The following is a 45,203-nucleotide window of genomic DNA, read 5'->3' as shown; positions in this document are numbered from 1 at the left end:
CGAGAAGCCATAGATTCAGAAATTTACCGCCTTGGGAATCCCCCTCGTGAGTCAGCATCACTGGTGGTTGGTATTAGCCTTGGCGTTGCTTCCATCGCCAAGGCCATTCGTTCGGCGCCGTTCAATGACCAGCGCGGATCATTACCGCATATGGGGAATCCATGAAGGATTGGGGCAGGGTCGCGACTCGCCGAATGAAGTAAGCCGCGCTCGTCAATGCTCGCGGAAGGACAGCCACATCGACTGGGTCAGCGGCTCGAAGGCATATTGCAGTGCGGTCCTCTTGCGGAGCGGGATCAGCGTCTGGACTGGCATGCCGGCGCGAAGCGCGAAGTCGCGGCCCCGGACCTTCCGGATTTCCTCCAGCTCCCGCGGCTCAACGGTGATCTCCGCGGTGTAATAGGGCACGCCGGTCTTCTCGTCCTGGAAGCTGTCGGCGGACAGTCGCGTCATATGTCCCGTCAGGATCGGCAGGTCCCGTTCATGCAGGCTGACAAAGCGGATCTGCGCTCGCTGGCCGTTCCGCACATCGTCCACGTCATCGGGCGATATCCGCGCCTCTATGACCAGCCCCGCCTTGTCCGGCACGATGTCCATCAGCTTCTGCCCCGCCGCGATCACGCCGCCGACGGTGAAGACATTCAGCCCCACCACGGTTCCCGTCGCCGGTGCGCGGATCTGCAGCCGTGCCAATTGATCCTTTGCCGCACGATATTTGGGCAGTATCTCGTTGAGGGAGAATTCAACGTCGCGCAGTTCGGATGCAGCGCGTTCCTTATAGGCCTTGGTGGCTTCGAGCGCCTTCAATCGATTTTCGCCAGCCTCCGCCGCCGACCGGGCAATGTTTGCCGAATATTGGCCCGTCTGGCCCAGCAGATCTGCTCGCGCTCGTTCCAGCGCGCGCATGCGCGATTTCGACACATAGCCCTTTTCCGCGACACCGCGCAGGCTGTCCAGTTCCTCCGTGATCAGTCGCGCCTGTTCGGCCGAAGCATCCAGCTGCGCGTGATAGCCGCGTCTGGTTTCCTGTACCTGGGCCGCCTGCTCATGCAGGGCGCCGGTTTGCGCCGCCAGAACGGCGGAGCGGGCTTTGAACTGTGTGGTCTGGAGCTGGACGGCTTCCTCCGCGTCTGCCTTGTCCTGTCCCTTGAAGGCGGCAAATTCGTCGGGCCAGCGAATAGCGGGGCTGCCCAGCTGCTCGGCAATCAGGCGGGCGCGCTGAGCCTTGAGTTCGATCAGTTGGGCGCCGTACATGCGCGCTTGCGCGCGAACTTCGGCAGACGCCAGTTCCATGAGCGGCTGCCCCAGGATGACATGCTGCCCTTCCTTGACGAAGATCGCGCCGACCACGCCGCCATCCCGATGCTGGACTGTCTGGCGCTGGCCGGCGACGGTGAGCTTGCCGGGAGCGTAGGATGCGGCGTCAAGGCGTGCGAAGGCAGCCCAGCCAAGGAAGATGACGAAGAAAAGCCCGGCCACGATGATCCCGATGCGCAGGTCGGGATTGGGACGATCATCAATGACGTTCGCCTGCCCTTCCATGTCGGGGTCGAACGACCGTATCACGCCGCTGGCACTGGTCATGCATTCTCTCCCCTGCTGCGGGTCATGCCTCCGCTGCCCGCTGCGGTTGCGGATTAGCCGGCTGGATCGCCTTCAGACGCCCCAACACCTCGTCGCGCGGACCGAAAGTTTCGATCCGGCCCTCCCGCATCACCATGATCTTGTCGACGACGCCCAATATCCCCATGCGGTGAGCGACGACAATCACGGAGGCATTTTTCTTCTTGAGGTCGGCAAGGGTCGCAACGAGCCGCACCTCGCCCTCCGCATCCAGATGAGCATTGGGTTCGTCGAGGAAGATGAGCCGAGGGTCGCCAAAGAGCGCTCGTGCCAGCCCGATGCGCTGCGCCTGCCCGGCAGACAGGCCCCGGCCACCCCAGCCCAGCACCAGATTATAGCCGCCCGGCAGATGCTGGATCATCTCATGCACGCCGCTCAGCCGCGCGGCTTCGACAACAGCGGCATCGACTGCGCCCTCCTCGCGACCGAGCGAACTCTGGAAGCGAGCGATATTGTCCCGGATCGACCCGGCGAAAAGCGACGTATCCTGTGGCAAGTAGCCGACAAAGGGCGCGAGGCGTTCGGGATCCCAGTCGCGAATGTCTGCACCGTCGAACCGGATCGCGCCGCGATGCGGCCTGCTCGCACCCGACAGCAGGCGCAGCAACGTGGACTTGCCCGCTCCGCTGGGGCCAACAATCGCGATGACCTCGCCCGGCTCCACGGTGAAGCTGATGTCGGACAGGATGGCGGCGTCCTGGCTGGGGGCGAGAACGGTGACATGTTCGGCCGCAAGCCGTCCTACGGGCTTGGGCAGGCGGGTCAGTACGGTGTCGGCCTCCCGTGCCTCAAGCAGATCGTTGAGCGTCGCATAGCTCCCCCGCGCCTGAACGAAGCTGCGCCAGGCGCCCAGCAACTGGTCGATCGGTGCGAGTGCGCGCCCGACGAGAAAGGAGGAAGCGAAAATCGCGCCGGCGGAAATGCTGTTGTTCACCGCCAGCCAGGCGCCAAGTCCCAGCGCCAGTGACTGGAGCGAGAGCCGCACGAACTTGCTGAGCGCGACATAGCGGCCGCCGGCAAAGCTGGCCTGCGTCTGGAGAGCCAGCATCGTGCGCCGTTCGACCAGATGGCGACGCACCAAGGCTTCCCTCATGCCGAGCGCACGGATGATCTCAGCGCCGGCAAGAGTCTGCTCGAGGCTGACATAGGTTTTGGACGCAGCTTCATTGGCACGTTTCAGCGGCGCGCTGGTTTGCTTCTCGTTGCGCAGCGTGATGACCAAAAGGATGGCGCCGCCGACGATGGCGAGTGCGGCAATGGCGGGATGGATGATGAAGCAGATGACGACATAGACCGGCGTCCAGGGCATGTCGAAGATTGACAGGATAGTGGGACCGGTCAGCGCCTGGCGCAGCGTATCGAATTCACGCAGCACCTGTTTGTTCATCGTGTCGCTGGTCGAACCGCGCCGCGCCAGCGTAGTGTCGAGCAATATGCCGGCGAGCTGCTTGTCCAGCCGAATACTCGCACGAACCAGCAGGCGGGAGCGCACGAACTCCAGAAGCGCGAACGTTATAAGGGCGAACAGAAGAATGATCGTCAGGAAAAGGAGTGTCGAGGTTCCCCTTTCCGACACCACGCGGTCGTAGACCTGCAGCATGTAAAGGACCGGCGCGATATAAAGAAGGTTGAGTAACGCGCTGAAAACGAGAGACGAGACAAAATGGCGCCGGCAGGATGAAAGAGCCTGGGCCATGATCTTGGATGGGTGAGCAGGGTAGAACGCCATATGCGATCTTCCAGCGAAAAGCGTGGCTTGATCCGCGATGATAGGAGTTCGACAAAGCCGGTAAATATAACCAAAGATATAGTCACTGACCCCTATGGCTCGGCTTGGAGCGGGTCATGGCCTAATCGGATGCGCCGGACGCGATGGCAATCATGGCGTCAATGTCGGCATGTTCTTCCAGCTTATCGGCTATTTCGTCCAGTGCACGCTCGACAAGGGCGCCATGATCATGGCCTGCCGACCCACTGCCGATCTGGGTCAGCAGAGCGTTTCTCAGGCCATGGCTGGCGAACAGTCCGTGAATATACGTACCGAAAATCAGGCCGTTGGCGCTTGTCGCACCGTCGGGGCGACCATCTTCCAGAATGGCGAAGTGACGCGCGCAATCCGCTCCCGCGCTTTCGCCCAGATGCATTTCATAGCCGGTGAAGCCATGGCCGCGCGCCACGCCGCTGACCCGCTCCAGCCTTTTGGATGCGGTCAGGCGGGTTTCCATATCGAGCAGGCCCAGCCCTTCGATCACCTCGGGCTCCCCCTCGATACCATGAGGATCAGCGATGCGGCGGCCGAGCATCTGATAGCCGCCACAAATGCCCAACACCGGCTTCCCGCGCCGGTGATGCGACAGGATGTCGACGTCCCAGCCTTCGGCGCGGAGCGTGCGGAGGTCAGCGATGGTGGCCTTTGATCCGGGGAGCACGATCAGGGCGGCCTGGGCCGGGATGGGCTGGCCGGGCGGGACCATGACGAGGTCGACGCCGGGCTCCACCTTCAGCGGATCGAGATCATCGAAATTCGCGATGCGGGGCAATATGGGACAGGCGATCATCACGCGATCGCCAGAACTTTCGCGCCTGCGCTCCAGCACGACGGCGTCCTCGCTCGGGAGGTGCGCGGTGGCGCCCAGCCAGGGAATGACGCCCATGCCACGCCAGCCCGACAGATGTTCGATCTGGCGATAGCCATCCTCGAACAAGGCGGGGTCGCCGCGAAACTTGTTGATAAGGAACCCGCGAATCATCGCCGCGTCATCGGGATCGATCACCGCCCTGGTGCCGACGATGGCGGCGATCACGCCGCCCCGGTCGATATCGCCGACCAATATGACCGGCACGTTGGCCGAGCGGGCAAAGCCCATATTGGCGATGTCGCCGGCCCGCAGGTTGATTTCCGCGGGCGACCCCGCGCCTTCTACCACGACGATGTCACATTGATCGCTCAGCCGCCGATAGCTTTCCGTGACGGCATCGAGCAACTGCCCCCGCGCGGTGCGGAAGTTGCTCGCGCCCAGCGATCCACGCACCTTGCCATGCACGACGAGTTGCGAGGTGCGGTCCGCCTGAGGCTTCAGCAAGACGGGATTCATGTCGCTATGCGGTTCGACCCCTGCGGCAATCGCCTGGAGCGCCTGCGCCCGGCCGATTTCCCCACCATCGATGGTCACGGCGGCGTTGTTGGACATGTTCTGGGGCTTGAACGGGCGGACGCTGTAGCCCCGCCGGACCAGCGCGCGGCACAGACCGGCCACCAGCACGGACTTTCCGACATCCGATCCCGTTCCCTGAAGCATGATGGCAGCCATGGCGGCGCTCCTGCATCGGAGTTGACGCCGGGTCAATGCGACGGTTGGCTGTTCGGGTCCGGCTAGAGCGAAAAGCGACGCTGCATGTCAACGGCGTCCAGGATCTTGCCGCCCGCCATGAACACGGTTCCGGTGCAGGCGAGCGCCAGCAGATGCCCGCCGGTGCCGGGATATTGCTGCATGTAGACGACGCCACGTTCGGTCGCGCCGAGCGCCAGGGCGTAGATGACAAGGAACGCCTCGAACTTCGTTTTGATCGTGAAGAGGCGTTTGATCTTTTCCATCGTCCCACTCGAGCGGCAAAAGCTCTAGGGGATTAAGTCGCCCGAAAGTTGCAAATGGTCAACAAGCGTTAACCATGATTGTTCGATCCGAGCGATTAGGCGCGTGTCGGCAAGGTCGTCGGGTGCGATCTCCTCGGGCCAGAAGTGAGCGACGATGTCGGCGATCCCTTCGAGCTTGGGCGCGCTGACCAGAAAACGCGGGTCGATATTGGCCGGGTCAGCGACGACGCGCAGACGCAGGCAGGCAGGCCCGCCGCCATTGGCCATGGACTGGCGCACATCCACCGGGATCAGGCGGCGGATGGGGCCGTTGCCGGCTACCAGTGCCTCCAGCCAGCGCCACACCGCGACGATGTCCCGTGCCTCAGTCGGCAGGATGAGGGCCATCCCGCCATCGGGAAGGCTCACCAACTGGGCGTTGAACAGATAGCTGCGGATGGCATCGTCAAGGCTGACTTCGCTGGCCGGGACTTCGATGATCTCTACAAATGGGAGCGCCGAGCGAAGGTCGGTGAAGAAGCGATCCTTGTCGGCGAAGGCCAGTTCGTGCGCGAAGAGGACATGTTCGTTGGCGACGGCTACCACGTCATTGTGGAACGCACCGGCGGCGATCGCCTCGTCCGACTGCCTGACGAACAGGGTTCGCGCGGGATCAAGGCCGTGGAGCCGCGCGACGGCCTTGCTGGCTTCCTCATGCTGGCGGGCAGGGAAGGGGCCGCCTGTTTCGCCATAGACGAATATCTCGACTCCGGGTTCGTCATGCGCGGCCGCGAGGCGCATGTGATTGGCGGCGCCTTCGTCGCCAAAGGGAGCGGGGACGGGAGGATGTACGACAAAGGCGTCGCGGTCCGAAAAGGCGATGCGCAATTGCGCCAGCGTTTGCGGCCATTCATGGCTGCGATGGGGCATGGTCACAAGGTTGGCAGCTGTCAGGTGCGTCCGACCGTCCGCAGTGTCGGCCCCGGGCGAGACGGTGGCAGCATTGGCTGCCCACATCGCGGAGGCAGACATGGAGGCGGCGCGGATCAAAGGCTCCGCTTCGGCGACATTGGTGCCGAGCGACGCCAGCCAGCGGCCATCGGGCCGCCAGTGCGGCAGGAATATACCCTGGGTAAGCCCGAGGCCGATGTTGGTTCGCATCTTCGCTATGCCCTGCAACGCTGCCGCGCGTGGATAGGACGGGGCGCCGACGTTTCTGGCGGACGCCAGATTGCCAAGGCTGAGGCCTGCATAATTGTGGCTGGGTCCGATCAGCCCGTCGAAATTGATTTCCCGCACAGTCATGCGCGCCCTACCAAGGTGAAGGAGTCACCCTGCGCCACCCCGAGCAGCGTTGCGCTTTCCTTGTCGAGCGAGATGGACCCCGCCTCATCCTCGATCACGAAGCCATAGGCGCAGCGGAAGTCGGCGAGGCTGCCGGTTGCGACAAGGACCTTGCGCCCGCCGGCCGCATGAATGGCCGACAGGGCAACATCCTGCGCATGGGCGACGGTTTGCAGCGAATTTATCTGGCCGACCATGGTGGGGCCGCCGTCGAATATGTCGACATAACCCGGATTGGTGAAGCCTTCTGTTTCCAGCATGCGCATGGCCGCTCGTCCGTTGGGATGAGGAAGGCCGATCACGCCGCGCGCGCTGTCATTCAGCATCGCGGTGTAGATGGGCGTCTTGGGCATCAGGTCGGCGATGAACTGGTTGCCGTTGATCGCATTGAATTCGTCCGCCTCCTGAAAGTTCATGCCGAAAAACCGGCCGGCAAGCCCGTCCCAGAAGGGCGATCCACCCGCTTCATCGATGATGCCGCGCAGTTCGGCGATGACGCGGTCGCCGAAGCGATCGCGATGGTTGCGGATATAGACATAGCGGCTTCGGGCGAGCAGCAGGCCGAGCCCCTCCGCACGCTCGCGCGGGTGCAGGAACAGGCCGCCGACCTCAACCGATCCTTCCAGGTCCGTGACGAGCGACAGCATCTCTGCTCGAAAGGTCCGCCCCAACTCGCGGCTATGCTGGGTCAGGACGCCCAGGCGATAGGAATAGAAGGGCCAAGTCTGCCCGACCTGGCTGAAGATCTGGCAGGTGCCGCGAATCTGGCCGGTGGCGCTGTTTTCCAGCACCATGACGATCAACTCGTCCTCAATGCCGCCCTGCTCCCGGGCCAGCGCGCGTCCGGCCCGGTCCAGCTTGGCCGCGAGCGCGCCTCTATCGGCGGGCAAATTGGTGAATCCGCCGCCGGTCAGTTTGGCCATTTCATAGAGGGGCTGAAGATCGTCCACGCGTGCGGTGCGAATGAAGAATGTCACGCCAGCCTCTCCTGCGGAAACCGCTCCTGCGCGATGCGAAGCAGCGTGAGCGCGGAAAGTTCAGCCCGTTCGGCGAGGCTTTCCACGATCAGAAATTCCGCATCGCTGTGAATGGCGCCGCCGCGAACGCCCATCGTATCGACGACGGGCACGCCGCATGCCGCGATATTGTTGCCGTCGCATACCCCGCCCGTATCGCGCCAGTCGATGGCCAGGCCAAGATCCTGTCCGCATCGCCGGACGAAGGAGAAAAGGCGCCTGGCCTTTTCGTCCATCGGTTTGGGTGGGCGACCGAAATGGCCGTGGACACGGACCGCGACGTCATGATCCTGCGCCACGGTCGCGGTGATTTCATCGATCAGGCGTTCCACCGTGCGCTGATCCTCTGGCTGCCGGGGACGGAAATTGACCCGCAGGATCGCATGATCCGGGACCACATTGTTGGGGCTGCCTCCGTCGATCCGTGCCGGATTGCAGCTGAAGCCGTCGCCGCTGGCTGCCTTCAGGCGCACGGCGAGTTCGGCCGCCGCGACGAGGGCATTGCGCCCATCTTCGGGATTGCGCCCAGCATGGGCGGTTCTTCCCTTGACAATCAGCGAGAAATTGCCGCTGCCCGCGCGCGCGCCGGCCAGCGTCCCGTCAGGAAGCGCTGGCTCGTAGGTAAGGGCAGCCAGCTTTCCGATAGCGGCCTGACGCAAAAGGCTGGCAGAGGACGGGCTGCCCACTTCCTCGTCGCTGTTTATCACCACATCATAGCCGATTCGGCGCCCGTCCGCGCATCCTTCGATGGCCTGGAGGGCCGCGAGCATGACGGCGAGGCCCCCTTTCATATCGGCAACCCCCGGGCCGTTGAGCGTGCCTGAGTCGGTCCGCCGCAGGGTCTGGAACGGGTGATCCGCCGCGAAGACCGTGTCCATATGGCCGGTGAGGAGCAGCCGGACCGGGGCATCGGGGCGCACCGATACGAGAAGATGTTGGCCATGAGCGATGGCTTCGGTCCGGCCGTCGGCGGCGATCGCTTCTACAGGGTCAGGATCGATCAGGCGAACAGTACCGGGCAGGGCGGCGAACGCATCGCGCAAGAGGCTTGCCTGGACTGCGAGGCCCGCAAGGTTGCCGGAGCCGCTGTTCACGGCGGCCCAAGCTTGCACCTGTGCGACCATTGGGGCGGCGGCGGCACTTTCGAGCACTTCGCGGTCGGACGACGAGAGACCGTTCATCCTGAGCAGCCTAACAGACAGTGCGCCCGGCCTCCACCCCAGGTCAGAAATCGTATGTGAGTGTCAGGCGGCTCAGTGTGTCGAAGTCACGAGCGGACAGAAGTGTCTCTGATTCATACTGGATATTGTAGGAGAAAGCGGCAGCCCAGCGCGCGCCGACCTTGGTTTCAAGCGAAGTCAGGGAGTTCAGCGTGTAAACGTCGCGCTCGGCATAGCCGGAGGCCGACTGTTTGAAGGTCAGGGCCGGCGCCAGTCGCCACACCAAATCCATTGAAGCGCGGGCGCCGGCTTTCGTTTCCCGCTCCCCGGTTGCATAAACGGCGTGGCGGACAGACGGTCCGATATCGACGGACAGATCGAGTGGATTGCTGACGATCAATTTATAGCCGACCCCGGTCGAGGCCGTGTAGCGCTCCTCATAGCCGATGGAGGTATCGCGCTCGAACTGGGCGAGGCCGTAGGCAAAGCCGCGCGGATCGAATTGATAGCGGGGCTCGTAGCTTGCCGTGTAGCGCTCGCGTGACGTAACCCCGTTGGCGCGTCGATAATCGGCGCTGGCCGCCAGCTTGTGCGACCATTGAAGACCGGTGCGCTTGAGCGAGAGATTGGCGCTGATGCCGATTTCGGATGTCGAGCCCGTGGACATGAAGCCTCCCGCTTCGACCCGGCCGGCCCAGAGTTCTGAAAAGCGAGCTTCCCGCAGGATGGTTTCGTGGGTCGCCTTCGTCCGCTCCTTCCAGTTGTTGACCATGCGCTGGATTTCATCGGCCGAGGCAGGGTTTGTTTGCGTCGCGATCTTAGCCACGGTCGCGATCTCCGCCTCATTGCCATTAGCGATGGCGGCCTCCAGCATTTCACGGACCGGTGGCGAGAGCAGCACGGGACCGGCTGCCCAGGCCGGCGCGGGCATGAGCAGCAATAGGGCAAGCAGATGACGCATCATGATGTCTTGGCCGGATGAACGGCGGGGTCAACCGAAATTCAGATCAAATCCTTGAATTCATTCAGGATATCCCGGTACAGCTTTCGCTTGAAGGGGACGATCAGGTCCGGCAGGCTGTCCGGTGTCACCCATTTCCATTCGCGAAATTCGGGATGGGCGGTATTTATGTCGATGTCTTCGTCCGTGCCCAGGAAGCGGGCGAGGAACCAGACCTGCCGCTGGCCCCGGAATTTCCCGCCCCACAGCTGTCCGATCAATTCCGTGGGCAGGTCGTAGAAATGTTCATCCCGCGCCTTGGCGATGATCTCTACATGAATGGGGAGGATGCCGGTTTCCTCGCCCAGTTCGCGAAAGGCCGCCGCCTTCACATCCTCGCCATCGTCGACGCCGCCCTGCGGCATCTGCCAGGCTTCAACCTTGCTGTCGATGCGTTGTCCGACGAAGACCTTGCCATCCATATTGACGAGCATGACCCCTACGCAGGGCCGGTACCCCAGTTCCGATTCGTTCGGCATTGACGCCATGATGCTCCTGACCCTTTATGTCCCCGGCGACCGCCTGGCCCGCCGTAAATTGTGCGGTGCAAGAATAATCAGGTTAAAGATGTACGTCCATTGACGAAAATCGGTCCGCGCCCTGTAAGGACCGGTTTTCGCGGTGAACCGGTAGGATTGGAACGGCGCGGCGACCGTGGCAATGCTCATCTCCTATGGCTGATCCCGTTATCCTCCTGTTTCGTCAGGACCTTCGCCTTTCCGACCAGGCCGCTCTCGCCGCGGCGGTGCGTGAAGGGCCGGTCATTCCCGTTTATATACTGGATGACGTCACGCCTGGACGGTGGAAGATCGGCGGCGCGCAACGCTGGTGGTTGCATCACAGCCTCCAGAAACTCGACGAGGCGCTGCGCGAGAAGGGATCCCGGCTTATTTTGCGGCGTGGCGCCTGCGTTGAGGAACTGACGCGCCTTGCGAGTGAAGTCGGCACCCTTCGGGTACATGCTCTGGCCCATTACGAGCCATGGTGGCGCAAGGTCGAGGCATCGCTGACCGAGCAGTTGGACCTGCAATTGCACGACGGCAGCTTGCTACTGCCGCCGGGCGGCGTTCGCGCCGGAAGCGGCAATCTGTATCGGATCTATACCCCGTTTTCCCGCGCGGTGATGGAGCATATGCCACCGCCTGCGCCCAGGCGGGGTCCCGGCGAAATCCCGTCGCCGGACAATTGGCCGGCCAGCGAGTCCCTCGCAGACTGGGCCCTTCTGCCGACGCGACCGGACTGGGCGGCAGGATTCGGAGCGGACTGGACGGCCGGCGAGGAGGGGGCGCGCGCCAATGTGGCCGCATTCATGGAAGAACTTGCAACCTATGATGTCGCCCGGAACTTTCCGTCCCGGGAGGGCACGTCGCGCCTGTCGCCTCACCTGCACTTCGGGGAAGTTTCCCCCGCCTATGTCTGGCATCGCGTCGCCAGCGCGGCGGGAGATGCGACGACCTTCCTCAAGGAACTGATCTGGCGCGATTATGCGTATAGCCAGATCTGGTCGATGCCCGATTATGGCGCGAAAAACGCTCGCGCGGACTTCGACCGCATGCCCTGGCGCGACCTGCGGGAAGCAAGGGGCGATCTGAAGGCGTGGAAGCGAGGACGCACGGGCTATCCCATAGTTGACGCGGGGATGCGCCAGCTATGGGCGACGGGATGGATGCATAACCGGGTCCGGATGATCGCAGCGAGCTTCCTCATCAAGCATCTTCTGATTGACTGGCGTCATGGCGAACGCTGGTTCTGGGACACTTTGGTCGACGCCGACTATGCAAACAACAGCATCAACTGGCAGTGGGTCGCGGGGAGCGGGGTCGATGCCAACCTTTTTTCGCGCATCATGGCGCCGCTGACCCAGTCTCCAAAATTCGATGCGGCCGCCTATATCAGGCGGTGGGTGCCGGAACTTGTGGACCTGGACGATCGTGTCATTCACGACCCTGAAGCGTACGACGCCTTGCCGGCGGGCTATCCGCGCAAATGCATCGGCCACCGGGAAGCGCGGGACAGGGCCCTGGCAGCCTATCGATCGATCAAGGGGTGATTGCGATTTGCGCGCCCAAACGGCAGAGATGACCCGATGAATGCTATCGATCCTCGCCGTGGCAGACGTGCCGCGTTGGTCCGCCGTCCGGCAGCTTCGCAGCCGGCGGGCGCGATGTCGCGGCTCGTCAGCCCGCTCTTTCACCGCCTGCTGGACCGCATCGACTCAGGATTGGAGCAAGGGAGTCTGGAGGCCCGGCTGCCGGACGGGTCGCTTCGCATCCTGGGTGGGCGGGCGCCGGGGCCGGCCTGTCAGGTGCACCTGCGTCAATGGCGGGCATTGATCCGGCTCATCGTGGGCGGTTCTGCGGGCTGGTATCGCGCCTGGGCGGCAGGGGAATGGAGCAGCCCTGATCCCGTCCCCCTGTTCGCCCTGTTCATGGCCAATGCGGTGTCGCTGGGCAACGTGGCGCGGCCCAACGGACCGGGTAGGTGGCTGGGTAGTGCGTTCCATTGGGTCCATCGGAACAGCCGCAGCGGCGCGCGACGCAACATCGCCTATCATTATGACCTCGGGAATGACTTTTACGCGCTGTGGCTCGACAGGGGCATGCACTATTCCAGCGCGCTGTTCCGTGACCCTGACGATCCGATCGAAAGCCTGGAACGCGCACAGGAGCGCAAGGTTGATGCAATATTGGACCGGCTCGAACTGATCGAGGGTTCGGCCTTGCTGGAAATCGGTTGCGGCTGGGGTGGCCTCGCGGAGCAGGCCATGGCGCGCGCCGCGATCGGCTATGATGGACTGACATTGTCGATCGAGCAGGCAGAATATGCCCGCGATCGGTTGGGGTCGGGCGCGAACATCTTGCTGGTCGATTATCGGGACGCGCAGGGCCAATATGACGCGATCGCCAGCGTGGAGATGGTCGAAGCGGTGGGCCAGCGATATTGGCCTGCCTATCTGGACGCGATCGAGCGGCTGCTGAAGCCTGGCGGGCGAGCGGCGATCCAGTATATCCTCATAGATGACGCGATCTTCGATCGATATGCGCGTAGCGCGGATTTCATCCAGGCCTATATTTTCCCGGGCGGCATGCTGATGTCCGAAAGCCGCTTTCGCGCTCTGGCGCAGGAGCGCGGCCTTGAATGGCGCGACGTGCGCTATTTCGGGCTGCACTATGCGGAAACCCTGCGGCGATGGCGCGAGCGGTTCGATCGGATCGTCGATCAAGGCTTGCTGCCGTCGAGCTTCGACCACCATTTCGTCGCCCTGTGGCGCTATTATCTCATGTATTGCGAGGGCGGTTTTCGCGGCGGAACGATCAATGTCGCGCAGGTGACGTTGGTGAAGCCCGCCTGAATCACGTCATTCGACCCGGCAGCGATAGCCGGCGGGGCGATCGGCGCGGATGAGGTCCACGATCGCCCCCGCTACGACCTCCGGCGCCTTCAGCTTGGTCGGATCCTCACCCGGATAGGCCCGGGCGCGCATCGCCGTTCGAGTGGCGCCGGGATCAACGATATGAGTGCGGATGGCAGAGATGGCCTTCACTTCCTCGCCATAGGCACTGACCAGCGTTTCCAGCGCTGCCTTGGATGCACCATAGGCTCCCCAATAAGCGCGGGGAGCGGCGGCCACGGAGGAGGTCAGCGCGATGACCCGAGCATCGGCGCTTGCGCGGAGCATCGGGTCGAACGCCGCGATCAGCGCCTGGGGCGCGGCGATGTTGAGTGTCAGCTGCCGGGCGAACTCCTTGACATCGATCGCGGGAACGGCCGCCAGGCTGCCCAGCGTCGCGGCGTTCAGCACCAATATGTCGAGCGCCTGCCAGCGTCCGGAGATCGCGTGGGCAAGGCGGCCGATGCTTTCGCCATCGATCAGGTCCAGCGGTGCGATGGTTGCGCTGCCGCCAGCGGCGTGGATGCGCTCCTCCACCTCCTCAAGGCCGCCCGCCGTGCGCGCGGTAATGATCACATGCGCGCCAGCGGCGCCCAGGGCCTCGGCGGTGGCGGCACCGATGCCGCGACTGGCGCCGGTCACGAGAGCGAGCTTGCCCGAAAGCGGAAGGGTGGACATGGATGATCCCGTTCGCCCCTCGGTTGGCGAGGGGTCTTATTCTGGTGAAAGGAAGGGGGGCAGCCCTGTCAGCCGCCCCGTCGATTGGCAGGCTGGTCAGACCACCCGTTCGGCGAGCAGTTCGAACTGGTTCTGAACCACTGCTTCATCCTGATCGGTAAGGGTGGTGGGATAATCGCCGGTAAAGCAGGCGTCGCAATATTGCGGGCGGATATCCGCCCGCTTTGCTTCGCCCAGCGCCTTGTAAAGGCCATCGATGGAAATGAAGGACAGGCTGTCGGCGTGGATGAAATCCTTCATGCCGCCAATGTCGAGGCGGTGCGCAAGCAGTTTCGTTCGCTCTGGCGTGTCGACACCATAGAAACAGCTATGGCGGGTCGGCGGGCTGGCGATGCGCATATGCACTTCCTTGGCCCCGGCTTCGCGCATCATCTGCACGATCTTGAGACTGGTGGTGCCCCGCACGATCGAATCGTCGATCAGTACGATCCGCTTGCCGTCGATCAGCGCGCGATTGGCGTTATGCTTGAGCTTCACGCCCAGGTGGCGGACCTTGTCGCCGGGCTGGATGAAGGTGCGGCCGATATAATGCGACCGGATGATCCCGAGTTCGAACGGGATGCCGGACTGCTGGGCATAGCCGATCGCCGCCGGCACGCCGCTGTCCGGCACGGGGATGACGAAGTCCGCCTGGACCGGGTTTTCGATGGCGAGTTGCGCGCCGATCGCCTTGCGGACCGAATAGACGCTCGCGCCATCTACGACCGAATCGGGGCGGCTGAAATAGACATGTTCGAAGATGCAAGGGCGCGGATGAACATCACCGAACGGGCGATGGCTGCGAACCTCGCCGTCATGCGTGACGATCACCAGTTCGCCAGGGTCAATGGAGCGGACATGTTCGGCGCCCACCACGTCGAAGGCCACGGTTTCGGAGGCGAAGATGATCGAATCGCCCAGTTGGCCCATGACAAGCGGGCGGATCCCCAATGGATCGCGGCAGGCGATCATGCCTTCTGGCGTCATGATGATAAGCGAATAGGCGCCTTCAACCTGTTTGAGCGCATCGATGAACTTGTCCAGCAGCGTCCGGTAGGTGGAGGTCGCGACCAGGTGGATGATGACTTCCGTGTCGGACGTCGACTGGAAGATGGATCCGCGACGAATCAGTTCGCGGCGCAGCTTCATCGCGTTGGAGATATTGCCGTTATGCGCGACCGCGAATCCGCCAGAACTCAGTTCTGCGTAAAGCGGCTGAACGTTCCGCAGAGAGGTTTCGCCCGTCGTCGAATACCGGACATGGCCGCAGGCCGCGCTGCCGGGAAGGGCGCGAATCACATCGTCCCGGTCGAAATTGCCGGCGACATGACCCATTGCGCGATGGGTATGGAAATCATGCCCGTCCCAACTTGTGATGCCGGCTGCTTCCTGCCCGCGATGCTGGAGCGCATGGAGCCCGAGCGCCACCATGGCGGAAGCGGTCTCGGTGTTGAACACGCCGAAAATGCCGCATTCCTCACGCAGCTTGTCGTCGTCGAAAGGGTTGGTCGTAAACATGGGTGCGCCCGGGTCCATTGCCGATCCTGTTCCGCCGCGAAGGACGTGTTGCGCGCGCATATAGTGCGTGGATTGCCATTTGTCGCCTGTCTGTCACAAAAAAGCGCAGTGTGCGGCCCGGCAAGGGGGGCGGGACGTGGGCGCCAGGCGACGAAAAGGGCCACTGGCTTTGGCGGGATCACGCGGCTAAGGAGCCTTCCCAAATGCATCGTTTCGCCAACCCTGCCCGCTTCCTGAAGATCGCGCGTCCGATGACGGGCTGGCTGTTCTGGTCTGGCCTTGCATTGCTACTCGTGGGAGCGGGCTGCGGCCTGTTCGTTACGCCCGCCGATTATATGCAGGGCGAGACGGTTCGCATACTCTATATCCATGTCCCAGCCGCGTGGCTGGGCATGGGCGGATGGACGGGCCTTGCCGTGGCGGCGATCATGCAGCTGGCCTGGCGGCATCCCCTGGCGGCCGTGGCGGGGCGGGCCATCGCGACGCCCGGCGCGCTTTTCACGGCCATTTGCCTGGCTACCGGATCGATCTGGGGTCGACCCACCTGGGGGACCTGGTGGGAATGGGACGGGCGGATGACCTCGATGCTGGTCCTGCTGTTCCTCTATCTTGGCTATATCGCGCTAGCCAATGCAAGCGCGCGTCAAGAGCAGGGCGGGGTAAGTTCAGTCACGGCGATCTTCGCCCTCGTCGGCGCGGTGAACATACCGATCATTAACCGGTCGGTGGTGTGGTGGAACAGTCTGCACCAGGGTCCCAGCATCACCATGCGCGGGTCCAGCATTGACATGGCGCTCCTGTGGCCGCTGGGCTTCACGCTGACCGGTTTCACCCTGTTGTTTGCCGCCCTCGTATTGATGCGGATGCGCACCATCCTCGCGAGAACAAAGGTGGAGGCGCGGATGCAGCGCCTCGCACGGGGATAGAGCGATGCAGCAATGGCCTTTCGTCATAGGCGCCTATGCGTTGACCTTCGCGGGCACCTTCCTGCTGTCTGTCCAATGCTGGCGCGCCATGCGCAGCGCGGAAGCGGACGCGCAACGATTGTCGGAGCGGTCATGAAAGCAAAGCACCAACGCCTGGTACTTGCGCTTGTGGCGCTGGTCGCTCTGGTAGGCGCTGGTCTTCTGGCCGCATCGGCCCTGCGCGACGAGGCGGCCTATTTCTATGCGCCTGCGGACGTGAAGGAAAAGGGCGTCGATCCGGGCAAGGCCATAAGGCTGGGCGGCATGGTGGTGAAAGGCAGTCTCAAACGTGCGGCTGACGGCGTCACGATTCGCTTTGATGTAACGGATGGCAAGGCAACGGTGCCCGCGCTGTTCAAGGGGATTGCCCCGGACCTGTTCCGTGAGGGATCAGGCGTTGTTGCCGAAGGCGCGTTCGATGCGGGCGGGACCTTCATCGCCACCAACCTGCTGGCGAAACATGACGAACGCTACATGCCCCGTGAACTCAGGGGCATGAACTACGACGAAAAGACGCATAAGATGAAGGTCGATCGGTGAGCCCAATCCTTACGACGCGATCGGCTCCACATTCGGACACCGGCCGATGATAGCGGAAGCGGGCCTCTCCGCGCTTTGGCTGGCGGCTGCACTGGCCCTGCTGCAACTGGCGCTCGTCGCGGCCGGCCTTGCAGGGAAGAAGGAGGAGCTGCTTGGCGCCGTAAGGCCCGTGGCGGTGGCGCAAGGCTTTTTGACTGGGCTCGCCTTCCTGCTGCTTATCTTCCTGTTCCTGCGATCTGACATGTCCGTGCTGCTGGTCGCCACCAACAGTCATTCGATGAAGCCCTGGCTCTACAAATTCGCCGGCACCTGGGGCAACCATGAAGGGTCGATGCTGCTGTGGGTGACGGTGATGGGTGTCGCGGGGAGCGCGGTCGCGTTGTTCGAACGCGCATTGCGGCGAGACACGCATATGGCAACGCTGGGGGGGCAAGCAGCGATCAGCCTGGGCTTCTATGCCTTTCTGCTGTTCGCTTCCAACCCTTTCGCCCGCCTCGATCCTCCGGCGGCGGACGGGCAGGGGCTCAATCCCCTGCTTCAGGATCCTGGCCTGGCCTTCCATCCGCCTACACTTTATCTGGGCTATGTCGGCCTGTCGGTCGCCTTTTCCTTCGCCGTGGGCGCGCTGCTGACGCGCCAGGTCGACGCGGCCTTCGCGCGGGCCATGCGGCCATGGGTGCTGGGTGCCTGGATCCTTCTCACGCTCGGGATCACGGCGGGCAGCTACTGGGCCTATTATGAGCTGGGCTGGGGTGGTTGGTGGTTCTGGGACCCGGTCGAAAACGCTTCGCTTATGCCCTGGCTGGCCGCGACGGCCTTGCTGCACAGCGTGACCGTGCTCGCCACCCGGGACGCGCTGCGCGCCTGGACGGTAATGCTGGCCGTCATCGCCTTTTCCATGTCGATGGTCGGCACCTTCCTTGTCCGGTCCGGAATCCTGACCAGCGTCCACGCCTTTGCGGTCGATCCTGAGCGGGGGACGTTCATTCTGGTCCTCCTTGGCATTTATATCGGTGGCGCGCTCGCGCTATTTGGCTGGCGTGTCGGGGCGGTCCGTGAAGGCGAACCTTTCGAACTGGTCAGCCGCGAGACGATGCTGGTCGTCAACAATCTGCTGCTGTCGGTGATCCTGGGCCTGGTCCTGATCGGCACACTCTATCCGTTGATGACGGAAGCGTTCGGCCACAAGGTGTCGGTAGGCGCTCCCTATTTCGACCGGATCGCCGGACCTATTGCACTGCTATTGATGATGGTCATGGTTGCAGGGCCGCTCACGCGATGGCGCCGTGACCGGATGCGGGAGGTTTCGCGAAGAATGCTGGTGCCGACCGTGATCGCGCTTCTGGCGATCGCGGCGCTTGCCTCGCTCGCCTGGGGTCGGATCGGTGTGCTGCCTTTCCTGGGGCTCGTGCTAGCCTTCGCGGCCGCAGCGGGCAGCGTGGCGCCATTGTGGAAGCGCAGTCTCCGCCGGACCCCGCTGTTTACCTGGGGCATGGTGATCGCCCATCTGGGCTGCGCGGTCAGTCTGGCGGGGATGGCGTGCGATTCCGCCTTCACGGTAGAAAAATTGGCGGCGGTCCGCCCCGGCGACGTTGTGGAGACGGCAGGCTGGAAACTGCGCTTTGCGCAGATTTCGCCGCTTGCAGGCGATAACTGGACAGCGCTTCAGGCCGACATGGAAGCCAGCCGGAATGGCGGAGAGCCGGTCATGTTGCATCCGCAATCCCGATTCTTTGCCGCGCCGCCGACCACGACGACGGAGGCGGCGCTTCTGACGCGCTGGAACGGGCAATTATATGTTGTCCTTGGGCAGGAAGCCGATGAGGGACGCTGGCAGTTGCGCGTGTGGTGGAAGCCATTCGTCACGCTGATATGGTTCGGCGGCGCACTGATCGCCCTGGGTGGTGCTCTTGCGCTGCTTGGTCGGGAACGGCGGGGCTGGCTTATGAAATGGCGGGCCAGGGCCGCGATTGCATGAAGAGGTTGCTCATCTGGCTGCCGCTGGCGCTTTTCCTGGCTTTCCTCGCCTTGTTCGCGAGTGGCCTGCTGAAGCCCGACGACCGGATCATCACGTCCAAACTGGTCGGAAAGCCGGTTCCTGCCTTCACTTTGCCGGCGGCCGCAAGTGACCGGCCCGCGCTTTCCAGCGCGCAGCTGGCGACAGGGCGACCGCGCCTGCTCAATATCTTCGCGAGCTGGTGCCTGCCCTGCGCGGCGGAAGCTCCGCAATTGACGGCGCTCCGCAACGCGGGGGTCGAGATCGACGGGATCGCGATCCGCGACGCCCGGCCGGACGTCGACGCGTTCCTGAAGCGGCATGGCAATCCCTACGCCCGCATCGGGCTGGATGCGCGCAGCAGCGTGCAGATCGCGATCGGCTCGTCAGGCGTGCCGGAAAGCTTCATCATCGATAGCCGAGGCAGGATCGCCTATCAGCATGTCGGTGACATCCGGACCGATGACATCCCCATGATCCTCGATCGCCTGAAAGACGCACAATGAGGACCCTCATCGTCCTTTTTTCATTACTTCTGAGCGCGCCGCTGCTCGCGCAGTCCGCGCTGCCGCCCGCGCCTTACGCCGATAGGCAGATCAGCGATCCCGCGCTGGAGCACAAGGCGAAGGCGCTAATGGAAACAATCCGCTGCCTCACTTGCCAGAGCCAGTCGATCGCCGACAGCAATGCCAGCCTCGCCGGCGACATGCGCTCGCAGATCAGGGAACGGATCATGGCCGGTGAACAGCCGGAGCATATCCGCGCCTGGCTGGTTGAGCGCTACGGTGACTGGGTGAGCTATGAACCAACCGGGGACCCCATCGTCTGGCCGCTGTGGGCCGCACCGATATTCCTGGTCGCGCTGGGCCTGTTCGTCCTGCGTGGCCGGATAAGAAAGAGGGGCAAGCCGTGATGGGCTGGGTCATCGCATTCGGCCTGGCCGTGCCGCTGATGTTGGCGCTTGTTTTTGTCGGGCGTATTCCCAGAGCCGCGTGGGAAATCACAGGGGCTGCATTCCTGCTGGGGCTGGCCGGATATGCCTGGCAAGGCCATCCCGGCCTAGCCGGCGCGCCGCGCCGCGCCGATCGAGCGGGCGGCGCCGGCTTTGATGAAGCGCTGGCGGAGCAGCGGCGGGGGATGGCCGAGCGCTATGGCAAGGCGGGGCAGTGGCTGATGCTGTCGGACGGACTTGGGCGCCAGGGCAAGACGAAGGAAGCGGCCAATGTGCTGCTGTCTGGCCTGCGCGAGGAACCCAACGATCCCAATCTATGGCTGGGCCTGGGCAACGCGCTGGTCGCGCATGCAGGAGGCGTGGTCCCGCCGGCCGCCGATTTCGCCTATCGTCGGGCCATGGCGATTGATCCCGATGCGCCGGCGCCGCGCTATTTCTATGGACTGTCGCTCGCACGCGCGGGACAGTTACAGGCAGCCCGCGATCTGTGGGCTCCGCTGGCCGCAAGCGCGCCTTCGGGATCGAAGGTGAAGGCGGAACTGGAACTCAATATCGCGCGTATCGATGCGATGCTGTCCTCCGCGAACCAGCCAGGCCTATGATGCTGGCTCGCGGCGTCGTTGCGCTGGCCTGGCAGCCATGATAGGGCGCGGCGTCTTTTCGGGCAGGCCGGGGAATAAAACTTGGTATCGCCCTGACGCGAGTGTCGCACGATCATGACCATTCGGCGTTTAATCCATGGCTGACTCTACGGTGAGCGACATCGTGCACAAGGCTGACGAGGCAGAAGGTCATGGCCACGCTGGGCAGAAGGCGACCGTCAAGCTGGTCGTCGGCGCGATTGGCATCGTCTTTGGCGACATCGGCACCAGCCCGCTCTACGCATTCCGTGAAACATTCGCCGGGCATCATCACCTGGCGCTGGACCCGGACCATATATTGGGCGTGATCAGCCTGATGTTCTGGTCGATGATGCTGGTTGTGACGCTCAAATATGTCACCATCATCATGCGTGCCGACAATAAGGGCGAAGGCGGCAGCCTGGCGCTGCTGGCGCTGATCAACGGACAGACCCGCACGCAGCGGTGGTCGCGCGGCATCATATTGCTGGGCGTGTTCGCGACCTCCCTCTTTTACGGCGACTCCATGATCACGCCCGCCGTTTCGGTGTTGTCAGCGGTCGAAGGCCTTGCGGTCTATAATTCCGCCCTGGCCCCGGCGATCCTTCCCGCCGCGGTCATCATTCTGGTCGGCCTGTTCTGGATACAGGGACTTGGTACCAACCGCGTCGCGTCCCTCTTCGGGCCGATCATGCTGATCTATTTCGCGACCATCGCCGGGCTGGGCATACTCAGCATCATAAAGACGCCCGGTATTCTCTTTGCGCTCAATCCCTATTGGGCGGTCATGTTTTTCCTGACAGACCCTCTGCCAGCCTTCCTCGCGCTTGGCGCGGTCGTGCTGGCGGTGACCGGCGCCGAGGCGCTGTATGCGGACATGGGGCATTTCGGCCGGAACCCGATCCGGGTGTCCTGGCTCATCTTCGTGCTGCCGGCGCTGATGCTGAACTATATGGGACAGGGCGCCTTGCTGTTCCGGGAAGGCACGGCGGCGCTGCACAGCCCCTTCTACCATCTGGCGCCACAATGGGCTCAATTGCCGCTGATCGGCCTTGCCACGCTGGCCGCGATCATCGCCAGCCAAGCCGTCATTTCAGGCGCATTTTCGGTGACCCAGCAGGCGATCCAGCTGGGTTTCATGCCGCGCCTGCGGATCGCCCATACCAGTGCCTCGACCGCCGGACAGATCTATATCCCCCTCATCAACTGGGGGCTGATGATCATGGTGATCCTGCTGGTGCTGGTATTCCAGACTTCGTCGAACCTGACGGCCGCCTACGGAATCGCGGTGACGGGCGCGATGTTCATCGACAACCTGCTTCTTACGGTGCTGCTGTATCGTCTCTGGAAATGGCGCTGGTATTATTCCGCGCCGCTGCTCGCCGTCTTCTTCCTGGTCGATGGCGCCTATCTGGCGGCGAATTTCACAAAAGTGCCCGATGGCGGATGGTTCCCGCTGCTGATCGGCTTTGTCGTCTTCACGTTGCTCACGACCTGGTCACGGGGCCGGCGTCTGGTGCAGGATCGACTGCGCGAGGCGGCCATGCCGATTCCGGTGTTCGTCGCTTCTGCCGCAAACAGCGCTGTACGGGTGCCCGGCACCGCAGTGTTCATGACGTCTACCCCGGATGGCGTTCCTCATGCGCTGTTGCACAATCTGAAGCACAACAAGGTATTGCATGAACGAGTCATTCTATTGACGGTGAAAATTAAGGACGTGCCCGTGGTCGATGATGACGGCCGGTGCAAGCTGGAGGATCTGGGCCTGGGCTTCTTCCGGCTGGTGCTGCAATATGGCTTCATGCAGGAGCCTGACGTGCCCGCCGCCCTTAAGAACATCACCGACTGCGGCCAGGCCTTCCGCATGATGGACACGAGCTTTTTCCTCGCCCGTCAGACCCTGCTGCCCTCGGCGAAGCCAGGCATGCCGCTGTGGCGGGAGAAAATCTTCGCCTGGATGCTGCGCAATGCGGAAAGCGCGATGGAATTTTTCCGCCTGCCGACGAACCGCGTTGTCGAGCTGGGCAGTCAGGTCGAGATCTAGTCAGCGAAAAGGGCGCGGCCATCACGACCGCGCCCCATGTCAGGACATCAACGAGAAGCCGGATCAGGCGGCATCGCGATCCTTGCCGATGTCGACGAGCTGACCACCGTTGATGGCGATCTTCTTGGGCTTCATCGCTTCGGGAACCTCGCGGACCAGTTCGATCGTCAGCAGGCCGTCCGCAAGATCGGCCTTTTCGACGCGCACGAAGTCCGCCAGTTCGAACCGCCGTTCAAAGCTGCGGTTGGCAATGCCCACATGCAGGAACTTCGAACGGTCCGCAGCCGCCGAGTCATCCTTGCGACCGATCACCTGGAGCAGGTTCTGCTGCGCGGTGATGTCGATCTCGTCCGAGCGGAAGCCCGCCACGGCCAAGGTTACCCGATAGCGGTCCTCGGACAGGCGTTCGATGTTGAAGGGTGGGTAATTGTCGCCCTGTTGCAGCCGGTTGTTATTTTCGATCAGGTCGAACAGACGATCGAAACCAACCGTCGAGCGGCGATAGGGGGTAAGGTCAAAGCCACGCATTGTCATAATCTCCATCAGAGCAGAATGAACATGTCGAACCCGAAACCGGCGTCCGACGATACAACGCCCAGTCCCATCAGGCGGCTGAGCGGCTTTGATATGGTTCGGTGAAGTCCGGTTTCAAGTGGCCAGAGTTGTCGTGCCACGAAGGAAAAGTGCCCGGACCGTGACGTCACGATCCGGGCACTAATGGACGATTGCTCGTCTCCCCCTTGGTCTGCCTCAACCGCTTCTTAGCCCCCTAAGCTCAAAGCGGGATGCAGTATCCCTGAACCACGGCCATTAACCTGTGCTTCAGTCGCTTTGCTATGGTGCCGACAGCCCGCTGTCACGGGCTATTTCCGGTGGTGTTGATTTTCCCTTCGCCCCTGTGGCTGGGCTGCAACAATAGGCGGCCCTTGCCGTTGTCTCACAGCCTGCTAGACCGGCAGGCCATATCTGTCCTTCCGTGAAAGGCCGTTCGCGCCGTCATGATCCTCAACCGCTATGAACGCATGATTGCGAAGCGCTATCTGCTGCCTGGCAAAGGCGAGGGCTTCATCTTCCTTGTCGCCGGCATCAGCCTGGCGGCGGTCATGCTGGGTGTCGCCGCGCTCATCATCGTCATGAGCGTCATGAACGGCTTCCGGGCGGAGCTGTTCGAAAAGATCGTCGGGCTGAACGGTCATGCCGTGGTGCAGGGCTATGGCGGCCGCCTGCCCGACTGGAAAGCGGTGCTGAAGGAGGCGAAGGCGACGCCGGGCGTGACCAGCGCGACCCCCCTGATTGAACAGCCGCTGCTGGGAAGCTTTCAGGGGCGCGTGGAAGCCGTGCTGGTGCGCGGCATGGCGGTGAAGGATATTCGCAACAATGCGACGCTGAAGGCCAAGGTCGTCGCGGGCAGTCTCAATGACCTCAGCCCCAATTCCGGAAAGGTCGCGATCGGATCGCGTCTGGCGGAAAATCTGGGCATTCAGCTGGGTGACACGATCACGATCATCAACCCCGCCGGTCGATCGACGCCCTTTGGCACCGTCCCTCGCCAGGTGGCTTACCAGGTCGCCGCGATCTTCGAGGTGGGAGTGTATGACTATGACAAGGCGTTCGTGGTCATGCCGATGGAGGACGCGCAGACGCTGTTGCTGCTGAGCGACGTGGTCGGAATGATCGAGGTGCAGACCGTCGATGCCGACCGGGTAGGGGCCATTCTCCAGCCGCTCGCCGCCAAGGTGGCCGGGCGCGCCGTGGTGACGGACTGGCGGCAGATGAACGCATCCCTGTTCGAGGCGCTGGCGGTGGAGCGCGTTGCCATGTTCGTGGTCCTGTCGATCATCGTGCTCGTTGCCGTGTTCAACATCCTTTCCTCGCTCATCATGCTGGTTCGCGCGAAGACCCGCGATATTGCCATTCTGCGGACCATGGGCGCCAGTCGCGGCGGCCTGGTCAAGATTTTCATGACCGTCGGCGTCACCATCGGGTCGCTGGGGATGGCGGCGGGCATGGTGCTGGGTTTCACCTTCCTCTTTTTCCGCCAGAGCGTAGTGAACGCCATCCAGTTTCTCACCGGGCAGAATTTGTGGGACCCCTCGATCCGCTTCCTGACCGAGCTTCCGGCGAAACCGGACCCCGTCGAGATCACGATCATCTGCCTGATGGCGTTGATATTCAGCTTTCTGGCGACGCTCTACCCGGCGTTCAAGGCTGCCAATACCGATCCTGTCCAGGTGCTGCGCTATGAATGAAATATTGAAGGTCACCGGCCTCACGCGCAGCTTCACCCAAGGCGGCGTCACCATCGACGTGCTGCGCGGCGTCGACCTGGTGGTCGGGCGGGGGGAAATCGTCGCGTTGCTGGGCCCATCGGGGTCGGGCAAGTCGACGCTGCTACAGGCAGTCGGCCTGCTGGAGGGGGGATTCGACGGATCGATCATGATCGACGGCGAGGAAGCGGCGCGGCTCGACAATGATGGACGCACCCGCCTGCGTCGCGATGCTCTGGGCTTCGTCTATCAGTTTCACCACCTGTTGCCGGATTTCAATGCGGCTGAAAATGTCATCCTGCCGCAGGTCATTCGCGACCGGGACATGACGTCGGCAAGGGCACGGGCGGAATCGCTGCTGGGGTCGCTTGGCCTGGGTCATCGCATGGACCATAGGCCGAGCCAGCTGTCGGGCGGCGAGCAGCAGCGGGTCGCCGTTGCGCGTGCCCTCGCGAACCGGCCCGCGCTGGTCCTGGCCGACGAGCCGACCGGCAATCTGGATGAGCGGACCGCCGATGTCGTGCTTGCCGAATTTCTTCGCCTGGTGCGCGAGGAAGGATCGGCCGCGCTGATCGCCACCCACAATGAACGGCTGGCGCTCAAGATGGACCGCGTGGTCAGGCTTCACGAAGGGTTGCTGGAGGAATCGTCAGGCCACGGCTGACGTGCCCTGGCGAGCCGTCGCGACGACGATCTGGTCACGCCCCTGAGCCTTGGCGCGTAACAAGGCCGCATCCGCGGTCTGCACCAGCACCTTGGCCTCGCCATGGTCCGGGAAGGCCGCAAGCCCGAAAGACGCGGTGACGGGTCCCAATTCGCGGTGATGATGTTCGACGCGCAATTGCCGGATGCGCTCCTGTATCTGCACCGCCCGCGCCAGGGCCTGATCCAGCGTGAAGCCGGGCATCAACAGCACGAATTCCTCGCCGCCCAGACGAAAGGCGCAGCCGTCCTCCCGCAATGAATCGTTGAGGACTGAACCCACAGCTCTCAGCACGGCGTCCCCGGCGTCATGCCCATGGGCATCGTTGAAGCGCTTGAAATGATCGATGTCGATCATGAGGCAGGCCAGCGGAGATCGGGCGCGTTCGCACGAGGCGATCTCCTCCTCTATGGCGGCGTCGAAGCGGCGCCGATTGGCCAGCCCGGTCAGCGCATCAGCCATCGCCATTTCACGCAGCGCATCGCGCAGGCGAAGATTGGCGAGGGCCAGGCCGATATTTTCAGCCAGCATTTCGAGATATATCTCGATGCGGACGATAGCTTCGGCCGGCATGCTCTGCGGTTCTTCAAAATATAGCAGCCCGATACTTTCCCCTTGCGCCGTAAGCGGAACGCAAATGGTCGGAAGCAGCGTCTTGCCGGCCAGATGCTCGCACGGGATATCGACCATCGCGCCTGCCGGGCGATGAGTCTGGCCGCGCCGCAAGGCCCAGCACGAGGAAGGGGGGAATTCCGAAACCGACCCGGAGGGCGACAACCACTCGCACGCCTGGCGCATGCCGTTGCGGCGGGCGTCCAGAATATAAAGCCTGCCCGGAAAATTCGGCGCGATTTCCGGGGCGAACCGCCTGACGACCTCAACGAGGTCGGTGATGCTGTCGCATCCCTGCAGCCGCTGCGTCATGCGGGAGAGCAGGTCCCGCATCAGGCGATCGGCGTCCCGCTCCTGCTCCAGCCGCTGGCGCTCCAGTCCGTTTTCGCGAAAGATCCGGATCGCTTGCGCCATGTCTCCGATTTCATCGACATGCTGAAAGTCGGGCGGAACCGCTGCGAAATCCTGCGCCGCCAATCGCGTGACGACATCGCTCAGGCGGACGACCGGGCGCAAAATTCTCTGTTTTAGGATGAAATAGAGGACGCACAGGAACAACAGAGCGGTCATGCCCAGCATGATTTCCGACATGCTGCGCCATTCGCGTGCCCGCGTCGTCGCCCGCGCGACCGTCGCTTCCGCCCGCTGGTCCAACATATATTGGAACTTGCCGACCTGCGCGGCGATCCGGTCCAGTTCGCGGCCATATTCGTCGCCGAACAGAATCGCCCTCGCGGCCCCGCTATCCCCCTTCTGCGTCGCGCGTATCGCGGCTTCGTGATCGTCGGTAAGCGCGTCCGCCCATATCAAGGCCTGCCGGAGCGCGTCCAGCTCAGCCTGATTTGCGCCCACGTCCCTAAGATGGGCGATGCGTTCTTCCACCGTCCGCAACGAGGCCTTCTCGCGGCGATAAGCGACAACATGGGTCGGATCGCCGGAGATCGCGAAAGCGCGGGCCTCTTCCGTCTGGCGATAGGCATCCTGCTCTACCGCCTCTGTTGCCTGGTCAAAGACCGCACGTTGCTCGACCGCCTGCCGCTCGGCCTGTTCCGCGCTGGATGCCATGAGCATGGTCGTGCCGGACGCCATGGTGAGGAGCAGGGTTCCGCCATAGGCCCAATTGGTGATGGTCGACAAACGCATGCGGTCATCCATGCCCGGAAGTGGTTGGAGATTGATTAACCTGTCGGGGCCGGCAGGGAAACGGCCAAGCCGCACCATGGCGTCAGCGATGTCTCTGTCAGCCGACTCTTTGCTGCCCCTGATCCTGATCGGGAGGTGATGGGGCGCACGCTTATGCACAGTTTTTTCGCGGATGGGCTGGCGCCGAATCGGCGCCGGTGCCTATCACGGTGTCATGCCCCACGCCGGTTTCGTTCCCCTTCGCATCTTTTCCTGTTTCACCATGCTGGAAGGTGCGATCGAGCCGAAGAAGATCGCCAAGCAGGCGCGGACGCTCGGTTTTCCTGCCGCCGCGATAACGGATCGTAACGGGCTTTACGGATCGATGGCCTTTTCCGATGCTTGCAAGGGCGACGGCGTACAGCCGATCATCGGCGCGATGGTGGGCGTGTTGCGGCCGGGCCGGCCGGCCAATGCGGCGCCGGTCCATGACTGGGTCGCGCTCTACGCCCAGGATGAGCGCGGATACGACAATCTGTGCGCGTTGGTGTCCATGGCGCATCTGGAACGGCCGGTCGAAGAAGTGCCCCATGTCAGCATGGCAGCGCTGGAAGGGCGCACCGACGGACTGATCGCGCTGACGGCCGGGGCGGAGGGGGCGCTTGCCCGGCTGTTCGCGGAAGATCAGCCGGACGCCGCGCTGGCCTATGCCCGGCAGCTGGAACGGCTGTTTCCCGGGCGGCTCTATGTCGAGATATGCCGCAGGTTCGACCCGGTTGAGGAAAAGGCCGAGCCCCTGCTGATCGACCTTGCCTATGGCCGCGATCTGCCGCTGGTCGCGACCAACCCCACCTGCTTTACCGAACCGCATTTCCATGAGGCCCACGACGTAATGCTGTGCATTGCGGACAGCGCCTATGTTGAGACGCCCGATCGCAGGAAAAGCTCGCCCCACGCGTGGATGAAGCCTGCCGGCGAGATGCAGCGGCTGTTCGACGACCTGCCCGAAGCGCTCACCAACACGCTGGTGGTGGCGCAGCGCTGCGCGGTGGCTGCGCCCAAGCGCAAGCCGATCCTTCCCAGCCTTGCCGGCGACCACGAGGGCGAGGAGCGCATGCTGCGCGATCAGGCGACCGCTGGCCTTGAAGCGCGGCTGGAAAAGCTGGGAATTACGGACGAGGACGCCCGCAGGCCCTATTTCGAACGGCTGAAGTTCGAGGCCGACATTATCGTCCAGATGGGCTTTCCCGGCTACTTCCTGATCGTGGCCGATTTCATCCAGTGGGCCAAGGCGCAGGATATTCCCGTCGGCCCGGGCCGCGGTTCGGGTGCGGGGTCGCTGGTCGCCTGGGCGCTGACGATCACCGATCTCGACCCGTTGCAGCTGGGTCTGCTGTTCGAACGCTTCCTCAATCCCGAGCGCGTGTCGATGCCGGACTTCGACATCGACTTCTGCGAAACCCGGCGGGGCGAGGTGATCCGCTATGTGCAGCAGAAATATGGCGCGGATCATGTGGCGCAGATCATCACCTTCGGTAAGCTGAAGGCGCGCGCGGTGCTGAAGGATACCGGCCGCGTTTTGCAGATGAGCTATGGCCAGGTCGACAGGCTCGCCAAGCAGGTGCCCAACCATCCGACCGACCCCTGGACTTTGGAGCGATCGCTGAACGGCGTCGCTGAGTTCAGGGCGGAATATGACAATGACGCGCAGGTAAAGCGCCTCATTGATTATGCGATGAAGCTGGAAGGCCTCCCGCGCCACAGTTCCACCCATGCGGCCGGCGTGGTGATCGCAGACAGGCCCCTGTCGCAGTTGGTGCCGCTCTATCGCGACCCGCGGTCGGACATGCCCGTCACACAGTTCGACATGAAATATGTCGAGGGCGCGGGGCTGGTGAAATTCGACTTTCTGGGCCTCAAGACGCTCTCGGTCCTGCGGAAGGCGGTGCAGCTGCTCGCCGCGCGCGGCGTTGAGGTCGATCTCGATGGCCTCGGTTGGGACGATGTGGGCGTCTATGAGTTGTTGCAGAGGGGCGATACCGTCGGCGTGTTCCAGCTGGAATCGGAAGGCATGCGCAAGACGCTGGCGGCCGTGCGTCCGACCAACTTCGGCGACATTATCGCGCTCGTGTCGCTCTATCGCCCTGGCCCCATGGACAATATCCCGATGTTCGGGCGTCGCAAGAACGGGCAGGAAGAGATTGAATATCCACATATTCTCCTGAAGCCGATACTCGAAGAGACCTATGGCATCTTCGTCTATCAGGAACAGGTGATGCAGGCCGCGCAGATATTGGCCGGCTACTCGCTGGGCGACGCTGACCTTCTGCGCCGTGCCATGGGCAAGAAGATCAAGGCGGAAATGGACGCGCAGCGGGCGCGTTTTGTCGAAGGCTGCGCGAACAGCGACATCCCGGCCGCCAAGGCCAATGAGTTGTTCGACTTGATCGACAAGTTCGCCGGCTATGGCTTCAACAAGTCGCACGCCGCCGCCTACGCCCTGCTCGCCTATCAGACGGCGTGGCTGAAGGCGCATTATCCAGCCGAATTTTACGCCGCGTCGATGGCCTATGACATCCATCTGACGGACAAGCTGACCGTGTTTGTCGACGACATGCGCCGCATGGGATTGAGCTGCCTGCCGCCCGACATCAATCGCAGCCTCGCGGACTTTTCCGTCGAACAGCTGGGGCAGGAGGGAAATGATCCGCGCCTGGGCTTTGCGGTGCGCTATGCCTTGGGAGGGCTCAAGGGCGTGGGTGAAAAGGCGATGGAACAACTGGTCGCCGAACGGGACGCGGGCGGCCTGTTCACGTCGCTCGATGATTTCGCCGACCGGATCGAGCCGCGTCTGCTCAATCGCCGCCAGCTGGAAAGCCTGGCTGCCGCGGGAGCCTTTGACGGACTGCATCCCGATCGCGCTGGCGTCCATGCCGCCGCCGACACGATATTGAGTGTGGCCGCCAGTGCCGCGGAGGCCCGGGAAAGCGGACAGGGCGGATTGTTCGGCGATGTCGAAACGCCTCATGCGGACGTGCGCATACCTCCGCACCAGACATGGTCGACGGCCGATCGCATGGCGCAGGAAAAGGACGCCTTCGGATTCTACTTCTCCGCCCATCCCGTCGATCGCTACCGTCACCTGGCCGAAGCGCGCGGCGCGAAGAGCTATGGCGCCATCTGTGCCGAACCCGTCGCCGAAGGGGGGCGAGCCATCGGGGTCATGGCGGCGATGGTCGAAGAGGTCCGTTGGCGGGAAACGCGGCGCGGCGCCCGCTACGCCTCCGCCACTTTTTCCGACAATAGCGGGCAGTTCCAGGCAAGCTGCTTCGACGAGGATGCGTGCAAAGCCATTGAGGAAATGGCGCGGCAAGGCGATTGCGCGCTGTTGATGGTCGAGCTGGACCGCATGCCGGGAGAGGAAACGCCGCGCGTGACGGTAAGGGGCGTCGAGCCATTTCATCAGCTCGCCAGTGCGTCCCGCATGGAACTGGTTATCGATGCCAGCGATCCCATAGCCGTCGAGGCGCTGGCACAGCTACTGTTGCGCAACCGGGGCGGACGGAGCGAGGTGTTCCTGCGCGCGCCTGTAGCAGGTGCCAGGGCGGCGCGGCTTTTCCTTGGCGATGATTATCTGATCGGTGCGGACCAGGTCGACGCCATCGCAATGATCCCGGGGCTTTCCATCCACGCGTTCGAACGGATGGAGCCCAAGGCAGACGGCTATCGCACCCGCAATCGACGCGCGGGAATGCGTCTGGTGGCCGGCTGACGAGCGTAGTGCTTCAGAACAGCTGAAGTTGCGGCCCTTGCGGGGGGCGGAAGAGATCCGTCCTCAGCGACAGCCGCTCGCCTGTGAAGCCGGCGCGCTTTCGAGCCTTGATGAAGCGGGTTCGGATGAGGTCAGCCCAGGCGCCTTGTCCCCGCATCCTGGTGCCGAAATCAGGATCATTGTCGCGGCCACCCCTCAGGTCGTTGATGATCGCCATCACCTTGCCCGCGCGGTCGGGATAATGTTCCTGCAGCCAGGCCCGGAAAAGCGGCGCCACTTCATGGGGAAGGCGCACCGGAATGAAGGTGGCGTCACGCGCTCCTGCCGCTGCGACGCGCGAAACTATGGCCTCAATCTCATGATCAGTGATCGCCGGGATGATGGGCGAAACGCTCGCGACGACGGGCACGCCGGCTTCCGTCAACTGGCGAATGGCATCGACGCGTCGAAGCGGATGCGGCGCACGTGGTTCCAGTGTTCGCGCGATCTTTGGGTCCAGCGTGGTGACGGAGATCATCACGGCGACCAGCCTGTCGCTGGCCAGGTGCGCGAGCAGGTCAAGGTCGCGCAATATCCGGTCGGATTTTGTCGTTATGAAAAGAGGATGGCGGCCTTCTACCAATATTTCAATACATTGCCGCGTGATCTTCCAATCCTTTTCTATCGGCTGGTAGGGATCGGTATTCGTTCCCATCGCTATCGGGGCCACGGCATAAGACTGCCTGGAAAGCTCGGCCCGCAGCAGCGCAGGGGCATCCGGCTTGGCAAAAAGGCGCGTTTCGAAATCCATGCCGGGTGACAGGTCATGATAGGCATGGGTCGGCCGCGCGAAGCAGTAAATGCAACCATGCTCGCAGCCCCGGTAAGCATTGATCGACTGGCTAAAGGCGATGTCGGGAGACTTGTTGCGGCTGATAATCGTCCGGGGCCGCTCGACCGTCACTTCGGTACGCCGTCTGGGGGCGGGACCGTCTACAAGATCGAGCGCATCAAGCCAGTCCCCGTCGACGCTATGCTCCGCGAGATTGAATCGGCGACTCGCCTGATTGAGCGTCGCACCTCTGCCCTTTTCCGCAGTCATGCCGAATAAGAACATAAAGAGAACATTGGTGCAAGTCGATCTTCAGCGCTCCTTGAGGCGCGGCATCAACTCGACGAAGTTGCAAGGGCGGAAACGGCTATCCAACTGACTGGCGAGAATGCCGTCCCACGCGTCCTTGACCGCGCCCGTGGACCCTGGAAGCGCGAAGATGTAGGTGCCGCGCGCAACACACGCAGTGGCGCGGGACTGGATGGTGGAGGTGCCGATTGTCTGGTAGCTCAGCCATCGGAACAACTCGCCGAAACCGGGTATTTCCTTGTCCTGCACCTGGGCCAGTGCTTCTGGCGTTACATCCCGGCCAGTGACGCCGGTGCCTCCCGTAGTGATGATGCAGTCGATCTGGGGATCGTCGATCCAGGCGTGAAGGCGGGCGACGATCGCGGCGCGGTCATCCCGTTCGATATGGCGCGCGGTCAGAACATGCCCGGCCCCTTCGATCCGCTCTACCAGCGTGTCTCCGGAGCGGTCGTCCGCCAGCCCCCGTGTATCAGATATGGTCAGAACGGCGATCCGAACCGGCAGGAATGGCCTGCCTTCGTCGATCGGCATCAGTCGGAACCGCCGGCAATGCTTGATCCGCTGAAAGGTGTCTTTCGCGCGAGGCGAACCATCCGCACGCCTTTCGCGCCGGGGAAGGTGGGCCACAGGCCCTGCGCCATCCCGGTGAGGCACTCGGCGCTGCCCTTTGCCTGAATTTGATACATCCAGTAGTTGCGCATGACGATGTTCACATAAGCGCGCGTTTCATAATAGGGCAGGGATTCGATGAAGAGCAGCGGGTCGCCGTTGTCCTTCACTTCGCTGTTCCACCGCTCGACTGGTTGCGGCCCGGCATTATAGGCCGCCATCACCTTGGGCAGCAGCCCGCCGGTCGCGCTCATATCGCGGAGATTTTCCAGATAACGCTGACCATATTCCATGTTTGTGGATGGCACGAACAATTGCGCTGGCGACGAAAGCCCCATGTCGCCGCCGGTGCCGGGCAGAACCTGCATCAAACCGCGCGCGCCGGCACTGCTCACCACATCGCTGCGGAACCCTGATTCTTGCAGGGTATGGGCGTAGATCAGCGCCGGATCGACCCGCCAGCCGCCATCGGGGTGCCAATCGGGTGCCGGGAACCGCGCAAAGCTGTCGGGCTGCTTGCCCGCAGGGCCATTATGGGCCAGCCAGAGCTGCGTTGCGGGAAGGTTGAGCGCGCCTGCAAGCCGCAGCAGGGGTTCATATTGGCTTATCCCGCCGATTTTCGCCTGATATCGCACGAACTGGTCAGCCTTGCCGGCCTGGCCAATGGCCGCCAGCGCGATCGCGGCCCTGACATTCGGGCTGTCCTGCAAGACCTGCCAATCCGCCGTGCTGAAGCGCGATGCCGTCCTGGACCTTGCCATCGGCATGCCCAGCGTCTCGCGAGCGAGAAGGCCGTAGAAAGTCTCTTCGGATCGTGCGGCATTTTTCAGCAGATTTTCGACCTTTTCGGGCTCGCCGCAGGTCATGTAGGCGCGCGCGGCCCAATAGGCCCCGGCCGCACGCATATCCTCATTGCCCGCCAGCGCGGCAACTTTGGCAAAGGCGGGGGCAGCGGTCGCACAATCATTCTGCCGCCATGAAGCAAGCCCCGTGGTCCAGTGCGCCTGCACGGCCCAATCGCCCCCGACATGGGTTTCCAGCGCCCGGGCGGCCATGCGCCGCGCATTGGCATCATCGCTTTCGATATAATAGGCCCAGGCGACGCGCTGGCGAACCTCCGTCAGCCCTTCCGGCGAGAGCCCTGCCTCTCCTGTGGCCAGAAGGGATTCGGCGCCAGCAGGATCATCAGTCTTGATGAAGGAGATGATCTGACCAACCAGAGCCTGGGCGAGGACATCCGTCTTGGTCGACGATACATATTCGCGACGCGGCGCCGAGCCTAGCCAGACCAGTTTCTGAACCTGCGGCAAGGCAGGCAGAAGGGTTGCGCCGCGCTTCTGCGCCAGGCGAGAGAGTTGGTCGGCATTCGGAAGCCAGGAAGCCTTATTGATAAGATCCAGCAAATCGAACAATTCGACGCGCGGCGAGTCCTTCGCCGCATATAGATCGGCCAGCGCGGCCGCGCGGATCGGGTCCTGGCTGTCCAAGGCCAGGATCATGGCCTTGGCCTCGTCCCATTTCTGACCGGTCAACGCTGCATAGATGGCAGAATAGCGGGCCTTTTGCGCGTCATCGAGATGCAGAAGGGCCTGCGGCGAGGAAGCAGATGCGCTCGCTAACGAAGCGGCGGTGTCCGCATTCGCCGGCAGGCTTAGCGCCGCGCCAACAGCAGCGAAAGCCAGACAGGTTGAATAGGTCACCGCGCGAATCACTGATTCTGTTCCTCGAAAAGGCTTTGCAACGTCCGCCAACATTCCGCCTTGGCCGCCGGTTGTCCTATCAGCAGGCGCGGGTGGAACGTAGCCAGCGCAGGCACTCTGACGCCATCATGGCTAAAAAAAAGTAAATTATCCACCGTCCGCGGTTCTGCGTCCCGAACGAAGGCACGAACCGTGCGATCGCCGAGGATGAGCAGCCGCCTGGGCGCGGCGAGCGAGACGTGGGTCCGCATTCTGTCCGCTGCGGCGACCAGATCTGCCGCCTCGATCATGCCCCCCGGTGGTCGCGTGAGGAAAAGCGACGACAGATAGATATCAGCGCGCTTCAGGCCCATTGCCCCGAGCATCGCGTCGAACAATTGCCCGGGCCGGTCGGCGATCAAATATGCCGCCGACATATCGGCCGGATCGGGCATGTCGGTGATAATCATCAATTCGGCCCCGGCCCTCCCCTGAGGCAGGACGGGCCGGCCATGCCAGCGCCGTTCCGGCTGGCCCCCATCTTCTGCGAGCCAAGCGCGGAACGCGTGCAGTGTGGCGGGCTTTTCAACCGACATTGGGGCCGATGGCTCAAGGGGTGGAACCGGCCGGCGATCAGTCGAGACGGGCCGCAGCCAGTCGACCGGCTCTTCGCCGGTGGCGCAATCGACGCCAGCCAATTCCCACCACGCCAGATAGGCATCGGCGGCAGCCACCATGTCCGTCAGCATTCTTCCCCGCATCGATCTTCTAGGCCCAGAGGTTGACGCCGGGGTCAAGAATCTTCATCGGCAGGGGTGGCAAAATGTTCGAGTAACACGGCGACCGGATTGGGAAGAGGGAAACCGGCGGGACGCCTGGATGGAGGATATATGAGCGAACGGGAATCGATGCCCTATGACATCGTCATCGTGGGTGGGGGACCTGCGGGGCTGTCGGCGGCCATTCGGCTGAAGCAGCTCGCCAACGAGGCGGGGCAGGAACTGGCGGTATGCGTGTTGGAAAAGGGGTCCGAAATCGGCGCCCATATCCTCTCTGGTGCCGTCATCGATCCCAAGGCGCTTGATGAACTGCTGCCGGACTGGCGGGATATGGGCTGCTCGCTGGCGGAAACGCCGGTCCGCGACAACCAGCACTGGTTCCTCACCAAGCAAGGCAAGTTCGCGATGCCGCACATCGCGACGCCGGGATGGATGCACAACAAGGGCACCTATACCGGATCGCTTGGCAATCTGTGCCGATGGCTGGCGGAGCAGGCCGAGGGGCTGGGCGTCGAGATCTTCCCGGGCTTTGCCGCCGCCGAAATCCTCTACAATGAGGATGGCTCGGTCATGGGCGTCGCCACCGGCGACATGGGCATCGACCGCGAAGGCAATCGCAAGCCCGACTATCAGCCCGGCCTTGAGCTGCACGCCAAATATACCTTCTTCGCTGAGGGCGCGCGCGGGCATCTGACCAAGATACTGAAGCGCCAGTTCGAACTGGACCGCGACAGCGAGCCGCAGGTTTACGGCCTCGGCATGAAGGAATTGTGGGACATCGATCCGGCCAAGCACAAGCCGGGCCTGGTCATCCATACCCAGGGCTGGCCGCTGACCGACGCTTATGGGGGCGGCTTCCTCTATCACCAGGCCAATGGGCAGGTGGCGCTCGGCTTTGTGGTGGGACTCGGGTATCGCAACCCCTATCTCTACCCGTTCGAGGAGTTTCAGCGCTGGAAGCAGCATCCGGAAATCCGTAAATATCTGGAGGGCGGCCGTCGCGTCTCCTACGGCGCGCGCGCGATCAACGAGGGGGGCTGGCAGTCGATCCCGACGCTCGCCTTCCCGGGCGGCGCATTGATCGGCTGCTCGGCGGGCTTTGTGAACGTGCCCCGCATCAAGGGCACGCATACCGCGATGAAGTCTGGCATGCTGGCGGCCGAAGCGGCCTTCGCGGCGCTTCAGGCGGATCGGTCGAGCGATGTGCTGAGCGATTATGAAGCGAACCTGCGGTCGAGCTGGATCGCGACGGAGTTGCAGCTGGTCAAGAATGCCGAGCCGCTGCTTTCGAAGTTCGGCAATACGATTGGCACGATGCTGGCCGGCATCGACATGTGGATGCGGACGCTGAAGATCGGCCTGCCCTTCACGATGAAGCACAAGCCGGACTGCGAAAAGATCTGGACCAAGGATCATGGCCACAAGATCGACTATCCCAAGCCGGATGGCGTGATCAGCTTCGATCGCCTTTCTTCGGTGTTCCTGAGCAATACCAATCATGAAGAGGATCAGCCGGTCCATCTGCAGCTGAAGGATCCGTCGATTCCGATCAGCTACAACCTGCCCATGTATGATGAGCCGGCGCAGCGTTATTGCCCTGCCGGCGTCTATGAGGTGGTCGGGCTGGACGAAGGCAATCCCCGGTTCCAGATCAACGCGCAGAATTGCGTCCACTGCAAGACCTGCGACATCAAGGACCCGACCCAGAACATCAACTGGGTGGTGCCGGAAGGTGGCGGGGGGCCCAACTATCCCAACATGTAGGCGTCTGGCCGCCTTTCTGGCGTTGATGCTGCTGCCCGCTGCCGCCCAGGCATCGGTTGACCGGAGCAGCGCCATGCACGCCTATGCGAGGGGACGGCTTGCCGATAGTGATGGAGCGCCGTCGCTGGCGCTCCGCAACTATCGCGACGCCCTGGCGGGTGATCCGGATAGTCTGGATATAGCACGGCGATCCTATTTCCAGGGGCTGATCAGCGGTGACAAGACCCTCGCGCTCAGATCAGCAGCGGTGCTGGATCGTCAGGGCCTGCTGCCGCGCGACGGCACGCTGCTTTTCCTGTCCGACGCTCTGGGCAGGAAGGATTGGCGCGCGGCGCGCGATCTGGTCGATCGCCTGGTGAAGGAAGTCAATTTCGCTTTCATCGCGCCTGTCATTCGCAGCTGGATATCGGTTGGCGAAGGCCGGCCTTCGCCGCCGGTCATCGACGCGAGCGACAGATTCGCGTCCTTGGCGCGGCGCTATGTCGACGAACATCTGGCACTTCAGGCGCTGGCGCGCGGCGACGTCGAGCAGGGCCTTGTTGCGATCAACCGCTCCCTCCGCCTGAATGAGGATCGGGGCATCTCGCTAAGGCTGTTTTTCGCGGCGCAGCTCGCCCATCAGCGCGCAACAGCCCAGGCGCTTTCCCTGCTGCCAGAGGGGGAGCCGCGTTATGCGAAAGCCCGGCGCGACCTTGAGGCGGGCCGCCATCCCGGCGCGGTTGGCGCGCCACTGTCTGCGGCGCAGGGCTTCGGCCGACTGCTCGCCCGTTTGGCGATGGACGTCTCATCGGACGAGAATACGCGGATATTGGGGATCAGGCTTGCCCGGATCGCTGCCTTCGCCAATGCCGACGATGTTGAGATTCCTATCGATCTGGCCGAACTGCTGACCAAGGCTGGCTTCCCGGACTATGGCATTATCGAGGCACGGAAGGCAGCGGCAGACCGCTGGTTCGGCGATCTGGCGCAGTCGGCATTGGTCGATGCCCTCGCGACATCAGGGGACCGTAGCGGTGCCATCACGCTCGCCCGCAAGCGGGCGGAGGCGTCGGGGGACGTCGATAGCCTCGTCCAGTTCGGCAGGCTGCTCGCTGACGCAAAGGATTTCCCGGCAGCGGCGCAGGCGTTCCGGGCCGCGCGTTCCCACTATGCGCCGGATGCGGTGCCCTGGGCGTTGCTGTTGCTGGAAGGCAGCGCGCTTGAACAGGCGGGCCGCTGGGACGAAGCGAGCACGACGCTTGAGCGCGCCGCATCGCTCGCTCCGGGCGAGGCGGTGGTCCTCAATTATCTGGGTTATGCCCAGATCGAACGCCGGCTCAACATGGGGGCCGCGATGGAACTTTTGAAGAAGGCGAGCGCGCTCAAGCCCGAAGACGCCTCGATCACCGACTCGCTGGGTTGGGCGCAGTTCGTGACAGGCAGCGCCGAGGTGGCGGTCCCGGTGCTGGAGCGGGCTGCGGAAGGAGCGCCGGCCGATGCGACTATCAACGAGCATCTGGGCGATGCCTTATGGGCAGTCGGTCGCCGCTTCGAAGCGCGCTATGCGTGGCGGGCCGCCGCGATATTCGCCGAAGGACAGGCTGCTGCGCGCCTGCAGGGGAAAACGACAGAGGGGATGAAGCCCGAATATGCCGCGCCCTGAAGCGGAGTTGGTCGGCGGCGGCGCCGCCACCAGTACACTGACCGAGACAGCCTATGCCAAGGTGAACCTCGCCCTGCATGTCAGGGAGCGTCGGGCCGATGGCTATCATTCCCTGGAGAGCCTATTCGTCTTCGCGCGCGAGGGAGATATACTGACGGGCCGAGTGACCGATGACGGCTGTATCAGCCTTGCGCTGGAAGGCCCGTTCGCCGGGATGCTCGAAGCGGGAACGGGCAATCTGGTGATGAAGGCGGCACTGGCCCTCCAGAACCATGTGGGCGAAACGCGCGGCGCGGCCATCCGTCTTGCCAAATATCTGCCGATCGCTTCGGGCATCGGCGGCGGGTCGGCGGACGCCGCCGCCAGCCTGCGCCTGTTGGTCCGCCTCTGGGACGTTCCGATCGCGAGGACAGAGCTGGAGCGTATCGCACTCTCGATCGGATCGGATGTCCCCGCTTGCCTGTCCAGCACGACCCAGCTGGTGCGAGGCCGCGGGGAAGTGCTGGAGCCGCTCGCCCTGAACGATATCGCCGCGACACCCATATTGCTTGTGAACCCGGGTGTCGCCCTGTCCACCGCGCGCATATTCCAGGGTTGGGACAGGGTGGATCGCGGCCCGTTGATCGTGGAGGGGTTCGACGAGATTGCTGCGAACGGACGTAACGATCTTGAGCGCCCTGCCATTGCCGAGGCCCCCGTGATCGCCCAAGTGCTCAAACGGCTCGCGGCGTGCGCTGGCGCGCGGCTGGCGCGGATGTCGGGGTCCGGCGCCACCTGTTTCGCGCTGTTCGACAATGTTCAAGATCGGGCAGCTGCCGCACAAGCGATCCGCGCCGATCGGCCGGACTGGTGGATTATGGAAACGGAGATCAGGGCCACTTGACCGAAGCCTATACCGAGATCAACGGCGGGCCGCTCGACCTGCTGATCATAGCGGACCACGCATCCGCCCATGTGCCGGCGGATGTCGACCTTGGCATCGATCCGGTGCTGCTGCGCAACCACATCGCGATCGACATCGGCGTCGCGGAGGTCAGCGCACTGCTGGCGGCGACACTGGAATGCACGGCGATCCTCGGGGCTGTGTCCCGGCTCGTCATTGACCTCAATCGGGAGGATGACGCGCCCGGATTGCTGCCGGTCATGAGCGATGGGCACCCGATTCCCGGCAATCGTCACGCCGATCTTGCGGACCGGATGATGCGCTTCCACCACCCTTACCATCACCGGATCGGCGAGATGCTGGATCAGATGGTATCCCCGTTCATCCTGTCGCTCCATAGCTTCACGCCGCAGCTGGCCAGCGATCCGCACGCGCAGCGGCCCTGGGATATCGGCATTCTCTACAAGGAGGATGATCGCGCCGCCCGGATCGCCATTCCCATGTTGCAGGAAGCAGGCCTGATGGTAGGCGACCAGCTGCCCTATTCAGGCAAGCTGCTCAACGCCTCGATGAACCGGCATGCCGAAGCCAATGGCATTCCCTATCTGGGCATCGAAATGCGGCAGGATCTGGTGAGCGATGCAGGCGGTCAGCGTCGATTTGCGCAGTTATTGGCACCGGTGGTGCTGGAATGCCGCAATAGTCTTGCGTGACTCGGCCCTTTTTGAAAGAGAGGCGGGCGCAAGAAGGGTAGGTTTTATGTCTCACACATTCGACAAGTCCAAACTGCCGAGCCGCCACGTCTCGGTCGGGCCGGAGCGCGCTCCGCATCGCAGCTACTATTATGCGATGGGGCTGACGGAGGAGGAGATTGGCCGGCCCTTCGTAGGCATCGCATCAGCGGGTAATGACAGCGCGCCGTGCAACACCACGCTGGACATGCAGGCCGACTGGTGCCGCCAGGGCGTGAACGAGGCGGGAGGCATGCCGCGCCGCTTCAATACCATCACCGTGACCGACGGCATCGCCATGGGCCATCAGGGGATGAAGAGTTCGCTTGCCAGCCGGGAAGTGATCGCGGACTCGGTCGAATTGTCGGTGCGCGGCCATTGCTATGACGCGCTCGTCACCTTTGCCGGCTGCGACAAGTCGCTGCCGGGCATGATGATGGCGATGCTGCGCCTGAACGTCCCGTCGATCTTCGTCTATGGCGGCTCCATCATGCCGGGCCGTTTTGAAAATCGGGATGTTACGGTTGTCGACGTGTTCGAGGTCGTCGGTAAATATGCCGCCGGCGCCTGTCCGCTGAAGGATGTGATCGCGCTGGAAAAGGTGGCCTGTCCCGGTCATGGCGCCTGTGGCGGGCAATATACCGCCAACACCATGGCGTGCGTCGGGGAAGCGATCGGCCTGTCCCTGCCTAACAGCAACATGGCGCCGGCGCCCTACAAGAGCCGGGAGGAGGTTGCCGTCGCTGCCGGCCGCCAGGTCATGGAACTGCTGGCGAAGAATCTCCGACCTCGCGACATCTGCACGCGCGAGGCATTCGAGAATGCGGCGCGTATCGTCGCGGCGACTGGCGGTTCAACCAACGCGGCGCTGCACCTGCCCGCAATGGCGAACGAGTGCGGTATCGATTTCGACCTGTTCGATGTGGCCGCGATCTTCAAGTCGACGCCCTATATCGCCGACCTGAAACCCGGCGGTAAATATGTCGCCAAGGACATGCATGACGCAGGCGGCATCTACATGCTGATGAAGACGCTGTTCGACAATGGTCTGCTGCATGGCGATTGCATGACGGTCACCGGCAGGACTATCGCCGAGAACATCGATGAAGTCACCTGGAACCCTGACCAGAAGGTCATCTATGACGTCAAGGCGCCGATCACGCCCACTGGCGGCGTCGTCGGCCTGAAGGGCACGCTCGCGCCCAATGGTGCGATCGTGAAGGTCGCGGGCATGCACCGTCTCCAGTTCGAAGGACCCGCGCGGGTATTCGATTGCGAAGAGGACGCCTTCGCCGCCGTCGAGGCGCGCGACATCGCTGAAGGGTCCGTCATCGTCATTCGCTACGAAGGTCCCAAGGGCGGCCCCGGCATGCGCGAGATGCTGTCGACGACGGCCGCGCTTTACGGGCAGGGAATGGGCGAGAAGGTGGCGCTGATCACCGATGGCCGTTTTTCCGGTGCGACGCGCGGCTTTTGCATCGGCCATGTCGGTCCGGAAGCCGCCGAGGGTGGCCCCATCGCCCTGGTCGAGAATAACGACATCATTGCCATCGACGCGGAAGCGGGCACGATCGATCTGAAGGTGGCGGCGAGCGTGCTGGCCGAGCGTCAGAAGAACTGGAAGCCGCGTCAGAACGACTATCAGTCGGGCGCGCTGTGGCGCTATGCGCAAAATGTCGGACCGGCCTACAAGGGAGCGGTGACGCACCCCGGAGCGAAGGCCGAAACGCATGTCTACGCGGATATCTGAACAGATGGCGAGGGCGGGACTGTTATGTCTTGCCCTGGCGGCATGTGACAGAATTTCGGCGCCGGCCGATGGGACGCGCTCTGACGGCAGGGCGCCGGCGGTCGGCAAGCTTGCCGACTGCTCTATCGGGGTGGGAAGTCGGTGGGGCCGGGACTGCTCGGTCGACCAGGAGGGTGATATCCTGACCTTTCGCCATCCCGATGGCGGATTCCGGCGCTTCCATATTCTGCGGGACGGTCGCGGGGTCGGGGCGGCGGATGGATCGGAGCCGGCGGCTGTATCGATCATCGGCAAGGGGCTGGTGGAGATCAGCATCGGCGACGACCGCTATCGCATCCCGGCTACGATCGGGTCAGCGGCGCGACCATGAACCCGACGCCGATCCTGACCGCTGCCCAAATGCGCGCTGCCGAACAGGCGGTCTTTGCCACGGGAATCAGCGAATATCAGCTGATGGAGCGCGCTGGCGCGGCAGCGGCGGAGATCATCTGGCGGGCCGGCGGCAAGCGCGATCTGCTCGTGCTGTGCGGGCCGGGAAACAACGGCGGGGACGGGTTTGTCATCGCCCGCCTGCTGCGCGCGCGCGGTGTCCCGGTTCGGGTCGCGGCGCTTGGCGACAGCCGCACGGAATCGAGCAGAACGGCCCGTTCTGCCTGGGGTGCGCCGGTTGAAAACTTGCTGACCGCCGCGCCGGCAACGCAGCTGGTGGACGCGCTGTTCGGCACCGGCCTTTCGCGGGGTCTTGAGGAGCATGTCGCGGATCGCCTGACGCTGCTCGCGGCGCAGTCCGCGCACAGCTATGCCATCGATCTGCCGAGCGGGGTCGACACTGACGCTGGCACACTGTTTTCGCCCGTGCCGCGCTTTGACCTCTGCATCGCACTGGGCGCGGCCAAGCCCGCGCACCTCCTGTATCCGGCGGCAGGATGTTTCGACCGGCTGCTCTGCGCCGATATCGGGATAACGGCACCGGCGGAAGTGCATTGCCTTGCGCCGCCACAGCTGGAAGCGCCGACGGCTGCCGCCCATAAATATTCGCGCGGCCTTGTCGCCGTCGTTGGCGGTGAGATGGCCGGCGCTGGCATGCTTGCAGCCCGGTCCGCCGCCCAGTCCGGCGCGGGGATGGTACGCCACATGCAGATCACGGACTGCCCGGGAGGAGCTGACGCGATCGTCACGCTTCAGGCCCCTGACGCGACGACTATCGCGCGAGAGCTTGAAGACCCGCGGCTGAGTGCCGTGCTCGTGGGGCCCGGGCTTGGACGAACCGCCGATGCCAGAAAGAGGCTGGCAGCTGTGCTGGGATGCGGTCATCGGCTCGTGCTGGACGCCGACGCGCTCACGCTCATGGAAGGCGACGCGGCAGCCATCCCTGCGGGTTCAGTGCTGACTCCGCATGAGGGGGAGTTTGTGCGCCTGTTCGGTGAGCTGGGGGGCAACAAGATCGATCGGGCGATCGCAGCGGCGCAGCGTTCGCGGTCGGTGGTGATCGCCAAGGGAGCGGACAGCGTCATCGCCGCGCCGGACGGCCGGGTTGCGGTGGCGACCGGCGCGTCGTCGTGGCTGTCGACCGCAGGAACTGGAGACGTGCTGGCGGGGCTGGTGGCCGGCCGCCTTGCCGTGACGGGAGACAGCTTCCGCGCCGCTTGCGAGGCGGTGTGGCTGCATGGCGAGGCGGCGCGGCGCGCTGGGCCAGCTCTCATTGCGGACGATCTGATCCGGCAGCTGCCCGCCGCTATCGCATGCCGCCTGTGACCGACGCCGAACACGACAGGGTGATCCGTATCGCCGCGAAGGGCGATGGCGTGACGGCCACGGGCCGGCATGTGGTGCTGGGCGCGCCGGGCGATCAGGTAACGGCTGATGGGCGAGTGCTCCCCGGTGCCCACCATGTGGCGCCGCCTTGTGTTCATTTCCCCGCCTGTGGTGGATGTGAACTGCAGCATGTCGATGCGGTCAGCCTGGCCGAATTCGTGTCGAGCCGCGTAACCGGAGCGCTTGCCAGTCAGGGGGTCGTGCCCGACAGCGTGCAAGCGCCACATCTTTCCCCGCCACGGACGCGAAGGCGCGCCTCTCTTCGGGCCATGTGGCTGGAGGGGAAAATCATCATCGGCTTTGCTGAATCGGGCAGCCACAAGCTGATCGATCTCATGATGTGCGAGGTGCTGGACCCTCGCCTGTTCGCGTTGGTCGCGCCGCTTCGGGTGCTGCTCGCGCGGATATTGCCCGCCAGGCGTTCGGCACATGTCCGCATGTCTATCACCGATCAGGGCATTGACCTGCTGCTGGAAGCTGTCCGGATCGAAGGCTTGGCGGCGGACGAGGCGCTGCTCGACTTCGCCAGGGCGCAGCGACTGGCGCGCGTGACGATCAATGAGGGCGAGGGGGAGCAGACCCGCTGGGAACCGGTGCCCGCGACCGTGAGCTTTGGCGATGTACCAGTGGCCTTTCCGCCCTTTGCCTTTCTGCAGGCGACGCCTGACGGCGAGGCGGCGTTGGTCGAGGAAGTGAAGCGCGCATTGCCGGCACGGGGCGCGGTTGCCGATCTTTTCTGCGGCCTGGGCACATTTGCGCTTGCGATCGGCGAGGGGCGGCCGGTCTATGCCGCGGAGGCGGCGCGCGACTTGGTGCTGGCGCTCAAGCAGGCCGCGGGCCGCGCACAACGGCGGCTGGTAGCCGATCATCGCGACCTGTTCCGGCGGCCGCTGGTTCCGGCAGAGCTTAATCGCTTTGCTGCGGTGGTAATCGATCCGCCCCGTGCGGGTGCGCGCGAGCAGGTGATGCAGCTCGCCGCCTCGACGGTGCCCACCATAGCCTATGTGTCTTGCAATCCGGCCAGTTTCGCGCGGGATGCGGCGCATCTGATCGCGGGCGGATACCGCCTTGCGAGCGTGAAGCCCGTCGGCCAGTTTCGTTGGTCGACCCATGTCGAACTGGTCGGCATTTTTCACCGCGTCTGAAAATATGTCCCCCGCCGAATATTTACGGCGAGGGACAAGGCACCCTCTCCCAAGGGAAACTTGAGCCTTTTTAGCCCAGCTTGATGACAGTTGCGCGACGACGCGCGGGAACAGGATCGGCATAGAGGCTGGCCATCGGCTCATCCCCGACTTCAATGACTGCTTCGGAGGTGAAGCCGTTGAAGCCGGTGCGCATGGCCGCGCCATAGGCGCCGAGCATGCCGATTTCGATATAATCGCCCGGCTGCACATCACTCGGCAACATGAAGGGTCCCACCATATGGTCCATGTCGTCGCAGGTCGGGCCGTAGAAGGAGAAGCCGGTCAGTTCCGCCTCGCTTTCATCTTCC

39 protein-coding genes (1 of these 39 only partly in view) are annotated in these 45,203 nt (G+C 63.5%); 21 read left to right on the top strand and 18 right to left on the bottom strand.

Translation table 11 applies throughout. From position 1 onward, the window contains the following. Positions 1-213: 213 nt before the first annotated feature. The 9 genes from AAC640_RS12660 to AAC640_RS12620 all read right to left on the bottom strand — a co-directional run bounded on the left by AAC640_RS12660 (position 214) and on the right by AAC640_RS12620 (position 10,205). A complete protein-coding gene (locus tag AAC640_RS12660) occupies positions 214-1,584 on the bottom strand; it encodes an HlyD family type I secretion periplasmic adaptor subunit (RefSeq protein ID WP_340266804.1) in 1,371 nt (456 codons plus the stop codon). A gap of 22 nt (positions 1,585-1,606) precedes the next feature. Continuing rightward, positions 1,607-3,352 carry a type I secretion system permease/ATPase gene (locus tag AAC640_RS12655; protein ID WP_340266802.1) on the bottom strand — a complete coding sequence of 582 codons (1,746 nt, stop codon included), beginning with the start codon at positions 3,350-3,352 and terminating at the stop codon, positions 1,607-1,609. A 121-nt stretch (positions 3,353-3,473) separates the two neighbouring features. After that, entirely contained in the window at positions 3,474-4,934 is a 1,461-nt protein-coding gene (locus AAC640_RS12650; protein WP_340266800.1) for a cobyric acid synthase, read from the bottom strand. Between the two features lie 62 nt (positions 4,935-4,996). Beyond that, positions 4,997-5,218: a hypothetical protein gene (locus AAC640_RS12645; protein WP_340266798.1), complete on the bottom strand. Its 222-nt coding sequence runs from the start codon at positions 5,216-5,218 to the stop codon at positions 4,997-4,999. Between the two features lie 24 nt (positions 5,219-5,242). Next, positions 5,243-6,502 (bottom strand): N-succinylarginine dihydrolase, encoded by a 1,260-nt coding sequence (locus AAC640_RS12640; protein WP_340266796.1) that lies wholly within the window; start codon positions 6,500-6,502, stop codon positions 5,243-5,245. Continuing rightward, the gene (locus AAC640_RS12635) at positions 6,499-7,518 is read right to left on the bottom strand and encodes an arginine N-succinyltransferase (RefSeq protein WP_340266794.1); all 1,020 of its coding nucleotides are present in this window, start codon (positions 7,516-7,518) and stop codon (positions 6,499-6,501) included. The genes AAC640_RS12640 and AAC640_RS12635 overlap by 4 nt, the downstream gene beginning before the upstream one ends. Next, on the bottom strand, positions 7,515-8,738 hold the full coding sequence (locus tag AAC640_RS12630; protein WP_340266792.1) for a hydrolase: 1,224 nt from the start codon (positions 8,736-8,738) through the stop codon (positions 7,515-7,517). Before AAC640_RS12630 ends, AAC640_RS12635 begins: the two co-directional genes overlap by 4 nt. Positions 8,739-8,781: 43 nt before the next feature. Then, a complete protein-coding gene (locus AAC640_RS12625; protein WP_340266790.1) occupies positions 8,782-9,678 on the bottom strand; it encodes a DUF481 domain-containing protein in 897 nt (298 codons plus the stop codon). 41 nt (positions 9,679-9,719) lie between these two features. Next, entirely contained in the window at positions 9,720-10,205 is a 486-nt protein-coding gene (locus tag AAC640_RS12620; protein WP_340266788.1) for an RNA pyrophosphohydrolase, read from the bottom strand. 185 nt (positions 10,206-10,390) lie between these two features. Here AAC640_RS12620 and AAC640_RS12615 point away from each other — a divergent pair, with 185 nt between their 5' ends. Next, positions 10,391-11,767 (top strand): cryptochrome/photolyase family protein, encoded by a 1,377-nt coding sequence (locus AAC640_RS12615; RefSeq protein ID WP_340266786.1) that lies wholly within the window; start codon positions 10,391-10,393, stop codon positions 11,765-11,767. 36 nt (positions 11,768-11,803) lie between these two features. Next, complete coding sequence (locus tag AAC640_RS12610; RefSeq protein ID WP_340266784.1) at positions 11,804-13,069, top strand: class I SAM-dependent methyltransferase; 1,266 nt, start codon at positions 11,804-11,806, stop codon at positions 13,067-13,069. A gap of 6 nt (positions 13,070-13,075) precedes the next feature. On the opposite strand, the gene AAC640_RS12605 is transcribed toward AAC640_RS12610, so the two are convergent. Continuing rightward, positions 13,076-13,786 (bottom strand): SDR family NAD(P)-dependent oxidoreductase, encoded by a 711-nt coding sequence (locus tag AAC640_RS12605; protein ID WP_340266782.1) that lies wholly within the window; start codon positions 13,784-13,786, stop codon positions 13,076-13,078. 96 nt (positions 13,787-13,882) lie between these two features. Then, positions 13,883-15,343 (bottom strand): amidophosphoribosyltransferase, encoded by a 1,461-nt coding sequence (purF, locus tag AAC640_RS12600; protein WP_340266780.1) that lies wholly within the window; start codon positions 15,341-15,343, stop codon positions 13,883-13,885. Between the two features lie 203 nt (positions 15,344-15,546). Here purF and ccmC point away from each other — a divergent pair, with 203 nt between their 5' ends. The 8 genes from ccmC (at position 15,547) to AAC640_RS12560 (ending at position 22,460) form a co-directional block, all read left to right on the top strand. After that, entirely contained in the window at positions 15,547-16,269 is a 723-nt protein-coding gene (ccmC, locus tag AAC640_RS12595) for a heme ABC transporter permease CcmC (RefSeq protein WP_340266778.1), read from the top strand. A gap of 4 nt (positions 16,270-16,273) precedes the next feature. After that, on the top strand, positions 16,274-16,405 hold the full coding sequence (locus AAC640_RS12590; protein ID WP_340266776.1) for a hypothetical protein: 132 nt from the start codon (positions 16,274-16,276) through the stop codon (positions 16,403-16,405). After that, a complete protein-coding gene (gene ccmE / locus AAC640_RS12585) occupies positions 16,402-16,848 on the top strand; it encodes a cytochrome c maturation protein CcmE (protein ID WP_340266774.1) in 447 nt (148 codons plus the stop codon). The genes AAC640_RS12590 and ccmE overlap by 4 nt, the downstream gene beginning before the upstream one ends. Positions 16,849-16,894: 46 nt before the next feature. Then, positions 16,895-18,826: a heme lyase CcmF/NrfE family subunit gene (locus AAC640_RS12580; RefSeq protein WP_340266772.1), complete on the top strand. Its 1,932-nt coding sequence runs from the start codon at positions 16,895-16,897 to the stop codon at positions 18,824-18,826. Next, entirely contained in the window at positions 18,823-19,350 is a 528-nt protein-coding gene (locus AAC640_RS12575; RefSeq protein WP_340266770.1) for a DsbE family thiol:disulfide interchange protein, read from the top strand. The genes AAC640_RS12580 and AAC640_RS12575 overlap by 4 nt, the downstream gene beginning before the upstream one ends. Further along, entirely contained in the window at positions 19,347-19,757 is a 411-nt protein-coding gene (locus AAC640_RS12570) for a cytochrome c-type biogenesis protein (RefSeq protein ID WP_340266768.1), read from the top strand. Before AAC640_RS12575 ends, AAC640_RS12570 begins: the two co-directional genes overlap by 4 nt. Then, positions 19,754-20,398, top strand: coding sequence for a tetratricopeptide repeat protein (locus AAC640_RS12565; protein WP_340266767.1), 645 nt, complete (start codon positions 19,754-19,756; stop codon positions 20,396-20,398). The genes AAC640_RS12570 and AAC640_RS12565 overlap by 4 nt, the downstream gene beginning before the upstream one ends. 136 nt (positions 20,399-20,534) lie before the next feature. After that, positions 20,535-22,460 carry a potassium transporter Kup gene (locus AAC640_RS12560; protein ID WP_340266765.1) on the top strand — a complete coding sequence of 642 codons (1,926 nt, stop codon included), beginning with the start codon at positions 20,535-20,537 and terminating at the stop codon, positions 22,458-22,460. Positions 22,461-22,523: 63 nt separating this feature from the next. On the opposite strand, the gene AAC640_RS12555 is transcribed toward AAC640_RS12560, so the two are convergent. Then, on the bottom strand, positions 22,524-22,988 hold the full coding sequence (locus AAC640_RS12555; RefSeq protein WP_340266763.1) for an Hsp20 family protein: 465 nt from the start codon (positions 22,986-22,988) through the stop codon (positions 22,524-22,526). 470 nt (positions 22,989-23,458) lie between these two features. Between AAC640_RS12555 and AAC640_RS12550 the strand changes: the two genes are divergently transcribed. Both AAC640_RS12550 and AAC640_RS12545 read left to right on the top strand, forming a co-directional pair. Next, positions 23,459-24,709: a lipoprotein-releasing ABC transporter permease subunit gene (locus tag AAC640_RS12550; protein WP_340266761.1), complete on the top strand. Its 1,251-nt coding sequence runs from the start codon at positions 23,459-23,461 to the stop codon at positions 24,707-24,709. Beyond that, the gene (locus AAC640_RS12545) at positions 24,702-25,391 is read left to right on the top strand and encodes an ABC transporter ATP-binding protein (RefSeq protein WP_340266759.1); all 690 of its coding nucleotides are present in this window, start codon (positions 24,702-24,704) and stop codon (positions 25,389-25,391) included. The genes AAC640_RS12550 and AAC640_RS12545 overlap by 8 nt, the downstream gene beginning before the upstream one ends. Here the strand turns inward: AAC640_RS12545 and AAC640_RS12540 are convergent. After that, the gene (locus tag AAC640_RS12540) at positions 25,377-27,185 is read right to left on the bottom strand and encodes a diguanylate cyclase (protein ID WP_340266757.1); all 1,809 of its coding nucleotides are present in this window, start codon (positions 27,183-27,185) and stop codon (positions 25,377-25,379) included. The genes AAC640_RS12545 and AAC640_RS12540 overlap by 15 nt on opposite strands. A 214-nt stretch (positions 27,186-27,399) precedes the next feature. On the opposite strand from AAC640_RS12540, the gene dnaE reads away from it, so the two are divergent. Further along, on the top strand, positions 27,400-30,936 hold the full coding sequence (gene dnaE / locus AAC640_RS12535; RefSeq protein ID WP_340266808.1) for a DNA polymerase III subunit alpha: 3,537 nt from the start codon (positions 27,400-27,402) through the stop codon (positions 30,934-30,936). A gap of 13 nt (positions 30,937-30,949) precedes the next feature. Here dnaE and AAC640_RS12530 read toward each other — a convergent pair whose 3' ends face one another. From AAC640_RS12530 to AAC640_RS12515, 4 genes are read right to left on the bottom strand one after another with little or no spacing between them, the layout of a single operon-like run. Next, on the bottom strand, positions 30,950-32,017 hold the full coding sequence (locus AAC640_RS12530; RefSeq protein WP_340266755.1) for a PA0069 family radical SAM protein: 1,068 nt from the start codon (positions 32,015-32,017) through the stop codon (positions 30,950-30,952). A 42-nt stretch (positions 32,018-32,059) separates the two neighbouring features. Continuing rightward, the gene (gene moaB / locus AAC640_RS12525) at positions 32,060-32,587 is read right to left on the bottom strand and encodes a molybdenum cofactor biosynthesis protein B (protein ID WP_340266753.1); all 528 of its coding nucleotides are present in this window, start codon (positions 32,585-32,587) and stop codon (positions 32,060-32,062) included. Beyond that, on the bottom strand, positions 32,587-34,377 hold the full coding sequence (locus AAC640_RS12520) for a lytic transglycosylase domain-containing protein (RefSeq protein WP_340266751.1): 1,791 nt from the start codon (positions 34,375-34,377) through the stop codon (positions 32,587-32,589). The genes moaB and AAC640_RS12520 overlap by 1 nt, the downstream gene beginning before the upstream one ends. Continuing rightward, a complete protein-coding gene (locus tag AAC640_RS12515; protein ID WP_340266749.1) occupies positions 34,374-34,799 on the bottom strand; it encodes a uracil-DNA glycosylase family protein in 426 nt (141 codons plus the stop codon). Before AAC640_RS12515 ends, AAC640_RS12520 begins: the two co-directional genes overlap by 4 nt. Before the next feature lie 435 nt (positions 34,800-35,234). On the opposite strand from AAC640_RS12515, the gene AAC640_RS12510 reads away from it, so the two are divergent. Genes AAC640_RS12510 through AAC640_RS12475 form a run of 8 tightly spaced genes read left to right on the top strand, consistent with a single transcriptional unit; the run spans position 35,235 to position 44,853 of the window. Then, a complete protein-coding gene (locus AAC640_RS12510; RefSeq protein ID WP_340266747.1) occupies positions 35,235-36,887 on the top strand; it encodes an electron transfer flavoprotein-ubiquinone oxidoreductase in 1,653 nt (550 codons plus the stop codon). Between the two features lie 25 nt (positions 36,888-36,912). Next, positions 36,913-38,529, top strand: a complete 1,617-nt coding sequence (locus tag AAC640_RS12505) for a tetratricopeptide repeat protein (protein ID WP_340266745.1) — start codon at positions 36,913-36,915, stop codon at positions 38,527-38,529. Then, the gene (locus AAC640_RS12500; RefSeq protein ID WP_340266743.1) at positions 38,516-39,412 is read left to right on the top strand and encodes a 4-(cytidine 5'-diphospho)-2-C-methyl-D-erythritol kinase; all 897 of its coding nucleotides are present in this window, start codon (positions 38,516-38,518) and stop codon (positions 39,410-39,412) included. Before AAC640_RS12505 ends, AAC640_RS12500 begins: the two co-directional genes overlap by 14 nt. Continuing rightward, positions 39,409-40,125 carry an N-formylglutamate amidohydrolase gene (locus tag AAC640_RS12495; protein WP_340266741.1) on the top strand — a complete coding sequence of 239 codons (717 nt, stop codon included), beginning with the start codon at positions 39,409-39,411 and terminating at the stop codon, positions 40,123-40,125. Before AAC640_RS12500 ends, AAC640_RS12495 begins: the two co-directional genes overlap by 4 nt. Before the next feature lie 46 nt (positions 40,126-40,171). Continuing rightward, a complete protein-coding gene (ilvD, locus tag AAC640_RS12490) occupies positions 40,172-41,893 on the top strand; it encodes a dihydroxy-acid dehydratase (protein WP_340266739.1) in 1,722 nt (573 codons plus the stop codon). Beyond that, positions 41,874-42,263, top strand: coding sequence for a hypothetical protein (locus AAC640_RS12485; protein WP_340266737.1), 390 nt, complete (start codon positions 41,874-41,876; stop codon positions 42,261-42,263). The genes ilvD and AAC640_RS12485 overlap by 20 nt, the downstream gene beginning before the upstream one ends. Beyond that, positions 42,260-43,648: an NAD(P)H-hydrate dehydratase gene (locus AAC640_RS12480; RefSeq protein WP_340266735.1), complete on the top strand. Its 1,389-nt coding sequence runs from the start codon at positions 42,260-42,262 to the stop codon at positions 43,646-43,648. Before AAC640_RS12485 ends, AAC640_RS12480 begins: the two co-directional genes overlap by 4 nt. Then, on the top strand, positions 43,636-44,853 hold the full coding sequence (locus AAC640_RS12475) for a class I SAM-dependent RNA methyltransferase (RefSeq protein ID WP_422794991.1): 1,218 nt from the start codon (positions 43,636-43,638) through the stop codon (positions 44,851-44,853). The genes AAC640_RS12480 and AAC640_RS12475 overlap by 13 nt, the downstream gene beginning before the upstream one ends. A gap of 70 nt (positions 44,854-44,923) precedes the next feature. Here the strand turns inward: AAC640_RS12475 and AAC640_RS12470 are convergent, their stop codons facing one another. After that, positions 44,924-45,203 carry the end of a type III PLP-dependent enzyme gene (locus tag AAC640_RS12470; protein ID WP_340266731.1) on the bottom strand. The gene runs 911 nt beyond the window's last position, so the window shows 280 of its 1,191 coding nt (coding positions 912-1,191); its start codon lies beyond the right edge, outside the window; its stop codon occupies positions 44,924-44,926.

This window comes from Sphingobium mellinum, assembly GCF_037860795.1.
In the GTDB taxonomy this organism is placed as follows: Bacteria; Pseudomonadota; Alphaproteobacteria; order Sphingomonadales; family Sphingomonadaceae; genus Sphingobium; species Sphingobium mellinum.
Note: the sequence above shows the minus strand (reverse complement) of the source record. Positions and strands in the feature narration are given on the sequence as shown.

Bases quoted from the DNA above. Each gene is read 5' to 3' on its own strand.
- ccmE (WP_340266774.1), top strand. From the start codon at position 16,402: ATGAAAGCAAAGCACCAACGCCTGGTACTTGCGCTTGTGGCGCTGGTC.
- AAC640_RS12590 (WP_340266776.1), top strand. From the start codon at position 16,274: ATGCAGCAATGGCCTTTCGTCATAGGCGCCTATGCGTTGACCTTCGCG.
- AAC640_RS12660 (WP_340266804.1), bottom strand. From the start codon at position 1,584: ATGACCAGTGCCAGCGGCGTGATACGGTCGTTCGACCCCGACATGGAA.
- AAC640_RS12545 (WP_340266759.1), top strand. From the start codon at position 24,702: ATGAATGAAATATTGAAGGTCACCGGCCTCACGCGCAGCTTCACCCAA.
- AAC640_RS12630 (WP_340266792.1), bottom strand. From the start codon at position 8,738: ATGAACGGTCTCTCGTCGTCCGACCGCGAAGTGCTCGAAAGTGCCGCC.
- AAC640_RS12530 (WP_340266755.1), bottom strand. From the start codon at position 32,017: ATGACTGCGGAAAAGGGCAGAGGTGCGACGCTCAATCAGGCGAGTCGC.
- AAC640_RS12605 (WP_340266782.1), bottom strand. From the start codon at position 13,786: ATGTCCACCCTTCCGCTTTCGGGCAAGCTCGCTCTCGTGACCGGCGCC.
- AAC640_RS12620 (WP_340266788.1), bottom strand. From the start codon at position 10,205: ATGGCGTCAATGCCGAACGAATCGGAACTGGGGTACCGGCCCTGCGTA.
- AAC640_RS12580 (WP_340266772.1), top strand. From the start codon at position 16,895: ATGATAGCGGAAGCGGGCCTCTCCGCGCTTTGGCTGGCGGCTGCACTG.
- AAC640_RS12570 (WP_340266768.1), top strand. From the start codon at position 19,347: ATGAGGACCCTCATCGTCCTTTTTTCATTACTTCTGAGCGCGCCGCTG.
- AAC640_RS12480 (WP_340266735.1), top strand. From the start codon at position 42,260: ATGAACCCGACGCCGATCCTGACCGCTGCCCAAATGCGCGCTGCCGAA.
- AAC640_RS12615 (WP_340266786.1), top strand. From the start codon at position 10,391: ATGGCTGATCCCGTTATCCTCCTGTTTCGTCAGGACCTTCGCCTTTCC.
- AAC640_RS12555 (WP_340266763.1), bottom strand. From the start codon at position 22,988: ATGCGTGGCTTTGACCTTACCCCCTATCGCCGCTCGACGGTTGGTTTC.
- AAC640_RS12540 (WP_340266757.1), bottom strand. From the start codon at position 27,185: ATGCGTTTGTCGACCATCACCAATTGGGCCTATGGCGGAACCCTGCTC.
- AAC640_RS12560 (WP_340266765.1), top strand. From the start codon at position 20,535: ATGGCTGACTCTACGGTGAGCGACATCGTGCACAAGGCTGACGAGGCA.
- AAC640_RS12640 (WP_340266796.1), bottom strand. From the start codon at position 6,502: ATGACTGTGCGGGAAATCAATTTCGACGGGCTGATCGGACCCAGCCAC.
- ccmC (WP_340266778.1), top strand. From the start codon at position 15,547: ATGCATCGTTTCGCCAACCCTGCCCGCTTCCTGAAGATCGCGCGTCCG.
- AAC640_RS12510 (WP_340266747.1), top strand. From the start codon at position 35,235: ATGAGCGAACGGGAATCGATGCCCTATGACATCGTCATCGTGGGTGGG.
- AAC640_RS12505 (WP_340266745.1), top strand. From the start codon at position 36,913: ATGCTGCTGCCCGCTGCCGCCCAGGCATCGGTTGACCGGAGCAGCGCC.
- moaB (WP_340266753.1), bottom strand. From the start codon at position 32,587: ATGCCGATCGACGAAGGCAGGCCATTCCTGCCGGTTCGGATCGCCGTT.
- AAC640_RS12650 (WP_340266800.1), bottom strand. From the start codon at position 4,934: ATGGCTGCCATCATGCTTCAGGGAACGGGATCGGATGTCGGAAAGTCC.
- dnaE (WP_340266808.1), top strand. From the start codon at position 27,400: ATGCCCCACGCCGGTTTCGTTCCCCTTCGCATCTTTTCCTGTTTCACC.
- AAC640_RS12655 (WP_340266802.1), bottom strand. From the start codon at position 3,352: ATGGCGTTCTACCCTGCTCACCCATCCAAGATCATGGCCCAGGCTCTT.
- AAC640_RS12475 (WP_422794991.1), top strand. From the start codon at position 43,636: ATGCCGCCTGTGACCGACGCCGAACACGACAGGGTGATCCGTATCGCC.
- AAC640_RS12515 (WP_340266749.1), bottom strand. From the start codon at position 34,799: ATGCCCGATCCGGCCGATATGTCGGCGGCATATTTGATCGCCGACCGG.
- AAC640_RS12625 (WP_340266790.1), bottom strand. From the start codon at position 9,678: ATGCGTCATCTGCTTGCCCTATTGCTGCTCATGCCCGCGCCGGCCTGG.
- purF (WP_340266780.1), bottom strand. From the start codon at position 15,343: ATGTTTACGACCAACCCTTTCGACGACGACAAGCTGCGTGAGGAATGC.
- AAC640_RS12550 (WP_340266761.1), top strand. From the start codon at position 23,459: ATGATCCTCAACCGCTATGAACGCATGATTGCGAAGCGCTATCTGCTG.
- AAC640_RS12645 (WP_340266798.1), bottom strand. From the start codon at position 5,218: ATGGAAAAGATCAAACGCCTCTTCACGATCAAAACGAAGTTCGAGGCG.
- AAC640_RS12610 (WP_340266784.1), top strand. From the start codon at position 11,804: ATGAATGCTATCGATCCTCGCCGTGGCAGACGTGCCGCGTTGGTCCGC.
- AAC640_RS12485 (WP_340266737.1), top strand. From the start codon at position 41,874: ATGTCTACGCGGATATCTGAACAGATGGCGAGGGCGGGACTGTTATGT.
- AAC640_RS12575 (WP_340266770.1), top strand. From the start codon at position 18,823: ATGAAGAGGTTGCTCATCTGGCTGCCGCTGGCGCTTTTCCTGGCTTTC.
- AAC640_RS12500 (WP_340266743.1), top strand. From the start codon at position 38,516: ATGCCGCGCCCTGAAGCGGAGTTGGTCGGCGGCGGCGCCGCCACCAGT.
- ilvD (WP_340266739.1), top strand. From the start codon at position 40,172: ATGTCTCACACATTCGACAAGTCCAAACTGCCGAGCCGCCACGTCTCG.